The organism is Pseudomonas aphyarum, assembly GCF_028657055.1.
Classification (GTDB): domain Bacteria; phylum Pseudomonadota; class Gammaproteobacteria; order Pseudomonadales; family Pseudomonadaceae; genus Aquipseudomonas; species Aquipseudomonas aphyarum.
The window spans coordinates 1-57671 of the sequence record NZ_JAMDGS010000016.1 but is presented as its reverse complement, the minus strand read 5'-3'; the positions used below and the strand labels follow the sequence as shown (position 1 = coordinate 57671).

The 57671-nt window shown below is 61.1% G+C and carries 48 protein-coding genes and 1 rRNA gene (1 of these 49 running past the window's edge); 12 read left to right on the top strand and 37 right to left on the bottom strand.

The window, feature by feature from the left end; genetic code table 11:
* A protein-coding gene (locus M5G18_RS29050; RefSeq protein ID WP_420793312.1) for a methyl-accepting chemotaxis protein crosses the window boundary here: on the top strand, window positions 1–135 show its 3' portion. The gene continues 729 nt to the left of window position 1, outside the view; the window shows 135 of its 864 coding nt (coding positions 730–864); the start codon falls outside the window, past its left edge; the stop codon is at window positions 133–135.
* 100 nt (window positions 136–235) lie between these two features.
* Here M5G18_RS29050 and M5G18_RS24475 read toward each other — a convergent pair whose 3' ends face one another.
* The 8 genes from M5G18_RS24475 to M5G18_RS24440 all read right to left on the bottom strand — a co-directional run bounded on the left by M5G18_RS24475 (window position 236) and on the right by M5G18_RS24440 (window position 10717).
* Window positions 236–667 carry a type II toxin-antitoxin system VapC family toxin gene (locus M5G18_RS24475; RefSeq protein WP_273898252.1) on the bottom strand — a complete coding sequence of 144 codons (432 nt, stop codon included), beginning with the start codon at window positions 665–667 and terminating at the stop codon, window positions 236–238.
* Window positions 664–909: a FitA-like ribbon-helix-helix domain-containing protein gene (locus tag M5G18_RS24470; RefSeq protein ID WP_192563434.1), complete on the bottom strand. Its 246-nt coding sequence runs from the start codon at window positions 907–909 to the stop codon at window positions 664–666. The genes M5G18_RS24475 and M5G18_RS24470 overlap by 4 nt, the downstream gene beginning before the upstream one ends.
* Window positions 910–1002: 93 nt before the next feature.
* Window positions 1003–2376 carry a DUF1329 domain-containing protein gene (locus tag M5G18_RS24465; RefSeq protein ID WP_273898251.1) on the bottom strand — a complete coding sequence of 458 codons (1374 nt, stop codon included), beginning with the start codon at window positions 2374–2376 and terminating at the stop codon, window positions 1003–1005.
* Between the two features lie 148 nt (window positions 2377–2524).
* Window positions 2525–4483 (bottom strand): DUF1302 domain-containing protein, encoded by a 1959-nt coding sequence (locus M5G18_RS24460; protein ID WP_273898250.1) that lies wholly within the window; start codon window positions 4481–4483, stop codon window positions 2525–2527.
* A 45-nt stretch (window positions 4484–4528) separates the two neighbouring features.
* The gene (locus M5G18_RS24455) at window positions 4529–5815 is read right to left on the bottom strand and encodes a phospholipase C/P1 nuclease family protein (RefSeq protein ID WP_273898249.1); all 1287 of its coding nucleotides are present in this window, start codon (window positions 5813–5815) and stop codon (window positions 4529–4531) included.
* A gap of 116 nt (window positions 5816–5931) precedes the next feature.
* On the bottom strand, window positions 5932–7500 hold the full coding sequence (locus M5G18_RS24450; protein ID WP_273898248.1) for an FGGY-family carbohydrate kinase: 1569 nt from the start codon (window positions 7498–7500) through the stop codon (window positions 5932–5934).
* 20 nt (window positions 7501–7520) lie between these two features.
* A complete protein-coding gene (locus tag M5G18_RS24445) occupies window positions 7521–9116 on the bottom strand; it encodes a glycerol-3-phosphate dehydrogenase/oxidase (protein WP_273898247.1) in 1596 nt (531 codons plus the stop codon).
* A gap of 5 nt (window positions 9117–9121) precedes the next feature.
* On the bottom strand, window positions 9122–10717 hold the full coding sequence (locus M5G18_RS24440) for an FAD-binding oxidoreductase (RefSeq protein ID WP_273898246.1): 1596 nt from the start codon (window positions 10715–10717) through the stop codon (window positions 9122–9124).
* A gap of 211 nt (window positions 10718–10928) precedes the next feature.
* Between M5G18_RS24440 and gliR the strand changes: the two genes are divergently transcribed.
* Window positions 10929–11960 (top strand): AraC family transcriptional regulator GliR, encoded by a 1032-nt coding sequence (gene gliR, locus M5G18_RS24435; RefSeq protein WP_273898245.1) that lies wholly within the window; start codon window positions 10929–10931, stop codon window positions 11958–11960.
* Window positions 11961–12249: 289 nt separating this feature from the next.
* On the opposite strand, the gene M5G18_RS24430 is transcribed toward gliR, so the two are convergent.
* The 4 genes from M5G18_RS24430 to M5G18_RS24415 all read right to left on the bottom strand — a co-directional run bounded on the left by M5G18_RS24430 (window position 12250) and on the right by M5G18_RS24415 (window position 16420).
* On the bottom strand, window positions 12250–12618 hold the full coding sequence (locus M5G18_RS24430) for a glyoxalase superfamily protein (RefSeq protein ID WP_007953815.1): 369 nt from the start codon (window positions 12616–12618) through the stop codon (window positions 12250–12252).
* 117 nt (window positions 12619–12735) lie between these two features.
* Complete coding sequence (locus M5G18_RS24425; protein WP_273898244.1) at window positions 12736–14193, bottom strand: D-aminoacylase; 1458 nt, start codon at window positions 14191–14193, stop codon at window positions 12736–12738.
* 1 nt (window position 14194) lies between these two features.
* Window positions 14195–15055, bottom strand: coding sequence for a MurR/RpiR family transcriptional regulator (locus tag M5G18_RS24420; protein ID WP_007953817.1), 861 nt, complete (start codon window positions 15053–15055; stop codon window positions 14195–14197).
* A 15-nt stretch (window positions 15056–15070) separates the two neighbouring features.
* Window positions 15071–16420 carry a GntP family permease gene (locus tag M5G18_RS24415; protein WP_085608174.1) on the bottom strand — a complete coding sequence of 450 codons (1350 nt, stop codon included), beginning with the start codon at window positions 16418–16420 and terminating at the stop codon, window positions 15071–15073.
* A gap of 257 nt (window positions 16421–16677) precedes the next feature.
* Between M5G18_RS24415 and M5G18_RS24410 the strand changes: the two genes are divergently transcribed.
* Window positions 16678–16839, top strand: a complete 162-nt coding sequence (locus tag M5G18_RS24410) for a hypothetical protein (RefSeq protein ID WP_273898239.1) — start codon at window positions 16678–16680, stop codon at window positions 16837–16839.
* 135 nt (window positions 16840–16974) lie between these two features.
* Here M5G18_RS24410 and M5G18_RS24405 read toward each other — a convergent pair whose 3' ends face one another.
* The 3 genes from M5G18_RS24405 to mdaB form a co-directional block, all read right to left on the bottom strand.
* Window positions 16975–17868, bottom strand: coding sequence for an NAD-dependent epimerase/dehydratase family protein (locus tag M5G18_RS24405; RefSeq protein ID WP_273898237.1), 894 nt, complete (start codon window positions 17866–17868; stop codon window positions 16975–16977).
* A gap of 103 nt (window positions 17869–17971) precedes the next feature.
* Window positions 17972–18883 carry a LysR family transcriptional regulator gene (locus M5G18_RS24400; RefSeq protein ID WP_007953823.1) on the bottom strand — a complete coding sequence of 304 codons (912 nt, stop codon included), beginning with the start codon at window positions 18881–18883 and terminating at the stop codon, window positions 17972–17974.
* Window positions 18884–18943: 60 nt separating this feature from the next.
* Window positions 18944–19534: an NADPH:quinone oxidoreductase MdaB gene (gene mdaB / locus M5G18_RS24395; protein ID WP_273898235.1), complete on the bottom strand. Its 591-nt coding sequence runs from the start codon at window positions 19532–19534 to the stop codon at window positions 18944–18946.
* 202 nt (window positions 19535–19736) lie between these two features.
* Here mdaB and M5G18_RS24390 point away from each other — a divergent pair, with 202 nt between their 5' ends.
* Entirely contained in the window at window positions 19737–20051 is a 315-nt protein-coding gene (locus M5G18_RS24390; RefSeq protein ID WP_273898233.1) for a putative quinol monooxygenase, read from the top strand.
* Here M5G18_RS24390 and M5G18_RS24385 read toward each other — a convergent pair.
* Window positions 20041–20805 (bottom strand): sulfite exporter TauE/SafE family protein, encoded by a 765-nt coding sequence (locus M5G18_RS24385; RefSeq protein WP_273898232.1) that lies wholly within the window; start codon window positions 20803–20805, stop codon window positions 20041–20043. The genes M5G18_RS24390 and M5G18_RS24385 overlap by 11 nt on opposite strands.
* A 232-nt stretch (window positions 20806–21037) precedes the next feature.
* Here M5G18_RS24385 and M5G18_RS24380 point away from each other — a divergent pair, with 232 nt between their 5' ends.
* From M5G18_RS24380 to M5G18_RS24360, 5 genes are all read left to right on the top strand, one after another.
* Complete coding sequence (locus M5G18_RS24380) at window positions 21038–21919, top strand: LysR family transcriptional regulator (RefSeq protein ID WP_273898231.1); 882 nt, start codon at window positions 21038–21040, stop codon at window positions 21917–21919.
* Window positions 21920–21964: 45 nt separating this feature from the next.
* Window positions 21965–22540: an NAD(P)H-dependent oxidoreductase gene (locus tag M5G18_RS24375; protein WP_273898230.1), complete on the top strand. Its 576-nt coding sequence runs from the start codon at window positions 21965–21967 to the stop codon at window positions 22538–22540.
* A 51-nt stretch (window positions 22541–22591) separates the two neighbouring features.
* Window positions 22592–22969, top strand: a complete 378-nt coding sequence (locus tag M5G18_RS24370; RefSeq protein ID WP_273898228.1) for a MerR family transcriptional regulator — start codon at window positions 22592–22594, stop codon at window positions 22967–22969.
* Window positions 22970–23115: 146 nt separating this feature from the next.
* Window positions 23116–23625, top strand: a complete 510-nt coding sequence (locus tag M5G18_RS24365; protein WP_007953834.1) for a flavin reductase — start codon at window positions 23116–23118, stop codon at window positions 23623–23625.
* A gap of 59 nt (window positions 23626–23684) precedes the next feature.
* A complete protein-coding gene (locus M5G18_RS24360) occupies window positions 23685–23960 on the top strand; it encodes a helix-turn-helix domain-containing protein (RefSeq protein WP_249485779.1) in 276 nt (91 codons plus the stop codon).
* Between the two features lie 52 nt (window positions 23961–24012).
* On the opposite strand, the gene M5G18_RS24355 is transcribed toward M5G18_RS24360, so the two are convergent.
* The 7 genes from M5G18_RS24355 to M5G18_RS24325 form a co-directional block, all read right to left on the bottom strand.
* Window positions 24013–24570 (bottom strand): chorismate--pyruvate lyase family protein, encoded by a 558-nt coding sequence (locus tag M5G18_RS24355; RefSeq protein ID WP_273898227.1) that lies wholly within the window; start codon window positions 24568–24570, stop codon window positions 24013–24015.
* 75 nt (window positions 24571–24645) lie between these two features.
* Window positions 24646–25011, bottom strand: a complete 366-nt coding sequence (locus M5G18_RS24350) for an ArsR/SmtB family transcription factor (RefSeq protein ID WP_007953843.1) — start codon at window positions 25009–25011, stop codon at window positions 24646–24648.
* A 129-nt stretch (window positions 25012–25140) separates the two neighbouring features.
* On the bottom strand, window positions 25141–26592 hold the full coding sequence (locus tag M5G18_RS24345) for an efflux transporter outer membrane subunit (protein ID WP_273898226.1): 1452 nt from the start codon (window positions 26590–26592) through the stop codon (window positions 25141–25143).
* 9 nt (window positions 26593–26601) lie between these two features.
* Window positions 26602–29679, bottom strand: coding sequence for a MexW/MexI family multidrug efflux RND transporter permease subunit (locus M5G18_RS24340; protein WP_085746844.1), 3078 nt, complete (start codon window positions 29677–29679; stop codon window positions 26602–26604).
* Window positions 29676–30776: an efflux RND transporter periplasmic adaptor subunit gene (locus M5G18_RS24335; RefSeq protein WP_273898225.1), complete on the bottom strand. Its 1101-nt coding sequence runs from the start codon at window positions 30774–30776 to the stop codon at window positions 29676–29678. Before M5G18_RS24335 ends, M5G18_RS24340 begins: the two co-directional genes overlap by 4 nt.
* Window positions 30777–30911: 135 nt before the next feature.
* Complete coding sequence (locus M5G18_RS24330; RefSeq protein WP_236191602.1) at window positions 30912–32069, bottom strand: acyl-CoA dehydrogenase family protein; 1158 nt, start codon at window positions 32067–32069, stop codon at window positions 30912–30914.
* Between the two features lie 230 nt (window positions 32070–32299).
* Entirely contained in the window at window positions 32300–33304 is a 1005-nt protein-coding gene (locus M5G18_RS24325; protein WP_273898224.1) for an NAD(P)-dependent oxidoreductase, read from the bottom strand.
* Window positions 33305–33330: 26 nt separating this feature from the next.
* Here M5G18_RS24325 and M5G18_RS24320 point away from each other — a divergent pair, with 26 nt between their 5' ends.
* On the top strand, window positions 33331–34467 hold the full coding sequence (locus M5G18_RS24320; RefSeq protein ID WP_273898223.1) for an LLM class flavin-dependent oxidoreductase: 1137 nt from the start codon (window positions 33331–33333) through the stop codon (window positions 34465–34467).
* Window positions 34468–34503: 36 nt separating this feature from the next.
* Here M5G18_RS24320 and rfbA read toward each other — a convergent pair whose 3' ends face one another.
* The 5 genes from rfbA to M5G18_RS24295 are packed head-to-tail and all read right to left on the bottom strand — an operon-like array spanning window position 34504 to window position 40882.
* Window positions 34504–35427 (bottom strand): glucose-1-phosphate thymidylyltransferase RfbA, encoded by a 924-nt coding sequence (gene rfbA, locus M5G18_RS24315; RefSeq protein ID WP_273898222.1) that lies wholly within the window; start codon window positions 35425–35427, stop codon window positions 34504–34506.
* A 40-nt stretch (window positions 35428–35467) separates the two neighbouring features.
* Window positions 35468–36550: a dTDP-glucose 4,6-dehydratase gene (gene rfbB, locus M5G18_RS24310; RefSeq protein ID WP_273898221.1), complete on the bottom strand. Its 1083-nt coding sequence runs from the start codon at window positions 36548–36550 to the stop codon at window positions 35468–35470.
* 54 nt (window positions 36551–36604) lie between these two features.
* Entirely contained in the window at window positions 36605–38782 is a 2178-nt protein-coding gene (locus tag M5G18_RS24305; protein ID WP_273898220.1) for a prenyltransferase/squalene oxidase repeat-containing protein, read from the bottom strand.
* Between the two features lie 22 nt (window positions 38783–38804).
* Entirely contained in the window at window positions 38805–40055 is a 1251-nt protein-coding gene (locus M5G18_RS24300; protein WP_007953861.1) for a glycosyltransferase family 28 protein, read from the bottom strand.
* Window positions 40052–40882 (bottom strand): DapH/DapD/GlmU-related protein, encoded by an 831-nt coding sequence (locus M5G18_RS24295; protein WP_273898219.1) that lies wholly within the window; start codon window positions 40880–40882, stop codon window positions 40052–40054. Before M5G18_RS24295 ends, M5G18_RS24300 begins: the two co-directional genes overlap by 4 nt.
* 708 nt (window positions 40883–41590) lie before the next feature.
* On the opposite strand from M5G18_RS24295, the gene M5G18_RS24290 reads away from it, so the two are divergent.
* Complete coding sequence (locus tag M5G18_RS24290; RefSeq protein ID WP_007953863.1) at window positions 41591–41935, top strand: cupin domain-containing protein; 345 nt, start codon at window positions 41591–41593, stop codon at window positions 41933–41935.
* Between the two features lie 94 nt (window positions 41936–42029).
* Here the strand turns inward: M5G18_RS24290 and mmsB are convergent, their stop codons facing one another.
* Both mmsB and M5G18_RS24280 read right to left on the bottom strand, forming a co-directional pair.
* Complete coding sequence (gene mmsB, locus M5G18_RS24285) at window positions 42030–42917, bottom strand: 3-hydroxyisobutyrate dehydrogenase (RefSeq protein ID WP_273898218.1); 888 nt, start codon at window positions 42915–42917, stop codon at window positions 42030–42032.
* A 9-nt stretch (window positions 42918–42926) separates the two neighbouring features.
* Window positions 42927–44453 carry a CoA-acylating methylmalonate-semialdehyde dehydrogenase gene (locus tag M5G18_RS24280; RefSeq protein WP_273898217.1) on the bottom strand — a complete coding sequence of 509 codons (1527 nt, stop codon included), beginning with the start codon at window positions 44451–44453 and terminating at the stop codon, window positions 42927–42929.
* A 149-nt stretch (window positions 44454–44602) separates the two neighbouring features.
* Between M5G18_RS24280 and M5G18_RS24275 the strand changes: the two genes are divergently transcribed.
* Entirely contained in the window at window positions 44603–45550 is a 948-nt protein-coding gene (locus M5G18_RS24275) for a LysR family transcriptional regulator (protein ID WP_273898216.1), read from the top strand.
* Here M5G18_RS24275 and yfiB read toward each other — a convergent pair.
* The 7 genes from yfiB to rrf all read right to left on the bottom strand — a co-directional run bounded on the left by yfiB (window position 45547) and on the right by rrf (window position 57520).
* Complete coding sequence (yfiB, locus tag M5G18_RS24270; protein WP_279309775.1) at window positions 45547–46047, bottom strand: outer membrane lipoprotein YfiB; 501 nt, start codon at window positions 46045–46047, stop codon at window positions 45547–45549. The two genes, M5G18_RS24275 and yfiB, sit on opposite strands and share 4 nt — an antisense overlap.
* Entirely contained in the window at window positions 46047–47315 is a 1269-nt protein-coding gene (gene dgcN / locus M5G18_RS24265) for a diguanylate cyclase DgcN/YfiN (protein ID WP_273898215.1), read from the bottom strand. Before dgcN ends, yfiB begins: the two co-directional genes overlap by 1 nt.
* Window positions 47312–47887 (bottom strand): regulatory sequestration protein YfiR, encoded by a 576-nt coding sequence (yfiR, locus tag M5G18_RS24260; RefSeq protein WP_273898214.1) that lies wholly within the window; start codon window positions 47885–47887, stop codon window positions 47312–47314. The genes dgcN and yfiR overlap by 4 nt, the downstream gene beginning before the upstream one ends.
* 119 nt (window positions 47888–48006) lie before the next feature.
* The gene (recD, locus tag M5G18_RS24255; protein WP_273898213.1) at window positions 48007–50115 is read right to left on the bottom strand and encodes an exodeoxyribonuclease V subunit alpha; all 2109 of its coding nucleotides are present in this window, start codon (window positions 50113–50115) and stop codon (window positions 48007–48009) included.
* Window positions 50112–53801, bottom strand: coding sequence for an exodeoxyribonuclease V subunit beta (recB, locus tag M5G18_RS24250; RefSeq protein ID WP_273898211.1), 3690 nt, complete (start codon window positions 53799–53801; stop codon window positions 50112–50114). Before recB ends, recD begins: the two co-directional genes overlap by 4 nt.
* Complete coding sequence (gene recC, locus M5G18_RS24245; protein ID WP_273898210.1) at window positions 53798–57250, bottom strand: exodeoxyribonuclease V subunit gamma; 3453 nt, start codon at window positions 57248–57250, stop codon at window positions 53798–53800. The genes recB and recC overlap by 4 nt, the downstream gene beginning before the upstream one ends.
* A gap of 154 nt (window positions 57251–57404) precedes the next feature.
* Window positions 57405–57520: ribosomal RNA gene (gene rrf / locus M5G18_RS24240) — 5S ribosomal RNA — on the bottom strand.
* Window positions 57521–57671: the final 151 nt, after the last annotated feature.

Sequence of the window (57671 nt, the reverse complement as noted above, 5' to 3'; positions counted from 1 at the left end):
AGCCGCAGCATCATCAACGTCCGCGACGTTTCGGAACAGACGGCGGCGGCGAGTGATGAGACGGCCAAGTCGAGTGTTGAACTGGCGCGGTTGGGTGGGCAGTTGCAGCAGATGGTGAGCCATTTCCGCGTTTGATGTTTAGCGTCGAATAGCGATCTACAACGAAAAAGCCCGCGCCCGAAATGATTCATCATCACTTCGGGCGCGGGCTTTTTTGCGAGAGCGCTACAAACGGCTAAGGCATCGCTACGGTCACCCAGGGATTAATCACCTCAACCCCGCTGAACTCAAAATCCTTCACATTGCGAGTAGCAATCGGCACTCCGTGAGTTCGACAGATGGCTGCAATCTGAGCATCTCCCATCGACGCGGTTCGCCCCTTTGATTCACAGTCTGCAACCAGTGTCGCGTACTCAACTGCGGCATGAGCATCAAATGGCAAAATGCGTCCGGCGAAGTCCTCTTCGAACATCGCCATGGCAAGGGCTTCAAGATTTTTTTTGCGCTTGCCCGAGGGAAGCCGTGCGATTCCGTGGAGTATTTCCGCCACTGTTATCGCGCTGACTGCCAAATCCATCGCAGGTTGTGCATCAACCCAGGCAAGCACCCGGGTCTCAGGTTCGACGCGCATAAACTCTGAAAGAACGTTGGTATCGAGCACTATCATTCAGAAAAATCCACCCCGGTAGCTTTCTCTGAACGCTCAGGCAGATCAAGGTCCACTCCGCCTACAGCACTGAACCTATTGCGTATCCGGCTTCCAAGACCTCCGGCGCGATCAACTGCTGCCAAGGCTCGGCCGAGTATCAAACGAGCCTCTTCCTCCATGGAATGTCCGTTGTGAGCAGCGGTGATTCGCAACTGCTCCTTGAGCTTTTCATCAAGGTTTCGAATGGTGATGCTGGCCATGATGCCTCCCGCAATCAATGAAATCATTGATTGCAGGTTAACACACTGGATCTTTCTCAAACTTGAAAACTGCCGAACGGCCGATTTACCTGTTCACCGCGTCCCCCGCTGCCGCAACGCCGACGGCATGAAATACGAATCCTCCGGCACCGGTTGCGAGAAGTCGACGGTGGAGGCCTCTTCGTTATCCAGGTTTTGCACGTAATAACGACGCGCCTGCAAGTCGTGGAAGACGTCGAGCGCGCTCCAGGTGGTGGGCAGGTCGTAGAAGTTTTTCAGGTAGGCCATCGACACGCGCCACAGCTCCCCTCGCCCGTCGTATTGGTCCACAAGTGCGGCGCCCCAGCTGTCTTCGTCGAGGAACAGCACGCGTTTGGAATAGATATGCCGTGAGCCTGGCTTGAGTGTGCCTTCGACCACCCAGACCCGGTGCAGCTCGTAGCGGGTGTATTGCGGGTTGAGGTGACCGGGGGTGAGCAGTTGCGCATATTTCACGTCGGGGCTGCCGACTTTGTAGTTGTTGTAGGGGATGTAGATTTCCTGCTTGCCCTTGAGCTTCCAGTCGAAGCGGTCCGGTGAGCCGTTGAACAGGTCGGTGTCGTCTGCGGTGCGCAGGCCATCGGATGAGGCGATCGGCGTGTCGTACGCAAGGTTCGGTGCGCGGCGCACGCGGCGTTGGCCGGCGTCATAGATCCAGGCCTGGCGGGCGTCCTTGAGCTGGTCCAGTGTCTCGTGCACCAGCGCGGCACCACCGGCGAGGCGCGCCGGGCTTTTCACGAAGGCGAGGTAGTAGAACAGGATGTTTTTCAGGTCGGCGAACTGGCCGCCCGGGCGGTAGTAGTTGAAGAAGCCTTCCTGCTGCGAGGTCACCAGCGCGAAGCTGCCGTTGCGTTGCACGGGTGCTTCGGAGGCGCGACGGACGACGTAGATGCCGCGATAGCGAGTGATGTGATTCCACAGCACTTCGACCCCATCCTTTGGCACGGGGAACGGCACGCCGCCATAGGCATCGGCGAATCCGCTGCCGCCTTCCAGCAGTTTGGCCGAGGTCGCATTTTTCAGGGTGTTGTCATACAGCCATTGCGGGGCCGAGCCGGATCGGCGCGAGGGGTAGACCGGCATCTGGAAAGTGTCGGGGTAGCTGTTGAACAGAGCGATCTGGCCGGGGCTGAGATGCGACTTGTACTGGTCGAGATTGGCCTTGGTGATGGTGAACAGCGGTTTGTCCGCCGCGTACGGATCCGGGTGATGCTGGCCGGGTTTGTAGCCGGCCGGCGCCTGGGTGATGCCGCCGGTCCAGGCCGGGATGGTGCCGGCAGCGTTGCCGGCGCGCTCGGCGCCCAGGGGGGTGAGCGAGGTTTTCAGTTGTTCGGCTTGCTGGGGCGAGATGGCGGCCAGCGTGCTGGCGGCGGTGAGGCTCAAGAGCAACGCCAGTGTGGTCTTGGTCAGTCGTGATGCAGGAAACATGTTCGTTCTCCGAATTCAAAAACCTGTGGGAGCTGGCTTGCCAGCGATTGCGGTGGATCAGCCTGCATTGATGTTGGAAGTGCTGCCGTCATCGCGGGCAAGCCCGCTCCCACAGGGGGATGAGTGCCCTGAAGACCACACTCGAAAATCAAAGGAAATACTTGAGGTTGAAACCGACGTTGTCGCGGTCGCGAATGCCGTTGTTCTGCCCACCGCCGTAGAACTCGGTGTACTGCAACTCGGCTTCGAGCCTGTTCTGATAGTTGGCCTTGATCCCCAGCGTGTAGGCCTTGCGGCCCTCGATGGTGTTGCCGGCCTGGTAGCTGTTGCCCTTGAAGTCGTCCTTGTAGACGACGTAAGGCGAGACGTTGACCCCGGCGTACACGTCGTTCCAGGTGCCGTTGAACATCACCGTGTAGCTGTAGGAATCGCGGTTGACCTGATCGTCGCGATCACCGCCGGACACATACGAGGTGTTGCCGGTGCCGGCGTAGTAACGGTTGCTGCCGTCATAGGCGGTGTATTGCAGGCTGCTGCCGCGCAGGTGCTCGGAGGCCAGTTCGAAGATGCCGAACATCGAGTCGAACGACAGCGTCGGGCCGAAGTTGTAGATGCTGCCCAACGAAGTGTTGAACGCCTCCACCCGCTCGGCGTTGTTGATCTGGCTGTCGAGGGTGACCATTTGCCCGCCGACGTTGATGGTCTTGCCGGACACCGCTGCGGCAGCGCCATTGGCCAGGTCGCCGATCAAATCGTTGGTGGCCGCGACGCCGATCGGCAGGTTCGGACGATAGGCCACTTCACCGAACACGGATGCCTCGCCCAGCGTTGTGTTGAAGCTGAAACCGTACATGCGGATGTCTTCGGCATAGCGTCGATGGGCCTGGATGTTGCCCATCACATCGGCAGTCGCCAGCCCGTTGGCGAGGGCCCCGGCCTGACTGCCGGCGACGCTGGAGAGCATGTTGGTCAGGGCATTCATGTCGATGCCGTTGTAGCCGCCAAGGTCGGCAGCGATGGTCGGTTCCTTGGCGTGGTAATTGACCATGTACAGGCCGAACTCGGTGCTGTTGAGTTCTTCGGCGATGTAGCGGAAGGCGAAGCCGAACTGACCGTCGTTGCGCGCGTTGTAGTCTTTGCCGATCGACGCGACCTTGAGGGTGTTGCCATAGGCCGGGGTCACACCGTTGGCGTACAGGCCGGTGGACTTCAGGGCCGGGCCGAGTAATGGATTGTTGCCCAATGCGCTGTACAGACCGATGACATTGCCGAAACCCGGCACCGGCGTATCAAGCGCGGTGCCGCTGAAGTTGTTGTAGGCGGTGTTGCCGCCGTCGGCGAACAGGTCGGTCTGCGAGTAGAACGTGCCGACCGGATCGATGCGGGTTTCCTTCCAGTTGGTCTGGTAGAAACTCTCCATCGTCAGGTTGTCGCTCAGGCCGATGTTGAAGCTGAGCGCCTCCACCGGCACCAGCACTTCCTTGACCTCGGCACCGGGCAAGCGGTACTTGGCCGCGTCCACCGGATTGGTGGTGTTGATCCCGCCGCGATAGAAAACCCCCTCGCCCCAGTTGAACACCTGGCGCCCTACCCGCGCGGTGACCGGCATGGTCGCGACGTCCCAGGTGCCATGGACATAGGCGTCGAGCATCTCGATCCGGCTGCCGGCGATGTCGCGGGTCTGGCTGGTGAAACGGTCGTCCTGGGGATAACTCTGGCTCGGTTGCGACGGGCTGTTGTTGTGGTAGTAGTCGTTGCGTTTGTCCATCAACTGGGTGTCGTAGAACGCCGTCCCGCGCAGAAACATCCCGTAGTTCTGGTAGTTGGCTTCCAGCTCCGACGTGATCTTGTAAACCTCGGAAACCAGACCGGTGTCGAAGTTGCGATTGCCGTCGTTGGTGTTGACGTCATCGTTGGTCTTGTCGCGGCCCTGAACCCGCCACAAACGGCCATAGGACAAAGTCGTGTCGAGCGAGCCGGTGACCTGATTGTCCAGCACGCTGAACTCGGCAGCCTGCACCGCGTCGACTGCGCAGAGTTGCAGCAGCCCTGCCAAACCGACACCGGGGAGCGCTACGCCAGACAGGCGCAATCGAGTGTTGATCATCTGTTCCTCCTTCCCTGTTCTTATTGTTGTATGTTGCCGCGATGCTTAGGGCGCCAGCCCCGCACGGACATAAATCCGGCTGTGGGCGCCGAAATGGCCGAGCAGCCTGAGCAGTTGTTGATTGAGTTGCGGATGCTCGAAGGTCTCGCGCTGCAACTGATTGCCCGCGCTGAAATCGCTGGTGACCGGCGCCGTTTCCAGCCACTGGCCGATGGCTTCATCGAAGGCCGCGGAGTCGTCGACCGACTCGGCACTCACCACTTCGCGCAGGTAGTCCACGGAGTACGGTGGGTAATGCGCGTCCCCGGCGGCATCGGCGTAAGCGTCGAGCATCGGATGTGGCTGACCGGCGCGCAGTACCCGGCGCAGCCAGGTCGACTGGTATTTCTCGACTTCCATGTGGCGGGTCGCGACCCGTTCGATGGACGCCTGTTTGTCCTCTGCAAAACCGGCCAGCGCCTTGCCCTCCAGCAGCAGAAGGCTCGGCAGTTCGACGCCGGGCAACGGCTTGGCGTGATACGGCTGGGTCAGGTCCTGAACGTGGTGCAGGCCCCAGCCGAGAAATCGATATCCCCAGTAGGAATGACCGCTGGCAAACGCCAGTCGCGCCAGTCCCATGTACTGATACGCGCGCCAGTCCGGCCAGCTGCGCTCGAGAAATCCGGCAGCCGCGTACACCACCGGGCTCTCATGGAAGAAGCCCATGTGGAACGGCGCCTGGGAGCTGTACTGGAAGCGCGCATCGCCAAACGGCTGCGGGCCGAAGCCGTACAACGCGGCGACTTCACCGGGGTTGTCGCTGAACAAATTGATGTCGTGGCCGTAATCCGGCTCATCGGCGGCGCTGGCCAGCACGGCCAGAGGCGCGACTTTTTCATGATCGGCCACGCGAATGAAACGCTGGCGATTCCAGGGTGAAAGTGTTTGCTCGACCATCACCTGATCGGCCTGCAGATGCTCGCGCTCGGGAAGGTCCTTGCCCGGCAGCGGCTGGATGACCATCGCCAGATAAATCTGTGGATTGATCCGCAACGCGGTGAGGAAGTCGTGGCGCAGATTGTCGCTCGGCGTGGCGGGCAGCTTGAGGTTGTCGGGACGCGGCGGGTATTGCTTGAAGTGTTCGCGGGCGAAGCGCTCCTGCTCATCGAGCAACGCGACGATGGCCGGGTATTGCTCGGAGAGAAACTGCTCCAGCGGTTCGACTTCGACGGGCGACGCATCGCGCAACGCCGGCAGGTCCTGCAACGCCAGGTAGCTGCCCACCGTATGGTTCGACCAGCCCCACGCCGTGGGGGCCATTGCGCAAAGCAGCAGGAGGGAGATCAGCTTCATTGCTTCTGGTTCTTGTTATGTGTGCCGTGGGGATCGAGCCTAACAACCGACCCCGCCTCTGACACTGTCCGATCTCACCAGAAAAGTTCTCCGATAGCGCCACGCGCGATGTTCTTTCAGGCCGGGTAACCGGTGATCTTGCGGATGCTCTGGTACAACGGTTTGAGCTGTCGATACATGAGCAGATAGACGTCCTTGTACAGTCGTTCATAGACCTGCTGTGCCTCGGGTTGCGGCTGAAACACCGCGCCAACCCGGGTCATCGCCGCGATCGCCGTGGGGAAATCCGCGTGCAGCCCCAGCCCCACCGCGCAGCAAATCGCCGCGCCCAGACCGGACGCTTCATAGACGTGCGGACGCTCCGCCGGCAGGCCGAAAATATTCGCCGTCAGTTGCATCGCCGCGTCACTTTGCGAGCCACCGCCAGCAACTCGCAAACGAGTGACGGAGATCTTCGAGCGCTTCTCGATTTTCTCCATGCCCTGGCGCAATGCGTAGGCCAGGCCTTCAAGGATCGCGCGGTAAATGTGCGCGCGGGTGTGCACGTCACCGAAGCCGATCATCGCGCCTTTGGCTTCAACGCCCGGTTCGCGAATACCGGGCGACCAATACGGTTGCAACATCAACCCCATCGAGCCCGGCGGCACCGCATCGACCAATGCATCGAACAGTTGCTCGGGCTCGATGCCCTGCTCCTTGGCCTGCTGCATTTCCCGCAGGCCGAACTCGTTCTTGAACCAGCTGACCATCCAGTAGCCGCGATAAATCATCACCTCGCAGTTGTACTGATCCGGCACCGCCGACGGGTACGGCGGAATCAACGGGACGATTTCCAGATAGCGCGAGCGGGTGCTGGTGATCGTCGCCGTGGTGCCGTAAGACAGGCATACCGTGCCCGAGTCGACGACGCCGGAACCGAGCACTTCACAGGCCTTGTCGGCCCCCGCCGCGATCAACGGAACGCCTTCGGGAATGCCGGTGTGGCGGCTCGCTTCGGCGCTGATGTGGCCGAGGGTTTCACCGGGTTTGTGCAAGGTCGGCAGCTGCTCGGGACGCACCGCCAGCGCCTGCCATTTCCAGTCACGTGGCGCGGCCCAGCGCAGGCGTTTGAAATCGAATGGCAGGTAACCGACGCAACAGCCCACCGAATCGACGAAACGTCCGCACAGGCGATGCGTGAGAAACCCCGAGAGCAGCAAAAACTTGTCGGTCGCCGCCCACACGTCAGGTTGATGGCGAGCGATCCAGTTAGCCTCGGCCTGGGCGCGAAAGTAATCCACGGTGGCCTGCGCGCCGGCCAGTTTGAACAGCCAGCCCCACGGTCCCTTGATCCCGCCTTCGACTTCGCTCTGGCGCTGATCGAGCCAGAGAATCGCCGGGCGCAGCGGTTTGCCCTCGGCGTCGACGTTGATCACCGTGCCGCGCTGCGTTGTGAGAGAAACCCCGGCAATCTGCGAACGATCGATGCCGGTTTGCGCCCACACCTGTTGGCAGGCCTCGCCTAGTTTCGCCCAGTAATACTCCGGGTCCTGCTCGGCCCAGCCCGGTTGCGTCGAGTAATAGGCCTGCAATTCAACCTTGCCCTTGCCGAGCAGATTGCCCTGCAAATCGAAGAGCAGCGCGCGCACGCTCTGGGTGCCATTGTCGATGGCCAGCAGGTAACGCTTGTTCGGGTGGTTGTCCATGGAGCTCTCTTCGAGGGGCATCACTGCGCGAATTCCGGCAGGCCGTGATGACGTTGCCATAACGCCTGATAGCGTTGCTGTTCCTGTTGCCAGCGTTCGTCGTTCCAGCCCAGCCGTGGTTGGCAGAGTTGGCGAATATCCGGGAAATAATCCGCGCCGCCACGGGGCAGCAACAGGCCCAAACGGGTTCGGCGCAGCAGCAAGTCATCCAGGTGCAGGACCATTTCCGCTTCGCAGGCGAAGGCCAGTTCCACCCACAAGGTGTCAGTGGCACCGACGGTTTCGTAGCCCAGTTCGGCGAGCAGTTGCGCCAACCTCGACAAGTCTCGGCCGTGTCGCCCGGCCAGGCGTCGCCACTGGCCGGGGCTGAGGCCGGGGATTGTCAGTGGCGGCACGGCGGCGAATACCGGCGCGGCATCATCTTCGAAAGAACGGCCGAGCATGTCGGCGCAGGCCTTGAGCACTTCGATGGCTTGCGGGCGGAACGTCGTGAGCTTGCCGCCGGCCAGGGTGACGCAACCCGGCTCCTGCCACAGCACATGTTCACGGGTTTCGTTCGACGGTTTGTCTTGATGCTCACCCGCCGCGCTGCCCACCACCGGGCGTACGCCGGACCAGGTTGAAAGCACGTCGGCCGCTGTCACTTCGGCGCCGGGAAACTGCTGTCGGCAGGCGGCCAGCAGGTAGTCGAGTTCTTCGGCGCTGATGCTCGCGCTCTGGTCCAGATTCTCCCGGTGATCGAGGTCGGTGGTGCCGACCACTGTGGCGCCTTCCCACGGGAAAACGAACACTGGCCGACGATCCCGCTCATGCAGAAACGTGAACGCCTGCGCCACCGGCAAGCGCCAGCCCGGCAGCAGCAAATGACTGCCGCGCAACGGGCGCAACTGGCGTGGCGCCTCGGACGGGCGCAAGCGTTCGGCCCAGGCCCCGGTGGCCACCGCCAGCGCACCGCAACGCAATTGCAGTGATGCGCCGGCCTCACAGTCTTCGACCTGAACCCCGCACACCCGCCCGTTTTCCCGCAGCAGATGTTCGACGCGTACACCGTTGAACACCACCGCGCCGTCGGCCCGTGCTTCGCTCAATACGCGCATCACCAGCCGTGCGTCATCGGTCAGCGCATCGATGAAACAGGTGCCGCCCAGCAAGTCATTTTCTTTCACGCCCGGAGCGAGATAACGCAGTTGCTGCGCATCATGGAAACGATGGTCGCGGCGTCCGGCCAATGCGTCATAGATCGACAACAGACCACCCAACACTCGCGGCCCGGGAAAGCCGCCGCGATAGTGCGGCATCATGAAACTCATCGGCTCCACCAGCCCCGGCGCCTCGTCGAGCAGACGCTGGCGTTCGCGCACCGAATCGCGGGTCAGCCGCCACTGGCCCTTGGCGATATAGCGCAAACCGCCATGGACCATTTTCGAGGATCGACTGGAGGTGCCCCAGGCAAAATCACGCTGTTCCAGCAGCAGGCAACGCCAGCCACGGCGCGCGGCTTCACGCAGGATGCCGGCGCCGCTGATGCCGCCGCCGATGACGATCAAATCCCAGGTTTCACCCGCCAATGTCGGCAGGATTTGCTGGCGCCATTCGGCGTTCCAGTCCGCGCTCATGGCGGTCACTCCTGCAACAGCGTGCCGGGGTTCAGACGCCCGGCCGGGTCGAAGTGCCGGCTCAGCGCCTGCAAGGTGTCTATCGCCAGCGCGCCTTTCTCGCGTAACAGGTACGGCGCATGATCCTTGCCCACGCCGTGCTGGTGGCTGATGGTGCCATGGTTGTCGACGATGGTCTGGCTGGCCGCGTGCTTGAGGGCCTTCCAGCGAGCGAGCGTCGCGGGATAGTCCGCCGCCGGACGAAACACGTAAGTTGTGTAGATGCTCGAGCCTTCGCCGTAGACGTGGGACAGATGGGTGAACACGTGCACTCGCTCACCTTCGGCCGCCAAGGCATCCCGCAGGCTGTTTTCGATGCGGTTGAGCAGGTTGTCGACGTTGCTCCAGTCGGTGGCGGTTTCGAGGGTGTCGACCACGTAACCGGCGTTCCACAGATTCTCGCGCAGGTAGGGAAAACGGAAGCGGTTCTGCGCCCACTTCTTGCCCAACAGCGTGCCGGTGAACACACCGCCGAACGCTTTCAAATGCTGACGGGCCTGACTCAGGGACAACGCATTCTGCTTGCGATTGCCGGTCACGCCGAAGGTCAGCAGGCACTTGCCCTGCCCCGCGCCGCGCAGGCTCAGGTACTTCTCCAGCCAGGCGATCTGCTGCGGATGGCCGGCCAATGCCAGTTGAGTTTCGGTTTCCACCGCGTTGGACAAGCGCAGCATCGACAGTGGCACCCGCGCCTGAGCCAGTTGTTGAATAGCTTGCAGCGCCTTGCTCCAGCTGGGCAGAAACACACCGTAGAAACGCTCATCGGCCGGCAGCGCGCTGACCCGCACCTTGACCTCGGAAATGATCCCGAAACGCCCTTCGCAACCCAGTACCACTTCACGCAGATCAGGACCGGCCGCCGACGCCGGGAAGGTTGGAATCTGCAGTGGCCCGGCAAAGGTTTCCAGGGTTCCGCCGGCGAACAGTTGCTCGATCCGCCCATAGCGCAACGACTGCTGACCGCTGGAACGACTGGCCACCCAACCGCCCAGTGTCGACAGCTCCCACGACTGAGGGAAATGCCCCAGCGTGTAGCCACGAGCGCGCAGTTGGCTTTCCACCTGCGGGCCACTGGCGCCGGGGCCGAAAGTCGCCAGCAGGCTTTGTTCGTCGAGGTCGATCAGGCGGCTCATCCGCGCCAGAGACACCGTCACCACCGGCCGCACCGAGTCCGGCGGGTTGATGTGCCCGGCCACCGACGTGCCGCCGCCGTAGGGAATCAGGCACAGATCCTGCGCCTGGGCGAGCGCCAGCAATTGGCGGATGTGTTCGCCGGTTTCCGGAAACGCTACGGCATCGGGATAGTTGCCCAGCGCCCCCTCGCGCAGCGCCAGCCAGTCCGGCAGGCTCTGCCCGCGTGAGTGCAGCAGACGGTCATGGGCATCGATGCTGTACAAGGCGTGTTCCGCCAGCCGCGAGACCGGCACGCGGGCCAGCGCCGCTTCGAGTGTCGCATCGGGCAGCGCGCGTCCCTCACCGAGTCGTTCATGGAGAAAACTTGCGCCCTGGGCCGGCAGTTCGACCACCGTGGTTGCATCTCCCCAGCCGTTCCAGCGTCGCATGCGTGTGTCCTTCTGTGCAGTCTGATCAGTGAGATTTCAGGCCCTCATACTAGTCAGCCGGCCGAAAGTGTCACGGTCGCATCCGGCCAGTTCGAGTAGCCAATTGAGTCAAACGTCGCGCAAGCGTCAGCCATTTACTTTAGTCGTGGATTCAAATTACCTTTCAGGGCGTTCATCCGCCCGTGGCGGCCTCGATCAAGGGAATTCGGTCATGCAATCGCTCGGCTTCACCTCCGTTCCGCCGCTGCTCAAGTACTTGCGCCATGCCGAACATCTGGGCCTGTCCATCGAGCCTGCATTGGCGGCGGCCGGGTTGCAGGCGCAGCAGTTGAGCGACAACAGCCTGCGCCTGCCGGGTGAAACCCATGAGCGGTTGCTCGATTACTTTTGCGAGCATTCGGGCGATCCGTTGTTCGGCCTCAACGCTGCGAATTTCGTGCTGCCCAACTCCTGGAGCGTGCTCGGCTACATCACCATGAATTGCGCGACATTGGGCGACGCCATGAGCCGCATCATGCCGTTCGAAAAACTGGTGGGCGACATGGGCGTGAGCCGCGCCGAGGTGCACGACAGCCACGTGCACCTGATCTGGAGCTGCCGCTTTGAACGCCCGCGGATTCGCCGGCATCTGGTGGAAAACGTGCTCGGTTCCTGGCTGCAATACGCACGCTGGATCGCCGACACCCAACTGTCGCCGGCCGCCGTGTGGCTGGAACACTCGATCCCGGCGGACACGACGCTGGAACAGTACGAACAGTTTTTCGAATGCCCGGTGCTGTTCGATCAACCGTATTCCGCGCTGATCGTGCCGCTGCCGTATTTGCAGTTGCCGTTGCGCCAGGCCGATGCGCATTTGCTGCGCACGCTGGAAGAACACGCGCAGAGTTTGATGGCGACGCTGGAGGATGCGTCGCTGGAGCAGCGGGTCAAAAGCATCCTGCGCCAGTTGCTCAAGGAAGGTCTGCCGCGCAAGGAACAGGTGGCCGAACATCTCGCCGTGTCCGTGCGCACGCTGCAACGCCAGTTGCATCAAGCCGGCACGTCGTATCAGCAGATCCTCGACGAACTGCGCCAGGAACTGGCCGAGCATTACCTGCTCAACAGCACCTTGCCGATTCAGGACATCGCCCAGTATCTGGGCTTCACCGAACCGCGCTCGTTTCACCGCACCTTCAAGAGCCGACGCGGCATGCCGCCCGGTGAGTTTCGGCAGACTCACCGGGTTAGTGGTGGTGGCGAATAAGTGTGCGACTCACAGCCCCCCCTCACCCCAGCCCTCTCCCGGAGGGAGAGGGAGCCGATCGCGAGATGCTAACGATCTACGCCGACCTGAAAGGAATTCTGTGAATCCATAATCGAGAGGGACCCGACTGCGAAGTACTCACGATCTACGCTGACCTGAAAACGCACCTGTGGATCCATAATCGCCACGATCTTTCAGGTCGGTGTATGGCGACAGACACCTCGGTCAGTCCCCTCTCCCTCCGGGCGGTCCGACGTTTCGGGAGGGTTAGGGTGAGGGGGCTTTTGGCTCAGAGGCTGATCGCGTTGGTGAACACCAGGCGATTGCCGAACGGGTCGGCGATGGTCATGTCCTGGCTGCCCCACGGCATGGCCTGGATGCCCGGGTGCGAGAACTTGTAGTTCTTGGCGACCAACTGCTGCTGAAACGCCTCCAGCTCATCGGTCTCGATCCGCAGGGCCGAACCCGGTGTTGCATCGCCGTGGTGTTCGGACAAATGCAGCACGCACTCGCCACGCGAAACCTGCAGGTACAGCGGAAAACCGGGTTCGAAACGATGCTGCCAATCGATCTTGAAGCCGAGGAAATCGACGTAGAATTCCACGGCCTTGGCTTCATCGAAAATCCGCAGGATCGGGGTGGTTTTGCCGAAGCTCATGGGTTGCTCCCTGACTGATTGGCCCCAGAGTGTAGCCGGGGTGGATGTCAGCAATTCGGCTTGGTGATGGCTTTCTTTAATTGCAATGTGCCATCACCGTGACGCAGTCAGCAAAATTCAGCGAAAGCCGTCGCGCAGATCGCCCTGGCGCGCCAGGAACCGCCCTGGTCTCTGTCCGTTGGCCTGACCGTCGCGGTAACTCAAAACACCATTGATCCACACACCTTCGATACCATGGGCGGCGCGTTGCGGGTCGTTGAAATCCGCCACGTCACGCACGGTCGCCGGGTCGAATAACACCAGATCCGCCCAGTGCCCTTCACGAATCTCGCCCCTTTCCTTCAAGCCGAAACGCGCCGCCGACAGACCGGTCATCTTGTGCACCGCGGTATGCAGCGGAAACAGGCCGACATCGCGACTGAAATGTCCGAGCACCCGAGGGAAAGCGCCCCACAGACGCGGGTGCGGGAACGGGTCTTCCGGCAGGCCGTCGGAGCCGACCATCGACAGCGGATGAGCAAGGATCCGGCGCACGTCGTTCTCGTCCATCCCGTAATACACCGCACCCGCCGGTTGCAGGCGTTTGGCGGCGTCGACCAACGACAGGTTCCATTCGGCAGCGATGTCCATCAGGTCGTGGCCGCCCATTTCCGGATGCGGCGTCGACCAGGTGATGGTGATGCGGTGGGCGTCGGTGACCTGCTTCAGGTCCAGGGTCGAAGAACTCGCCGCATACGGGTAGCAATCGCAGCCGACCGGGTGAGTTTTCGCCGCTTCTTCCAGCGAAGCGAGCAACTGCGGACTGCGCCCCCAGTTACCGGCACCGGCGCATTTGAGGTGGGAAATGATCACTGGCGACTGTGCGTGGCGTCCGATACGGAAGGCCTCGTCCATCGCTTCCAGCACCGGTTCGAATTCACTGCGCAAATGCGTGGTGTACACCGCGCCGAAGGCATTCAGTTCTTCGGTCAGTTGCATGACTTCATCGGTGGAAGCCGAGAACGCGCTCGCATACGCCAGGCCTGTGGATAAACCGAGGGCGCCCGCCTCCAGGCTTTCACGCAACTGCTCGCGCATCGCGCTGATTTCATCGTCAGTCGCGGTGCGAAACAGATCATCAAGATGATTGCTGCGCAGCGCCGTATGCCCGACCAGCGCCGCTACGTTCAGCGTGGTATTGGCCGCTTCCACCGCTGCGCGGTAATCGCTGAAACGTGGATAAACGAACGCCGCCGCCGAGCCGAGCAGGTTCATCGGATCCGGCGGATCGCCGCGCAAACTGACCGGCGCGGCACTGATCCCGCAGTTGCCGACAATCACCGTGGTCACGCCCTGGCTGAGCTTGGGCAGCATTTGCGGCTGGCGGATCACCACGGTGTCGTCGTGGGTATGCACGTCGATGAAACCCGGCGCCAGCACACGGCCGGCGGCGTCGATTTCATCGGCGGCGCGGGCGTCGCGCAAGTCGCCGATGCGCGCGATGCGGCCATCGAGGATCGCCACGTCGGCGGCGTAACCGGGGCTGTTGCTGCCGTCGATGACCAGGGCGTTGCGAATCAGGGTGTCGTACAGCATGTCAGTCTCCCAGCGGCAGGTGATCGTCGCCGCCACGGTATTCGTCGAGGGCGAGTTTGATCCGCCGCAGACGTTCTTGATTGTCTTCAGGATTGGCCAGCGCAAGCTCGGTGGCCAGCACGTCGATGGCGAGCAGCATGCCGTAGCGCGCCGCCGTCGGTTTGTAGATGAACGAGGTTTCGGCGCCTTGCAGCGGCAGGACGATATCGGCCAGCTCCGCCAGCGGCGAGTCGGCGCGGGTGATGGCGAGAATCCGTGCGCCGTAGTTGCGCGCAAGCGCCACGGTCTCCAGCAACTCCGGGGTGATGCCGGTCAGCGAACAGACGATCACTACCTGCTCGGCGCTGAGGCTGGCGGCGGTGACGCGCATCATCACCGCGTCGTGGCACACTGCAATCGGGTAACCGAGGCGCACCAGCCGCACTTGCAACTCATCGCTGCACAGGGTCGAGCAACCGCCGATGCCGAAGGCATGGATCATCCGCGCCTGGCCCAGCAGTTTCACCGCATCGGCAAAGCGTGATTCATCGAACGCCGCCAGATGCTGGCGCAAGGTGGTTTCGATATCGCCGACGATCTGCCCGTAAAACGCCGACTGTTCGGGCGTGCCCGCCGGGTCGAGGAAACGGCTGCCGACGCCACTGGCCTGGGCCAGTTGCAGGCGCAAGTCGCGCAGGTCGCGACAACCGACGGTGCGGGCGAAACGCGACAGCGTGGCGGTGCTGACTTCGGCCCGCTGGGCCAGCTCTTCGAGGCTGGCGGAGGCGGCAAATCCTACGTCGTCGAGCATCAGACGGGCGATGCGTCCTTCACCGGCGCTGAAGGAATCCTGACGGGCGCGGATCTGATAAAGGATGTCCATGGCGGATAACTCCGACTACAGCAGGTAAGAAAGACCGACGGTCAGGGCGAAAGCGACAACCGAGATCAGGGTTTCCAGCACCGTCCAGGTCTTGAACGTCTGGGCCACCGTCATGTTGAAGTATTCCTTGATCAACCAGAAGCCGCCGTCGTTGACGTGGGAAAAGATAACCGAGCCCGCGCCAGTCGCCAGCACCAGCAATTCCGGGTGTGGATAACCCAGACCAATGGCCACTGGTGCGACCACACCGGAAGCCGTGGTCATGGCAACGGTGGCCGAACCGGTGGCGATGCGCATCAACGCGGCGAACAGCCAGCCCATAATCAGCGGCGACAGGTGAAATTCGTGGGCCAGGCCGACGATCTGATCGGTGACGCCGGCGTCCACCAGAATCCGGTTCAGGCCGCCGCCAGCGCCCACCAGCAAGGTGATGCTGGCGGTCGGTGCCAGGCATTCGTTGGTGAATTTGAGGATCGATTCCCGGTTGAAACCCTGCGCAATGCCGAGCGTCCAGAAACTCAACAGCGTCGCCAGCAACAGCGCAATCACCGAGTTGCCGATGAACAACAGGAACTGGTTGAAGCCGCTGCCCGGCGTGGAAATCAGGTTGGCCCAGCCGCCGATCAGCATCAGCACCACCGGCAACAGAATGGTCGCCATGGTGATGCCGAAACCCGGCAGGCTGTCGCGGGGTTCGCGTTCGAGAAATTGTTTTTCCAGCGGGTTATCCGCCGGCAACTGAATGCGCGGCACGATGAATTTGGCGTACAGGGGGCCGGCAATGATCGCCGTCGGAATGCCGATGGCAATCGCGTACAGCAAAGTCTGCCCGACCGACGCCTGATAAGCCTGCACCGCCAGCATCGCCGCCGGGTGCGGCGGCACCAGCGCATGCACCACCGACAGACCGGCGACCATCGGCAAACCGACCATCAGAATCGACACGCCGACCCGCCGCGCCACGGTAAAGGCAATCGGCACCAGCAACACGAAACCGACTTCGAAAAACAGCGGCAGCCCCACCAGAAACGCGATGCACACCATCGCCCAGTGCGCGTTCTTCTCGCCAAATCGCTCGATCAGCGTGCGCGCCATCTGCTCGGCCCCGCCGGACTCGGCCATCATCTTGCCGAGCATCGTCCCCAGCGCCACCACCAGCGCAATATGCCCCAGCGTCTTGCCCACCCCGGCCTCATACGCCCCCACCACGCCGGACGGCGGCATCCCCGCCACCAGCGCCAGGCCGATGGAAATCAGGGTGATGACAATGAACGGATTAAGCCGGTAACGGGCGATCAGAACGATCAGGGCGATGATGGCAACGGCGGCGTACACCAGCAGCCAATAGCCGAAGGACGGTGTCATGCGGTACTCCTCGAAAGGGTCACGTTCGAATGGGTTGTGAAACTCATAAATCATTTCGAGATCGAGTTTTCAAACGAAGTGAAAGTAATTTTCGTGGAGGGATAAGGGTTGTCGTTTTTGGATATGTCTTGTCGCGAATAATGAAAATCGAGGGGTGGGATTTTCATGACCCGGCTGAAGGTTTCGCCCGGGCCACAAGGTTTTCAACATCAGTCAAGACGCTATACTCGGCTGACGCTTCCTATCGAGTTCCTGCCATGACTGCTTCGCGCCGCCGCCCCAAAAAGCTCACTGCCGAAGCGTTGATACGCGCGATTGCCAGTTCGACAGCCATCGAAACGGGTCAAAGCGTTGAATCGATTGAACGCAAGCTGAAGCTCAAGGACAGCAGGTTTCTGCATCTTTCTCTGGCTAAATAGAGTCGTCATTCAGTTTCTGAAAAAGTGGCGAATTCACTCAATCTCGACGCCAAGACAAATCCAAAAACATAAACGGCTGCCCAAAGGCAGCCGTTCACAGGTTAGTCGCAAAGCCCTCTCGGGTTTAATCAACCCTCACACCATTTCGTTACGAATCCATTCAACCACCGACGTGCGCTTCGGCGCCCAGCCCAGCAGTTCGCGGGCATGTTTGCCGCGTACGCGGCTGTTCGAACCGAGGCCGTAGTTGGCCATTTCGTAGCCCCACTCGGCTTCGGCGTCTTTCAGTGGCCAGTCTTGTGGCTCGCCGAGGTTCAGGGCCTGAGCCATGGCAGTGGTCATGTCGATGAACGACGCTTCGCCGCTTTCGACGAAGTAGAAGGTGCCCGGGACGTTTTTGGTCAGGGCCAGCAGGTACAGCGCCACCACGTCTTCGATGTGCACGTTGGACCAGATGTTCTGGCCGGCGCCGACGTGACGCACCACGCCGCTTTTGCGAGCCTGTTTCAACAGGCGCGGCAGTTGCACGCTGTCGCGATTGACGCCCAGGCTGTGGCCGTAGATCAGGGTGTTGCAGATGACGGCCGAGTTCACGCCGTCCTTCGCTGCGGCGAGGATCAGGTTGTCGATGGCCACGCGTGCGGCCTTGTCGACGGTCGGCTCCGGCAGGTTGTCTTCGAAGTAGATGACGTCGCTGGATTTGCCGCCCGAGGCGTCGCCGACGATGCTCGAACCGCTGGTGTGCAGGAACACTTTGTTCGAGCCGCGCAGGGCATCGAGCAAGGCTTCGACCGCGCCGCGATGGTCGCTGCTGGCGGCGTTGATCACCGCGTCGGCGGCACGGGCCTGTTCGGCCAGCAATGCGTTGTCGTCGAGGGTGCCGATTACCGGGATGATGCCCAGTGCTTTCAGCTCATTGGCCTGTTCGGCGCTGCGCACCAGACCGGTGACGGCGTGGCCGGCCTGGACCAGACCGGTGGCGATGGAGCCGCCGATAAAACCGGCAGCGCCGGTGACGAATACGTTCATGGAGAAACTCCCTGCGTGAGTAAGTGATGCAACGAGTATCGACCGGCGAGTCCGGTGGAAAAACCCGCCCACAACCAAATCACTGTTGCGCAGGGGTCACGAATCAGCCTTTGAAATCGGCGCTGGCGTAAGCCGCCAGTTTGCTCTGGATGAAGTCCAGGAAGCACTGGATGCGCAGTGCCAGCTGCGAGTTGCGGTAGTACACGGCGTTGATCGGCTGGCGATAACCGCTGTTGAATTCCGCCAGCAACACCTTCAGCCGCCCGGCACGAATGTCGTCGATGGTCATGAAGTGCGAGAGGCAGGCAATGCCCTGGCCTTCCAGCGCCAGATGCCGAACCGTCTCGCCGCTGGAGGCACTGATCGCCGGAGTGATCGGCCAGCGGTCACCGTGCACGTAACGCAGCGGCCATTGGTTGAGGCCTTCGTTCTGGGTGAAACCGAGCAAGGTGTGCTCGCTCAGATCGGCCACTTGCAGCGGTGCACCGTGTTTTTCCAGATAGGCAGGACTGGCGACGATCAGCAGCGGACTGCAACCCAGCGAGCGGGCATGCAACGTCGAATCGGCGAGGGTGCCGATGCGGATGGCGACGTCGGTGCTTTGTTCCAGCAGGTCAATGATCAGGTCATTGCTGTTGAGTTCGAGCTGGATGTCCGGGTACAGCCGCCTGAATTCGTCGATGTACGGCACGATGGCGTGGAGCATGAACGGTGACGCGGCGTTGATGCGCAGCCGTCCTGAAGGGGTTTGCTGGCGCGAAGAGAGGCGCTCTTCGAGTTGATCCATCTGGTCGAGGATCAGCTTGGCCTGTTCGAAGAAATACTTGCCCTCCTCGGTCAGGTCCATGCGCCGGGTCGTGCGGTTGATCAGCGTAGTGTCGAGCTTGGCTTCCAGCCGCGACAGCGTGCGGCTGACGGCCGACGGCGTTTGCCCGACCTGCTCGGCGGCGGCGGAGATCGAACCGCACTCGATCACGCAGACGAAAATCTGCAACTCATCGGATCTGGCTTTCACGGGTGTCCTCGAATCGAAAGGCCTGCTGCGCAAGCTCAGGCCTTCGATAGTAGCCGAGCGTCAGGCCTTGAGGCCAAACACCTCGATCAGATGCTGCTCGTAACGCACCACATCCGCTTCGATGTTCGGGCGCTTCATCACGTCCACGCAGAGGAAGGTCGGCAGGCCGGTCATGCCGAGAAACTCGTTGGCCTTGTGAAACGGGAAGTACACGGCGTCGACGCCTTTGGCTTCGAAGAAGTCGGTCGGATCATCGAACGCCTGCTGCGGCGCATTCCAGGTCAGCGACAGCATGTATTGCTTGCCCTGGATCAGACCGCCGCTGCCGTACTTCTGCGACGAGTCGGAACGGGTACGACCGTCGCTGGCGTAGAGGCTGCCGTGGCCTTCGGTGAACACTTCGTCGAGGTACTTTTTCACGGTCCACGGCGCGCCCATCCACCAGCCCGGCATCTGATAAATGATCACGTCGGCCCAGAGGAATTTGGCGACTTCTTCGGCGACGTCGTAACCCTCATCGATGAAGGTGGTCTTGACGTCGACACCGCCGCGATCCAGCACGCTCAGCGCCGCTTCGTGCAGGGTGGTGTTGTAGCGACCATCGGAGTGGGCGAATTTTTTACCGCCGTTGAGCAACAGCACTTTTTTCATGGGACAGCCTCGATCGGATGCCGATGCACAGCGCAGAGCGCTGGATGGACAAGGGGAGAAAATTGGATGGCGGCAGATTAACGATGCGCCTCGCGCGGAATAAGCACCGGTTGCGCAAAATTCATTTGAGTAAAACGCACGAATCGAATGCCGATTGTTGCCTTAGGATTGGCCGCCATCTGAATCTGAGGAGTTTTTTGCGATGAGCGAACGCCAGGGTTTCATCCTGCACGCCAAGACCCGCCCGGAAAAAGCCGAGGCCTTCGAAGCGTTTTTCCGCGCCTACGTCGAGCCGAGCCGCGCAGAGCCGGGCTGCATCGAGTACCACATGCTGCGCGACAAGCAAGACCCGACCCTGTTCATCTTCTATGAGATCTGGGAAACCCAGGCGCATCTGGACGTGCACTCGAACCTGCCGCACATGCAGCAGTTTCTCGCTCAGCGCATGGAGTATCTGGAGCGGGATTTCGATATCCGCCCGATCGACATGCTCAGCGATTCGTCCACTAGCCGCTGATCAGCAGATGGGCGCCGAGCGCGCCCAGACCCATGAAGAACACTCGCTTGAACAGCACAGCGCTGATGCGCTGGCGCAGCCATTGGCCGAGCAGCATGCCGAGCACCGCCGGAATGAGCGCCAGCAGCGAAGCGCTCAGTTCCGCGCCGCCGAGCGACCCGCGCCAGAGCAATCCACCGGCCAGCGCCAGGGTCGATACGGTGAAGGACAGCCCCAGCGCCTGAACCAGTTCATCGCGTTTCAAACCCAATGCTTGAATGTAGGGGACGGCGGGAATCACGAACACACCGGTGGCCGAAGTGATGACGCCGGTGATCACGCCACAGAGCGGACCGAGCCACGGTTCATGGCGGCGACTGACACTCAGCGTCGGCAGGAACAATCCGCTCAGCGCATAGAGCAACAGCGCCGCGCCAAGTCCTCGCACCACCCAGTGCCCGCCCGCCATGCCGATCCACAAGGTGCCGATCGCCGTACCGAGAAAAATCGCCAACAGCATTGGCCACAGCCGTTTCACCAGCCCGCGCAAATGCCCGCCGAACGCCAGTTGCCAGACGTTGGTGAGGGTCGCCGGAATGATCAACAACGCCGCAGCCTGCGACGGTGCCATAGCCAGACCGAGCAGCCCCATGGCGACGGTGGGCAGGCCGAGGCCGATTACGCCTTTGATCAGGCCGGCGAGGACGAAGGTCGCAATCACCATCAATGACAGGGCCAGACCGAGGTTTTGATAGAAATCTGCGAGTGCGTTCATGGCGATACTGTGCGCCTGCGCGGATGAACTGAAAATCTGTCATACACTGAGGCAGCCTCTCCCAGTACAAGAGGCTTGCAGATTCTTCGCGGCCACTGGCCTCTTCGCGGGCAAGCCCGCTCCCACAGTGCTTGTGTTGTACGCATAACTTGTTTTCAACATCGGACCTGTGGGAGCGGGCTTGCCCGCGAAGGCGCCGGGGCTGACAACACTGATATTGAGGCTGTACACCATGCACTTCGACCTCACCGACCTGCGCCTGTACCTGCACATCCTCGACAGCGGCAACATCACCGCAGGCGCCGCGCGCAGTCATCTGTCGCTGGCGGCGGCCAGTGCGCGGATCCGTGCGATGGAAGCTTCGTTGGGTACCGAGTTCCTCGAGCGCGGGCGCCGTGGCGTTACGCCGACGCCGGCCGGCAAAGCCCTGGCGCAGCACGCACGGGTCCTGCTGCAACAGGCCGACCGCCTGCAGCAGGATCTCGCCGAGTACGCGCGCGGCGTCAAAGGCCAGGTGCGTCTGCTGTGCAACACCACGGCGCTCAGTGAATACCTGCCGGAGGTGCTGGCGGATTTCCTGCGTGAGCACCCCAACCTCGACATCGATTTGCAGGAGTTTCCCAGCGCTCGCATCACCCATGCCTTGCGCCAGGGCGCGGCGGATCTGGGCATTGTGTCCGATGCGATCGACACCACCGACTTGCAGACTCGAGCCTTTCGCGATGATCCGCTGGTGCTGATCCTGCCTCTGGAACATCCACTGTCTGATGCGACCGAAGTCAGCTTCAGCGACGCCCTGCGCCACGCCTTCGTCGGGCTGCATGCCGACAGCGCCTTGGCGGTGTACCTGGAAGAACAGGCATTGCACAGTGGCTCGCGAATGCAAATCCGCATCCGCGCCGATGGCTTCGACGGCGTGATGCGCATGGTGGCCCGAGGCGCCGGCATCGGAATCGTGCCGCTGGCGGCGGTGCAGCGCGCCGCACCGCAGGCCTTCAAGTCCCTGCCGATGAATGAAGCGTGGGCCAGGCGCAAACTGTTGCTGTGCGCCCGGGACTTCGCCGCACTCCCCGCCTACGCCCGCGCCTTGCTGGACGCCTTGACTCTGCCCTGAGGGGCAGACTTTACCCTTGAGGTTTCTACTTCAAGGACAGTGATTATGGGCAAGCGAATCCTGCTGATTCTCGGCCATCCATCCAGCGACAGTTTCTGCGCCGCACTGGCCGGACACTACCTGGCCTCGGCCCGCGAGGCCGGACACGAGGTGCGGCAACTATCCCTCGGCCAGCTCGATTTCGACCTGGTCCTGCGCGACGGTTACAGCCAAGCTCAGACACTTGAACCGGATCTGCTCCAGGCCCAGGCCGACATCCTGTGGGCCGAACACCTGACGCTGGTGTACCCGATCTGGTGGGGCGGGATTCCGGCGATTCTCAAAGGCTTTTTCGACCGGGTCCTGCTCCCGGGTTTCGCGTTCAAATACCGCGAGGGCAAGGCGTTTCCTGACAAGCTTCTGCGCGGTCGCAGCGCCCATTTGCTGGTCACCATGGACACGCCGCCCTGGTATTACCGCTGGATCTATCGCATGCCCGGCCTGCACGAGGTGCGCAAGAACACATTGGCGTTCTGCGGTATCGAGTCCCGGCGCACGTTGACCTTCGGGCCGGTACTCGGCGCCAGCGACCATCAGCGTGAAACCTGGCTGCAACAGGCCAGATCGATTGCCCGCCATTGAGTTTTCCGCTATTGGTGCTCGGGCCCGCTGACGGAGAAAAGGGATTTGCACATGTACATCGGCCAGGCCGCACAACGCTCGGGAACCACGATCAAGACCATCCGCCACTACGAGTCGATCGGACTGTTGCCCGAGGCCCGGCGCCAGGGCAAATACCGTGTTTACGACCCGCAGACAGTCGAGCTGCTGAGCTTTATCAAATGCGCGCAGGCCCTGGGTTTTCGCCTCAGGGAATTGCAGGCGATCTTTTCCGGCCAACCGGAATTGTCGCCCTACGAAAAGGCCCGCAGCGCGATTGCCGGCAAGCAGCAGGAGATCGCGGCGCAGCTCCTGACACTCACCCGACAGCAAGAGGAACTGAGCGCGCTGGAGGCCAGTCTTGAACACGCGCAACAGCAATGCCTGTCGAGCGTATCGACTGCAAAATAAGCACAAGGAATAGTTTTCAAGGTACGAATACATACGTACTATATCGCCAGAGCGAACGTGTTGCCCGATACCCGTTTTCGCACAACGACAACGGACAAGGAAGAACGGATCGGCTCCATTAAACCTACATGGAATGAGGTGACGCGATGGTTGATTCAACGGAGTTTCGTAATGCAATGGCGATGCTGGGGAGTGCCGTCACCATCGTCACGACCGATGGCCCTGCGGGGCGTTTCGGATTTACCGCGTCGGCGGTGTGCAGCGTGACGGATTCACCGCCCACGCTGCTGGTGTGCGTCAATCGCTCGTCGTCCAATCACGAGCATTTCAAGACCAATGGCGTGCTGTGCGTGAACGTCCTGACCGGCGACCACCAGTCGACCTCCGGGGCGTTCGCCAATCGGCAGTTGAGCATGCAGGAGCGCTTTTCCAGCGTGAATTGCCAGACGCTCAAGACCGGTTCGCCGGTGATCGAAGAGGCGCTGGTCAGCCTCGATTGCCGGGTCAGCAAGGTCGACGAGGTCGGCACCCACAGCATCTTCTATTGTGAAATCCTCGAGCTGCAGCAACACAGCGAGGCCACGGAAGGCCTGGTCTACTTCAACCGCAGTTACTACCGTCTGAACGACGAACTGCGCCTGGCACCCGAGCAGTGATCCAGACACCCGCCGGCCTCGGCTGACGCCAGCCGGCGGGTCATGACAGGGATGTAACCATGCTATTCAATGAAGACAACTTCGCGGATATCGACCTGAACCTGATCATCATTTTCCTGGTGCTGTTCCGCGAACGCAGCGTGTCACGCACGGCCGAACGCCTGCATGTCAAACAACCCGCCATCAGTGGATCGCTGGCACGACTGCGCAAGCGGTTCGATGACCCTCTGTTTTTGCGCGCCTCCAGAACCATGCACCCGACCTCGAAGGCCGAGGAGCTGGCGCAGGCGCTGGCACCGGCGATCAAACAGATCGAAGCGGTCATCCGGCTCTGAACAACTTGCGAAAAAAAACCTGCGGGCGTTCGCTGCCGCAGGTTTCATTGCATCAGGCCGACTTGAGCGCCTGAGCGTACTCGACCCGAGCCCAGAACGCCGGCAAAAAGCACTCGCTGACCAGCAGCGCCGAACCATTACGAGTGAAACGCGAACGTCGGGCCAACAACCGTTTGGCCTGCGGTGCGTAGCGATAGGACAGCGCCGCCAGCGGTGCGCCGGGGGGCAGCAAGGCGCACTGGAAGGGTTCGCGCAGGGTCTGCTCCGAGGTGTAGAGAATCTCGGCCAGCGGTCGACGACCGTAGCCGTTCAGATCCGCCCAGTCGCCGTTCAGCGCCGGCATGCTGGTCAGGCTGCGCGCAGTGACGCAGGCCTCGCCATCGAGCTTCATCACCACCTCGCGCACCCAGCCGATGGTCGCCGGCGGTACGTTCAGCGCTTGCGCTTCTTCAGGATTGAGCGGGCCATGGGACTGCTCGACCACTTCGATTGAATAATCGCCCATGACTTTCAGACGCGGGGTCAGTGCCCCGGGCAAAAACAGCCAGTGATGCTCGGAGCCGGTCAATTCCGACAGCGGTCGCGACGACCAGTAATGACTTGTATCCATACCCGCACACACCTTCCTGGTGATGGTGAATTGATTGGTTGCCGTGGAAGGCCAACCCTTCACCGGCGGTGTCTGTCACTCGGCTCCGTTTTCTTCGGTCACTTCGTGCTTGCTGATAACGCTGATGGTCTGTTCATCGGTCTTGACCGCCGACAGCAGCGAGTCAAGAAGCCCCGGAAAACGCACGTCCATGTCTTCACGACGCAAGGACAACAGGTTTTCCCGACCGTAGGGGCGCTGCCAAATCAGACCGCTGTCGCGCAGCACCCGCCAGTGGTGGGTCATGGTCGACTTCGATGCGCCCTTGAGGATCCGGCCGCATGGATGTTCCTGGCCATCGGACAACACTTTCAACACGGTCAGGCGTAGCGGGCTTCCCAATGCGTTCAGCACATTTTCCAGAAGGATCTGATCCTGATTGGGATGATTCGGGACGTTCATAGGTAGGTACCCTTGATGATATAGGCGGGAAAAATCCGGCTTGTATTCGTCTATACGAGAACAGTAAGACTATACACAAGATGCTTTTTCCCCGCGACAGCCGCCCCGAAGGCGGCGTCCCGGAAAACACTACAAATCGCTGCTCTGCGCTGTCTCCAGCGTGGGCGCCAGGAACCCGCCGCCCAGCGCCGCCATCAACGAAACCGAGCTGTCGATGTGCTTGCTGTTGAGGAAGGCCAGGCGCATTTCGTCCTGGATCAATTGTTGCTCGATGTTCAGCGCATCGAGGAACGTGTCCTCCCCGGCCTTGTAGCGCGACTGCGACAGATCGTAAGACGACTGCGCAATCGAACAGGCATCGCGCTGCACGACGATTTGCTGCTCGAAAGAACGCAGCTGCGTCACCGAAATCGCCACCTCGTGCAAGGCCGAATTCAACACCCGGTTGTACTGCGCGATGGAGCTGTCGAGTTCGGCATTGCCGGCCTTCAGATCCGACCGCAGACGTCCGGCATCGAAGATCGGCAGCGACACAGTGGGCGCCACGTTCCAGAACTTGCTGACCCCGGCGAACAGCGCATCACCGGTCAGCGCATGGGAACCCGCCGCCGCCACCAGATTGATGTTCGGGTAGAACGTGGTCTTCACCGCCTCGACGTTCTTGGTCTCGGCCTCCACGCGCCAGCGTGCAGCGACGATGTCCGGACGACGGCCCAATAGTTGAGCCGGCAACTGCGCCGGCAAAGCCACCACACTGGCTTGCAGATTCGATGGCCGCTCAAGGGTGTGCGCACGGTCAACACCCTTGCCGATCAGCGCAGACAGTTGAAGACGAGCGATCTCAATGTCTTCGTTGGCGCCGATCAGGGTCGATTCCGAACGCGCCTTGAGGCTCTGCACCTGCTTGAGTTGCGACAGGTTGTCGAGGCCCGAGCCGTAGCGTGAATCCGTCAGCTCCACCAGTTTGCTCAAGCGTTCGAGATCCCGTTGATTGAGCTCCGAGACCTGCCACGCATACGCCAACTGGTTGTAAGCCTTGACCACGTTTGTCGCCAGAATCAGCCGCGACGATTGCAGATCGACTTCCGCCGCTCGTGCGCTGTTGAGCGCCGACTCCCAGGCGGCGCGCTGGCCGCCCCAGAGGTCGAAGGTGTAGCTGAAGTTCACTGCCAGATTGCGTGCGGTGAAGTACTTGTGGCCCTCGCCGCTGTAATCCTCGAAGCGCGACAGCCGACCGCGAGTGACACCCGCCGACGCGTCCATTTCCGGGTAACGCTCGGCGTCACGCAGGTCGAGAAACGCGTTGGCCTTGGCCACCCGCGCAGCGACTTCCTGCAAGTCCGGGTTGCTGGCATACGCCTCTTCGATCAACGCGCCCAGACGTGGATCGCCCAGCGATGTCCACCAGTCCGCACGCGGCCATTGGGCCGGCGGCAACTTGTCTTTCAGGCTGTCGGACGGCGCATCGCCGACCGCCAGCAACTTGCCCTGATGATCGATCCCGGCGTAATTCACACAACCCGCCGCCAACAGGATGGACGCCGCCAGCGGCGCCAGCATCAAACGTGTAATCGAATGCATGTCACGTCCTCACAGGATGGGTTGCGGCACACCGGCCGGTTCGGCTTCGGGTGCGTGGCTCGGTTGCTTGATCGAACTGAGCAGCGTGTACACCGACGGCAGAATGAACAGGGTGAACAAGGTACCGATCAGCATCCCCACCACAATCACCAGGCCCAGGCCGAAGCGGCTGTTGGCGCCGGCACCGCTGGCGAACAACAGCGGCGCGAGGCCGACCACCATCGCCGCAGTGGTCATCAGGATCGGCCGCAGACGCACCTGCGCGGCGTGCTGGATCGCTTGCACGCGGTCCATGCCTTGCTGGCGCTGCAACTCATTGGCGAATGCAACCATCAGGATCCCGTGCTTACTGATCAGACCGATCAGCGTGATCAGGCCGATCTGGGTGTAGATGTTCATCGAGGTCATGCCCAGCGCCAGCGGCACCAGGGCTCCGCAGATCGACAGCGGCACGCTGATCAGAATGATGAACGGGTCGCGGAAGCTCTCGTACTGCACGCTCAGCACCAGGTAGATGATCACCAGGGCCAGGCCGAAGGTGAACGCCAGGCTGTTGCCTTCCTGCACGTATTGGCGGGCGTCGGACTGCCAGTCGAAACTGAAGCCGGCCGGGAAGCCTTCCGATTGTTTTTGCAGGAAGCCCACGGCATCACCCAAGGTCACGCCCGGCGCCGGAATGGCCTGGAACGTAGCGGAGTTCTGCTGGTTGAACTGGGTCAGGCGATTCGGCTCGACCTTGACGCTGAGAGTGGCCAGCGTCGACAGCGGCACCGGATTGCCCTTCTGATCCTTCACGTAATACAGCTTCAGGGTTTCCGGGGTCAGGCGATCCGCCGACACCGACTGCGGGATCACGTCATAGGAACGGCCGTGGAACGAAAACCGGTTGACGTACTTCTCGCCGATCAGGCTGTTCAGCGTCTCGCCAATGTCCTGCATGCGGATGCCCAGGGCGTTGGCCTTGGCCCGGTCGACCTGGATTTCCACCACCGGGTTGTTGAAGTCCAGATCACTGTCGACTACCGCGAACAGACCGCTGGCTTGCGCCGCCTGCTTGAGCTGATCCATCACGTTGTACAGCGCCAGGTATTCCTGATCGCTGCGGATCACCATCTGCACCGGCAGGCCACCGGTGGAGCCCGGCAACGGCGGCATCTGGAACACGAAAATGCTCGTGCCTTCGATCTGGTTCACCCGCGCCTGCAAGTCGGGCTGGATGGTGTTGGCGTCGCGGCCGCGTTTTTCCCAGTCCACCAGGTTGATCCCGCCGACGCTGTTGGACAGACCGTCGGAACCGTTCGCCACCCAGTTGCTGTAACCCTCGGGGATCTCGTTGAAGGTCTTGTACAGCTCGTGTGCATAGGCTTCGAGGTAATTCAGGTTGGCGTGCTGCGGCGCCTTGATCGCGGTCAGCAGGATGTTCTGGTCTTCCAGCGGCGCCAGTTCGGTCTGCGCCGAGCGATAGAGGAACGGCAGGCTGAAGAAGATTACCAGCGCCACGCTCAGGCTGATCCAGCGACGCGCCAGCGAACCGCCGAGCAGTGCGCCGTAACGACGGGACAGGTACTGGAAGAACCGATCTGCCTTGACCGCCATGAAACCTTCGCTGGTTTTCGCGTCCAGCAATCGGGTACTCATGATCGGCGACAGGGTCAGGGCGACGATGCCGGAAATCACCACGGCACCCGCCAGGGTCAGCGCGAACTCCTTGAACAGCGTGCCGGTGAGGCCGCCCATCAAGCCGATCGGCGCGTACACCGCCGCCAGGGTGAAGGTCATCGCCACCACCGGGCCGGCCACTTCACGGGCGCCGATCAGTGCAGCGTCGAACGGCGTCTTGCCCTCTTCGATGTGACGGTGAACGTTTTCCACCACGACGATGGCGTCGTCCACCACCAACCCGATAGCGAGCACCATGGCGAGCAGCGTCAGCAGGTTGAGGCTGAAGCCGAACATCTGCATCAGCATCGCCGCGCCGAGCATCGACAGCGGAATGGTCACCAGCGGAATCAGCACGGTGCGGAACGTGCCCAGGCACAGGTAAATCACCAGCACCACGATCACCAGCGCTTCGAGCAGGGTGTAGCTCACCTCGTCGATCGACGACTGAATGAAGTGCGCCACTTCGAACGGGATCTGCACGGTCACGCCCGGTGGCAGGGTTTCCTGAATCTGCGGCAGCAATTCACGCACACGTTTGACGATGACCAGCGGGTTGCCGGTCGGCGCGGCGTCCAGGCCGAGGAACAGCGCCGGCACATCGCTCATCGCGCCGCTGGTGTCGGTGGAGGCTGCGTTCAGTTCTACAGTGCCGACGTCACGCACACGGATGATGTGGCCGTTGTCGTTGCGCAGCACCATGTCGCGGAAGTCTTCGACGCTGTTCAGGTCAGTGTTGACCCGCAGGTTGCTGACCACGTACAGGCCTTTGACCTGACCGGGAGCCGCCTGGAAGTTGTTGCCCTCGATGGCCGCCGACACGTCCTGCCCGGTCATGCCGTAGCCGGCCAGACGCTGCGGATCGAGCCACAGGCGCATGGACAGTTTCTGCTCGCCCATGATGTTGATCTTGGCCACGCCTTCGATGCCGGCGAACATCGGTTCGACGACACGGGAGATGTAATCCGACATCTCCGGAATGGTCAGGTTGGAGCTGGCGAACGCGACGTAGGCCACGCTGGTGAAGCCGCCGGAAGTGCGTTCCACCACCGGGTCGTACGCGTCCTTCGGCAAGCGGTATTTGATCTGGTTGACCTTGGCCATGACCTCGGTCAGCGCCGCGATGGAGTCACTGTTGAGCGCCATGCGGATCGTCACCTGGCTGCGACCCTGGGTCGAGGTCGACGACAGATAGTCGATGCCTTCAACCGAGGCCACGGCCTGGCTGATCGGTTGCGTGACGAAGCCTTGCATCAGTTCCGAAGAGGCGCCGGGATACTGGGTCGTGACCGTGATGGTCGACGTTTCCAGCATCGGGTACTGGCGGATCGGCAGGTTCATCAGCGCGCGCACCCCGAACAGCAGGATCAGCGTGCTGACCACCACGGCCAGCACCGGGCGGCGAAGAAAGAGGTCGGTGAAATTCATTTTTCCAGCCCACTGAGTTTAAGAGCAATCGTGTCCGGGACACCTTCCACCGCCACGCCGTCGTGGAGCTTGAGCTGGCCGGACGTCACCACTTGCACGCCTTCGGTCAGGCCTTTGTCGACCACCGCCCAGCCATCGCGGCGCTCGCCGACCTTGATGCTTTCGCGCTTGACCTTCTGCACGCCGGTTTCGTCGGTGTAGACCGAGAACACGCTCTCGCCGTAGGCGTTGTAGGTGATCGCGGTTTCCGGAATCAGCAGCTCGGCGGTCTGCGGCAGGGTCACCGAGACCCGTGCATACATGCCGGGACGCAGGCGTTTTTGCGTGTCGGTGATGACCGCTTGAACATTGATGGTGTGGGACTGGTTGATCTGCGGATCGACCGCGACGATCTTGCCGGCGAAGGTCACATCGCCCCAGGCATCGACCTTGGCTTGCACAGTCTGGCCCAGTTGCACTTGCGAGCCATCGCGCTCGGCGAGGGTGAAGTTGACGCGCAGCAGACCCGGATCCGTCAGGGTCGCCACCGCGCTACCGGCCTGCAGATACTGGCCCAGATGCGCCTGGCGAATGCCGAGGGTGCCAGCGAACGGCGCACGAATGTGCCGTTGAGCGATCTGCGCCTGCATGCGCTCCATGTCGCCCTTGGCCGCGTCGTATTGAGCGCGGGCACTGTCGAAGGCGCGACGGCTTTCGGCGCCGGTCTTGGCCAGTTCCTGGACCCGGGCGAACTGCGCCTTGGCCGATTCGTACTCGCCTTTCAGGCGCACCAGTTCGCCTTGCTCCGGCGCGTCGTTGAGCTTGAGCAGAACCTGCCCCGCCTTCACCTCATCGCCGGACTCGAAATCGATGTCCACCACTTTGCCGCTGACTTCAGCCGACACCAGCACCTGACGCTGCGCTTCAAGCTTGCCGATCGCTTCGAGGTAGTAGGTGTACGGCTGCTTCTTGACCACGGCCAGACCGACCCGGGTGCTGGGGATCCGTTGCTCGGCCGCCGCCGGTGGCGGCGACCAGAAACGCCAGCCCAGTGCAGCGGATAACACCACCACAAGAACAATAAAGATCAGCGACTTGATAATGTTTCGAGCAAGCATGTGGCACTCCCTTGACTCTTTGCTGCGAGCACAAAAGTTTGAGTTTTAAGAAAATAAAGGTGCAACTTAAGGCGGGCGCGTTATCGATCCCTGTGAACTTTCACTTGTAAACGCGCCCGCTTTATTTATCCGCTGTTACGCGGCGGCCAGTACGTTGGTTTTATCCAGGTAATACTTACCGATACCGTGCAAGTTCAAAGGCGACAGGGTGAAGTGCTTCGAACCGGTGTGGATATCGCGGAAGCAGCGCTCCAGGAAGTGCGACTTGTAGACAGCTTTGGAACCGGCCATCGAGTAGATCTGGTTGACGGCGTTGACCGAGTTTTCAGTCAACACCGACGCTGCCAGACCGACGCGGGCGCTGACCGGTTCACCGATGGTTTCACCGCGGTTGATCACCTGATGGATGGCATCTTCAAGCAGCAATTGCGCGGTGTGTACCGAGGAGATGGCGCGACCGGTCTTCTCGAAGATCACCCCTTCCAGACCCGGATCGGTGTTCACGGCGCGGTCATTGCGGAAATGATCGACCGCAGCCCGGGCCACGCCCAGCACGGTGGACATCGCCGCCAGGGTGCCGAACTCGTAGTAGCCGGTGGCGTAGGCCCGGGAACTGCGCGCTTCGGGGGATTGCTTGAGGGTTTCGACGTCCAGCGAGAAGGACTTGTGGACGATCACGCTGGAGCACTGGAAGTGATGGCTGCCGGTGCCGCGCATGCCCAGGGTGTCCCAAGTCGGCAGGATAGTGCACTGGCTGGCGGGCACGAAGAACATCCGCACTTCCGGGGTGGTGTTGTTTTCGGTGCCTTTGACGGTGGCGGTGCAGACCAGCCAGTCGGCGTGGGCCGAGCCACTGGCGAACGCCCATTTGCCGCTCAGCAGGTACTCGTCGCCCATCGGCAGCGCTTCGCCGCCGGAGTGGATGGCGCCGATCACGAAACCGTCGCAGTGGTTGTAGATCGCTTCGGAGGTGGCTTCCGGCAGGTAATCCGACAGGCGCCCCATCGCCACTTGCACCGCCAGCTGCCAGGACAGCGAGGCGTCAAACCGGGCGAATTCCAGCAGCAGGGCCGAGGTGGTCTGGATATCGACCTGGGACCCGCCGAACGCCTTGGACACCGAGGTGCGGCCAAAACCCTCCTTGAAGAATCGGGACATCACATCCTTGTGCGTCGCATTTGTCTGCTCGCTGTAATCGCGGTGCTGAATAATCAGCGGATTCAGTGCACGCACCTTCTCGAGCCATTCATTGGATTCGGAGGGAAGGCTGTTCCATTGCATTAGATTTTTCATAACGGCTCCTAGCTATTATTTATTTACGATCAGCAGACGAAAAAACAGACAGAACTTTTTATTGTTGTTAAACCCCGATTAAAATGTACGTCTACAGTCGTGCATTTGACAAGCACTATTATCAGACTTCTTTCATTTCCCAATAAAAGAGCAATCACTGTCCGACAATTACGCAAGGCGCAAGAGGCCAACGTAACTTGCGAACAAGTTACGTTGCTTGAATCTTTTGATTACTTCACGCCGGCACGCCGGTCACTGACCCGCGACAGTGATGCCCAGTCCTGATCAGCCTGACCATGGGCCATGCCGTCCAGCAAGTTGTCCTTCAACACGCTGGCAAACGGCAGCGGCACCTGCGCCGCTTCACCGGCTTCCAGCGCCAGCCGTACGTCCTTGAGACCCAGCGACAATTTGAAACCGGCCGGCTCGAATTTTTCATCGACCATCAGCTTGCCGTAGCCCTGATAGACCGGCACGGCGAACAGGGTCGAAGTGATCATTTCGATGAACGCCTCGCGACTGATGCCGTAACCGCCGGCCAGGGTCGAGGCTTCGGCCATGGATTCGATTGCCGAAGCGATCATTAGATTGGCCGACAGTTTCGCGGCGCAAGCCACTTCAGCTGTGTCACCGAACGTCCAGGTCTTGCGCCCCAGCACATCGAACAGCGGCTGCACCCGGGCCAGTGCTTCGGCGGGCCCGGAGGCGAGAATGTTCAGATTGCCGGCAGCCGCCACATCGACCCGCCCCAGCACCGGTGCCGACACGTAACCGACACCGCGCGCTTCATGCTCGGCCGCCAGTTCTTTGGCCAGCGCCACCGATACCGTGGACATGTTGACGTGAACGCTGCCGGCCCGCAGACCGTCCAGCGCCTTGGCGTCGAAGAACACCGAGCGGATCGCCGTGTCATCGCCGAGCATCGAAATCAGCACCTCGGCCTGCGCCGCCAGTGCCGGTGTCTCGACAGGTTCGGCGCCGGCCGCGGCCAGTGCTTCCAGCGGCGCCGACGAACGATTCCACACGCGGACCCGATGCCCGGCTTTCAGCAGGTTCAGCACCATCGGTGCGCCCATCGTGCCCAGACCGATAAATCCCAGTTCCATGTCGCGTTCCTCTCTCGATGAGGTCTTCAAATCCGTTTGTGCAATGACCCATGTTTGCGATTGTACGTGTACAGGCGTACATTTCAAGTGCCGCGATGATTCATTCTTCGCGGCAAGGGTTTCAAACACACCTTTACCCAAGGCAAGGAGGCTTTATGCAATTCGGGATCTACACCGTTGGCGACGTCACACAAGACCCTACCAACGCCCGTACCCCCAGCGAATCCGAGCGCATCCAGGCCACCCTGCAAATTGCGCAGAAGGCTGAAGACATCGGACTGGACGTGTTCGCCACCGGCGAGCACCACAATCCCCCGTTCATCACCTCCTCTCCCACCACGCTGCTGGCCTACATCGCAGCCAAGACCCAACGCATCATTCTCTCGACGTCCACCACCCTGATCAGCACCAACGATCCGGTGCGTCTGGCCGAAGAATATTCGCTGCTGCAAAACCTCTGCGGCGGCCGCATGGACCTGATGCTCGGCCGGGGCAACACTGCACCGGTCTATCCCTGGTTCGGCAAAAGCATCGCCGACGGTCTGCCACTGGCGATGGAAAACTATCGCCTGCTGCACCGTCTCTGGCGCGAAGAAGACCTCAACTGGAGCGGACGCTTTCGCACCCCGCTGAAAAACTTCACCTCGATCCCGAGGCCCCTCGATGACCTGCCGCCCTTCGTCTGGCACGGCTCGATCCGCACCCCGGAAATCGCCGAGCAGGCGGCGTATTACGGCGACGGTTTTTTCGCCAGCCACATCCTCTGGCCCCGTGAGCACTTCATGGCGCTGGTCGAGTTCTACCGCGCGCGGTTTGCCCATTACGGTCACGGCACGCCGGAGCAGGCGATCGTCGGTCTCGGCGGGCATATTTTCATGCGTCGCAACTCGCAGGATGCGCGTCGGGAATTCCGTCCCTACTTCGACAACGCCCCGGTGTACGGCCATGGCCCGTCTCTGGAAGAGTTCATGGAAATGACCCCGCTGGCCGTCGGCAGCCCTCAGGAAATCATCGACAAGACCCTGACCTTCCGCGAGTACTTCGGCGACTACCAGCGCCAGCTGTTCCTGTTCGACCATGGCGGCATTCCGCTGAAGACCGTGCTGGAACAACTCGACATGTTCGGCAAGGAAGTCTTGCCGGTGCTGCGTGAAGAAACCCGCAAACGCCGCTCGCCGCTGGCGGCCGAAGCGCCGACGCACGCCAATCGCCTGGCCCGTTTGCAAACCCCGTCGGCCGATCCACGCCCCACGGTCAAGGCGACACAACTCGATAGCGTGACCGGCCACTGAACCTGTGGGAGCGAGCACGCTCGCTCCCACACTTGATCAGGCAGCGCCCTTCAACAGGCGCTGCGCATCCATCGCAACCACCACGTCATCGTTGATCAGTCGCGCCAGATACTGACCGTAACCGGTCTTGCTCATGCTGCCCGCGTGCACCAGCAATTGCGCGTCGTCGATCCAGCCCTTGTTGTAGGCAATCTCTTCGAGGCAGGCGATTTTCAGGCCCTGGCGTTTCTCGATGGCCTGCACGAAGTTGCCCGCTTCCATCAATGCATCGTGGGTGCCGGTATCCAGCCACGCCATGCCACGCCCCATCACCGACACGTTCAATTTTCCACGTTGCAGGTAGACGTTGTTGACGTCGGTAATCTCCAGTTCACCTCGCGGCGACGGCTTGATGTCGGCGGCAATCTGCAGCACTTCGTTGTCGTAGAAATACAGGCCGGTGACCGCGTAGTTCGACTTCGGATCGCTCGGTTTTTCGCAGATGCTCAGGGCCTTGCCGGCAGCATCGAATTCCACCACGCCAAAGCGCTCGGGATCGGCCACGTAGTAACCGAACACTGTCGCGCCCTCGTCGCGAGACGCCGCTTGCAGCAGGGTTTCACCGAAGCCGGCGCCGTAGAAAATGTTGTCACCGAGCACCAGGCAGACGTTGTCTTCACCGACGAATTCACGACCGATGATGAACGCTTGAGCGAGACCGTCCGGGCTCGGTTGTACTGCGTAGCTCAGGCTCAGGCCCAATTGGCTGCCGTCGCCCAACATGCGCTGGAAGCCCGGCAGATCTTCCGGCGTGGAGATGATCAGGATCTCGCGGATTTCCGCCAGCATCAGCACCGACAGCGGGTAGTAGATCATCGGTTTGTCATACACCGGCAGCGACTGTTTCGAGACGCCCAGAGTGATCGGGTGCAAACGCGAACCGGCGCCGCCCGCCAGCAGAATTCCTTTGTACTTGGCCATGCTTTTTTCCTTTCAAGCAGTGAGATTTGAATGACTAGGTTCAGGCCACGAGGGCTTCGTCGCGTTGCTCGCCGAGGCGCTCCAGTGCGTAGGCGCCGGACATCACCCGCACCCACCAGGCGCGGTTATCCAGATACCAGTCGACGGTTTTCTGCATGCCACTTTCGAAGGTTTCCTGCGGCGTCCAGCCCAGCGTCGCGTGGATTTTTCCGGCATCGACCGCGTAGCGTTTGTCGTGGCCCGGACGATCCTTGACGAAGGTGATCAGGTCGCGGAAGTGCGCAACGCCTGCCGGTTTTTCCGCACCGCGCGCTTCAAGCAGATCGCACAGGGTGTGCACCACTTCCAGGTTGGTCTTCTCGTTGTGGCCGCCGATGTTATAGGTCTGCCCGACCTCACCGCGCGTGACCACCGCGTACAGGGCGCGGGCGTGATCCTCGACGAACAGCCAGTCGCGAACCTGCGCGCCATCGCCATACACCGGCAACGGCTTGCCTTGCAGCGCATTGAGAATGACGTGGGGAATCAGTTTTTCCGGGAAGTGGTATGGCCCGTAATTGTTCGAGCAATTGCTCATCACCACCGGCAGGCCAAAGGTGCGATGCCAGGCGCGGACCAGATGATCGGAACCGGCCTTGGTCGCCGAGTACGGCGAGCTTGGCGCATACGGCGTGCGCTCGGTGAACGCCGGATCTTCGGGTTCCAGGTCGCCGTACACTTCGTCGGTGGAAATGTGATGGAAACGGAACGCCGCCTGACGCGCCGCGTCCAGTCGGTTCCAGTAACCACGCGCCGCTTCGAGCATTGTGTAGGTGCCGACGATGTTGGTTTCGATGAAGGCTTGCGGGCCATCGATCGAGCGGTCCACGTGGGACTCGGCGGCCAGGTGCATCACCGCATCCGGTTGCAACCGTGCGAACAGTTCGTCCAGCGCAGGCTTGTCGCAGATGTCGACCTGGCAGAAACGGTAACGCGGCGAATCGGACACATCGGCCAGCGATTCAAGGTTGCCGGCGTAGGTCAGTTTGTCGACGTTGATCACTTCACATTCGGTCTCTTCAATCAGAAACCGCACCACGGCCGAGCCAATGAAGCCCGCGCCCCCTGTCACTAAAATTTTCATCAGCGCCTCCCCTGGCAAAATGATGATTGAACGTCCTTCGATGCTGTGTGCGGGTCAGTTCAACAACGCCACCCAGTATTGCGACAGCCCTTGTTCGAGAATCAGCAGCGTCTGGATGCAGACGAAGCTTTCGTCGGTGGTCGCCGAGGTCGCGTTGAGCGGGCCGAATCCACCGTCCTGCTTCTGATGGGCAGCGATCCAGTCTTTCGATTCCTGCAAATACGTCGGCTGGGCGTCGAGCAGAAACATCGCCGCGATGGCCATGTAAGTGCCCACCAGGCTGACCGCTTTGCCCGGCCGGTAATGGAACGAGCCGTTGGCCAGTTGCAGCTTTTGCAGCCAGGCGACGGTCTGTTCGGCATCGACGATGCGGCGGTTGAGAATGAACAGCGTCGACAGCACGCGGTACACCGAAAACGCGTCCGGCGGATACCCGGGCTTGTTGGCGAAACCGCCGTCGGCCGAGCGGCAGCGCAAGGCGAACGCCATTACGCCCTGCTCGTCCGGCGCCTTGGCTTCAAGGGCATGCAGCGACAGCACCGCCAGGTTGGTGTGCCAGATATCCGAGCCGAAACCCGGCACATCGCCGAACCCGCCATCGGGGTTCTGACACGCTTGCAGGTAACGCACGCAACCGCCGATATCGTTCGGCAACGCGCCCAGCACTCGCAGCGACAACACCGCGCAGTAGGTGGCGAACACATCGCTCAGATGACCCGGTTGTTCGGCGAATCCGCCGTCGGTGTTTTGCGAGGCCCGGATGCAATCGATCAGGCTGGCCTTGTTTTCGATTTGCAGACCCAGCGCGTGCAGGTCCGAGATCACGTGCAATCCGGAGAACACCTGCCAGGTCTTGTCGGCACGGAAACCCAGCGGCGCGGTTTCGGCAGTCAGTCCGTATGGCGTTTCATTCGATGCGCGGGCCTTGGCCAGCCACGCCAGATAACGCTGCAGATCAACATTGATGGTCGGCACGCCATTCGGGTGTATGCGCTGCACATCGCCACCGCCATCGATCACTTGCAGCTCACGGTTTACCAACGCTGCATCGTCATGATGATTGACGGCAGCGGCCGGTTCGATGGACTGCAAAGCGTGAGCGGCGGCGAGCTGGGTTTTCAGGCTTTTCAGGTGCAACGGCAGGTACGTCAGGTTGCCAATGCTGAAGATCCCCGGCTGACGCGGCGGCGCCCAGAACTGCCGAATGAACGGCACGGTCGGGTCATCCGGGGTCGACCAGAAATAGCCCTTGCCCATGAACAGTCCACCGTTACTGGTGTCATGGAATTCCAGCAACGCCGCCATCACCGAAGCCCGATCCGCTTCGCTCGCGCCGGACGGCAAGGCTTGAATCGCCTGCAACAACAGCGCCACGTCGTAGGCGGCCTTGATCGGGAATGGCGACTCGTGATTCTTGTACGAGGTGTGCCAGTCGCAACGCACTTTGCCGTTGATCCCGACCCGGTCCCAATACCCGCCGTACGCCGGATCGCGGAACAACGCCAGGGTTTGCAGCAGGAATGAACGGGCCAGATTCGACAACGCATTGTCATCGCGCACATCGGCTAGTTGCGCCAACACCAGGCTGACCTGAGCACGCACGCCGCAACGGGTCAGCGCGACATCGACACAGGATTGGCTGTCGCTGCCGGCCACTCGGCCGATCAGGTTCTCTGCATGAATCTGCAAGTGCCCGACCAACCCGAGACCCAACGGCTGATTGTCGATACGCGCCAGCAAGGCCGTGGCGCTGATGTCGAGATCGATCGAGATCGCCAGTTCCAGCGGTGTCGACCAGTCGCTGCTGTACAGACCGGCGACCGTGGACCGAGCGTAGATCGCTTCAACCTTTTCCAGCAGGCCGTGGATCGCGGCATTGTTCGCCGCGTCCTGCGGCACCCGGCGCTGATAGGCAATCAATGCCGCCAGCGCGTCCAGTTGCAGCGCCAGCGTGCGGCAGCGTCCGGAGCCGTGCGGCGTCCAGTAGCGATCAGCCAGTTCGTGGAAACCGCCATTCGACGCATCATGCAACTGCATCAGCCCGTCATGGGCAAAACGCAGTTCGACATCGTCGCCGTGCTCGGCTTGGTAGAGCGTCGCGGCGACCTGATCCTGCAACTGCTTGTCGCTGGAAATCGCAACCTCGCCACTGGCATCGGTCACGGCGAAAAAGCCTCCGTGGTCGATGTCCTTGAGGCCTTGATCAAATAGAAACTGCGGATGCAGTGACATGGTGAATCCCTCTTCCTTGAGGTTAAGCGGCTTTGCTTTCGGTCAGCGACACAACGCTGCCCTGGCACAACTCGATGATGCGCGTCGCGGCGCGGGCGGCACCTTCGCCATCCGGCGCGGCCACTTGCTGATGCGGTGCGTAGTAGGTCGAAGCGTCGGTGTCTTTTTCCAGTTCGCCCTGGATCAGCTCGACGATCGCATCGCGGTCGTGGCCCAGATGCGTCGGGAAACCCAGCAGCTCCAAACGGCGCAGCGCCTCGAGTTCGTGGTACTCGGACTTGGACGGCAGCACGAACAGCGTTGGAATCTGCAGTGCGGCGATTTCCGTCACGGTGATCCAGCCCGGCGCCGAAATCAGCAGGCTGGCTTCGCGTAGCAGGCCCATCCAGTCCGGGTAGTACGGCACGCAGACGACGCCGTCCTGAGCCTGGATATCCTGACGGCCGAGCAACACCAGTTTCAGTTCCGGATTGCGCTCGCGCAGGATCTTGAAGCTGTCCAGATAGGCGGCGAGCAGCGCGTCCTTGTTCTGGGCAAACATCGTGGTGCCACTGATCGAGGCGACAATGAACGGCGAGTCGCCGAGGTTCAGTTGCTCGCGCACGTTCAAGCCGGTCTGCACATTGATGTCGCGGATCATCGGGCCGACGAAATGCGCCTTACCACTGACCAACGCTTCGGCCACCGGTGTGCCCTGATCGAGGGAAGCCACATACGGTTTATCGGTCAGCACAAGTTGGCTCTGATTGATCATCCAGTTGAACTGGCTGTGCAGCGCGGTGCGGGCCCGGGCCATTTCCAGCGCGTTGACTTCGAACCCGCCATCGGCCAGATCATGGTCTTCGAGTTGGCACAGGGTGAAGTCGTAGCGCTCGGTGACGAACACCAGCGGCGTACCGCTGAAAATCGCGGCCAGGCAGGCGGCCATGTTGTAGTCCGACACCAGAGCGGTGGGCTTGTACTCGGCGATCAGCGCCAGGTAAGACAGAATTCGCTCTCCGGACAAGAAGGTATTGGCGATATATCCGCCGATGTAATTATTCCAGTCGAGTTCTTTCGACAAGTTGCTCTTTTTCGAGTAATCGACCAAACGACCGGCAATATCCACAACTTCTACGCCAGACTTTTCGAACATCGGCGTAAAGGTCGGCTGCAAGGAAGCCAGGGCCACGGTCAATGGCATGTCCGGGCGCTGTTTCTTGATCGCCTGAGCGATGGACAGCGCGCGCATGTTGTGACCGGAACCGGTTGGATTGGGGGCAAATAAAATCATTCTTGAATCTCCATTAGTTGAACAACGCCATGAACCACAGTGTTTTCCAATACATCCCTTATAACCACCGAGTACGGCTTGATAACGGCACCGTCACCAATATTCAGTGGACCTACCAAGATGGCGCCCTCGCCAATAACGCAACGACTTCCAATGCGCACCGGTGCCTCCTCCCAAGGCAGTGAGCGGAATGAATGATCATGGGTGGAGGCAACGATCGTGACCCCCTCGGACAACTCGCTGAAAGCACCGACGGATACGCCGCCGGCCGCCTCGATAACCACACCGGCCGCCAGTCGCACGCCGGTGCCCAATTCGATACCGCCCAGTTGCGACATGCCGCCCTGACGGTTGCTGCGCCCGATCAGAATGCAGTCCCGGGCAATTTCCACCGAAGCCCCGCCGCGCAATTCGGCATCGATCAAGGCTTCGTCGCTGATGTCCCAGGTCGCGGTGTCGGGGTTCAACGCCTTGAGGCGCGACACCGACTGCGTGGACCGATCGAGCATCGACGGCAAGCCCTGGCGCGCCCGATCCCGGACTTTGGCCAGCACCGGTTCCGGGCTCGGCCGGCCGTCCTCGACCACGGTGCGGTGGGCAATGACCCGCGCCGGGCGGCCGACGACGATTGCGTCCGGCGGCACATCGGCGGTCACCAACGCACCCGCTGCCACCACGGCCCCGGCACCGATGGAGACACCGGCAGCCACCGTGGCCTTGGCGCCCAGCCAGACGTTTTCGGCAATCCGAACCGGCGACTGCGCCGTCCCCAGGCACTGGGCGCCGGTGGCGAACATGCTGGATTTGCCGATGGACGTGTGCTGCAAATCGCACCTGAAGCCGATAAAGCAGTCATCACTGATCTGCACATTTGTCAGGCGACTGCCGGCACGCACCCAGACGTGCCGGCCAAGTTCACTCGCACTATCAACATTCGTCGAAACTTCAATTACGTTTATGTCGTCCACAATAAAGCCTCATTCCATTGATGCCGGGCACATAAAAATTCGATAGGCGTGCGTATCCCGCAGATATAAATCCGCCAGTACACAAATAATAATTAACTGTTTATTTAAGGCTTTTACTCAAAGCACGCGAGACATTGCGTCCGCGCCACTTATTAACTGACCGGTTCATTCAACTGTCATTATTCATTAACAACAGATAGAAGTTCACACTTGAGCCGAAGGCCAAGTCAGTTATCGAGATGAGAAAAAGCCGATTCAAGTCTGTCCGTGACTCAGTTGGAGCTCCCTTCCGAGGAATAGTCCTTTAGTACGAATGTTATAGTACAGACGATTTTGTTTTGCAATAGGTGTCAGAATGGTTATCTCGTTTTAGTCTAAAAATTGATTGAACTTTTACGGTGCATGCTTGTATTAAAACCGTCATGTATGCACAGCGATGGTGCAAATCCAGTTTTTACGCAGATCTGCGTCAGCGCTTACAGGCATCTGGAGGTCGACCCCAGACATTCCGACAGCACCCGCGAAGGCTACGGTGACGGCTCTAACTCCCTCTGGCCTGGAGCCGTCATGCCCGCACCTATCACCGTTTTGCGCGACACCCATCCTCTGCCCGTACTCGACGCCTGCAAATGGGAAAAGCTCGAGGGCGACCCGCACACCGTCAACCTCAACGCTTACACCAGCGAAGACGGCAGCAAGATCATGGGCACCTGGATCTGCACACCGGGCAAGTGGCGAGTGGATTACGTGAAGTGGGAGTACTGCCATTTCCAGGAAGGCTACTGCGTGATTACCCCGGACGGCATGGAGCCGATCCACCTGCGCGCCGGCGACATCTTCGTGGTCGAGCCAGGCATGAAAGGCACTTGGGAAGTGGTCGAAACCGTACGCAAATATTTCGTGTTCGCCTGATACAAAAAAGCCGGGAAACCACCCGACGTGATTTCCCGGCAACACCTACTGCATCTGAATTGCAGACCTGCGACGAGCACAGGCCTGACGACGATTACTGCGGCTTGCGATAGCTGTTGATGATCGCCGAGAAGTCCTTGCCCCCTTCCCCGCGCTGACTCATCGCCTGATACAACTGCTGCGCCACCGCGCCCAGCACCACCGGCTGATGGGCCTGACGCGCCGCTTCGGTAGCCAGCCCCAGATCCTTGAGCATCAGCTCGGCGCCAAAGCCACCGGTGTAACCACGCGAGGCCGGCGCCGTTTCGACGATCCCCGGCCACGGGTTGTACATTTCCGAGCTCCAGCAACGCCCGGTCGAGCTGTTGATGATCCCGGCGAGCACCGAGGTGTCGATGCCCAGCGCATCGCCCAGCGCCATCGCCTCGCTGACGCCGACCATCGAAATGGCGAGCAACAGGTTGTTGCAGATCTTGGCGATCTGGCCGGTGCCGACTTCACCGCAATGCACGATGTTGCGGCCCATCTGCGCCAGCACCGGTTGCAGGGTGGCGAACAGTTCCGGGGTGGCGCCAACCATGAAGGTCAGCGTCCCGGCCGTGGCGCCACCAGTACCACCGGACACCGGTGCATCGGCCATGGCTACGCCTTGTTTGGCAGCCGCCGCAGCTACATCGCGCGCAGTCTGCGGATCGATGGTGCTGCAATCCACTGCCGGCACGCCTTTGCCGATCCCCGCCAGTACGCCGTCTTCACCGAGCCAGACACTGCGGACATGCACCGCCGCCGGCAGCATGGTGATTACCAGTTCTGCATCTTCAGCGGCTTCGCGAGCCGAGGCGCGAATGGTGCCGCCCAGTTGCTTGAGCTCCGCCAGCACGGTCTTGTTCAGGTCCACCAGATTCAGCGAATGCCCGGCCTTGATCAGGTTGCGCGCCATCGGCGCGCCCATGTTGCCCAGACCGATAAATGCGATTTTCATGACCATTCCTCAGCGCAGGTTGATGGTGGTGTTCACGCCGTCGTTGACGCTGTCGTCATCGAACCAGCGCGCCGTGACCGTTTTGGTCTGGGTGTAGAACTGCACCACTTGCTTGCCGTACGGGCCGAGGTCGCCGAGTTTCGAACCACGCGAACCGGTGAAGCTGAAGAATGGCACTGGCACCGGAATCGGGATGTTGATGCCGACCTGGCCGACGTCGATTTCAGTCTGGAATTTACGCGCCGCCGCACCGCTCTGGGTGAACAGGCCTGTGCCGTTGCCGAACGGGTTGGCGTTGACCAGCGCGATGGCCTGATCGAGGGTGTCGACTTCCAGCACCACCAGCACCGGGCCGAAGATTTCCTGGGTGTAGATCTGCATATCGGTAGTCACCCCGGAGAACAGGGTCGGGCCGACGAAGTTGCCTTTCTCGTAACCCGGCACGCTGATGTCGCGACCGTCCAGTTCGAGTTTGGCACCTTCCTTGATGCCGCTTTCGATCAGATCGAGAATCCGCGCCTTGGCCTTTTTCGAAATGACCGGGCCGACATCAGTGCCCGGCTCGTTGCCGGCGTTGACCTTGAGTTTCTGCGCCAACGCTTTCAGATCCGGCAGCCACTGTTTGGCCGCACCCACCAGCACCACCACCGAAGTGGCCATGCAACGCTGACCGGCCGCACCGAAACCGGCGCCGACCAAGGCATTGAGCGCTTGCTCGCGATTGGCATCCGGCAGCACCACCGCGTGGTTCTTCGCGCCCATCATCGATTGCACGCGCTTGCCATGCTTACCGGCCAGGTCATAGACATGGGTGCCAACGGCGGTCGAACCGACGAACGAAACGGCCTTGATGTCCTTGTGGGTGCACAGGCCATCGACCACGTCTTTGCCACCATGGACGACGTTAAGCACACCAGCCGGAACGCCGGCCTCGATCGCCAATTCCACCAGCAACAGGGTCGACAGCGGATCCTGTTCGGATGGCTTGAGGACGAAGGTGTTGCCGCAGGCGATGGCCATCGGGAACATCCACAGCGGAATCATTGCCGGGAAGTTGAATGGGGTGATGCCGGCGCAGACGCCGATCGGCTGGCGCAGGGTGTAGGTGTCGACGCCGCCGGCCACGTTCTCGGCGAACTCGCCCATTTGCAGGCTGCCGATGGAGCAGGCGTGTTCGACCACTTCCAGGCCACGGAAAATATCGCCTTCGGCATCGGCAATGGTCTTGCCCTGCTCGGCGCTCAGCACCACGGCGATGCGTTTGGAATGCTCGCGGATCAACGCCTGCAGCTTGAGCATGATGCGCATGCGCGCGCCGATCGGGGTCAGTTTCCAGGTCTGGAAGGCGCGCTGGGCGGCGCTGACGGCGGCGTCGACTTCAGCGGCGGTGGCGAACGGAACCTTGGCCAGAACCTGCTGGGTCGCCGGGTTGACGATGTCGTGCCACTCGGTGGTCTGCGACTCGACCCACTCGCCGTCGATCAGCAGCTTGACCTTCTGGATCGTGGTTTCGTTGGGCGTAAGCGATGCGTTCATGCTGGTCTCCAGAACTTGTTTTTATCTTAGGAGCCAAGGCGAAAGGTTCGCCTTGAGATGAGGCGTGTGTCACGAATTGGTTGTCGGACTGTTTTTGGAGTATAGATGTGCAAACTTCTAATAAGAACGCACATATAAGCCCGTCCATCATGCAAAAAAACATCACCTCTCTAGGCTCGCTGAACTGGGACGACCTGAAGTTTTTCCTCGAAGTCGCCCGTACCCGCAAGGCCAGCACCGCGGCCAAACGCCTGGCGGTGGACTACACCACCGTGTCGCGACGCATCAGTTCGCTGGAAGCGGCGCTAGGCACTTTGCTGTTCGAAAAGTCGCGCACCAGCGGTTTTGTGCTGACTGCCGAAGGCCAGCGCCTGCTGAGTTATGCCGAGTCGATCGAAAGCACGCTGCACATGGCCTGCGAGCAGGTGTCCGGCTCCGGCGTCGCGCTGTCCGGGCATGTGCGCATGGGTTGCACCGAAGGTTTCGGCAGCTTCTTCATCACCCCGCAACTGAGCCACTTCGTCGACGCCTACCCGGCGATCTCGGTTGATATCCTGCCGCTGCCGCACTTCATCAGCCTGTCCAAACGCGAGGCTGACATCGTCATCGCCCTCGAACGCCCGGAACACGGGCCGTACGTGTGCTGCAAACTTTGCGACTACCGCTTGCAGCTGTACGCGACCCAGGAATATCTCGACAAACACCCGCCGATCCGCCGACCCGCCGACCTGGGCAAGCATCAATTCATCAGTTATGTGGATGACCTGGCGTTCAGCTCGGAGCTGCTGTATCTGGCGAACGTGTTGCCCGGCGCCAGCGCCAATTTGCGCAGTACCAGCGTGATCGCACAATTCGTGGCGGCGCAGCAGGGGCGCTCGCTGGCGATTCTGCCGTGTTTCCTTGCGGCACAGGATCCGCGCCTGCTGCCGGTGTTGCCGGAGGAAATCGATATCACCCGGCAGTTCTGGATGTACTGCCGGGAGGATCTTCGGAAGTTGAAACGGATCACCCTGTTGTGGGATTACATCCGTGCGGTGACCGAGCGCAATCAGGCGCTGTTGATGGGTGAGACCCGCGAAATGCAGTTCGCCGATTAATCGGCGCTGACCACAATCGACACCCGGCGGTTTTCGGTGCGGCCGGCGGCGGTGTCGTTGGAGGCAACCGGCTCGCGGCTGCCGAGGCCTTGCAGCTGGATGTTCTCTTCTTTCATGCCGACCGCGGTCAGCACTTTGCCGACGCTTTTCGCGCGGCGCAGTGACAGCTGCTGGTTGTAGGTTTCCTTGCCCGAAGCGTCGGTGTGGCCATCGACTCGTACCCGCTCGATGCCGACACCCAGCAACGCTTTGCCGATACGCTCGACGATTTCGGTACTTTGCTTGTTCAGGCTTTCGACATCGCTGCCAAACAGCACTTTGCCCGACAGACCGAACTCCCAGCCGTCATCGGTCAACTCGAAGCCTTGCTGCTTGAGGACTGCGACCTGGGCTGGCGTCAGGCCTTTTTGCGGGGCGGTCTGGCAACCGGTCAGGGCCAGCATGGCCGTCAGCAACAGGGTGGAAAACAGTCGAAAGGAAAGTGAAAACACGGGCATCAGCTCCTGGTTTGAACGGGATCGACCGGGTGCTCCGACCCGGCCGTGAATTGGGCGCCGCGCGACAAACGCTTGGCTTGGTACATCGCGGCATCCGCCGCATCGAGCAAGGTGCCGGGCGTGGCGCCATGATCGGGGTAAACAGCGATGCCGATACTGAGCGAGGTCACGACACTGCTGTCGCCCGGCAGTGCAATCGGGATGTCCATGCTGGCGAGGATCTTGTCGGCAATGCGCTCGGCGTCTTCGGTCTTGTGCAGGGGCGTCAGCAGAACGGCAAATTCATCACCGCCCAGACGCGCCACCAGATCTTCCTCACGCAACTGCGCCCGCACCCGATTGGCTACCGCCACCAGCACTGCGTCGCCGGCGGCATGACCGAAGCTGTCGTTGATGTCCTTGAATCGGTCGCTGTCGAGAAACAGCACTGCCACGCGCTCGTTCAGCTTGTGGGCGCTGCGTAGCGCACGGATCAGGCGACCCTCGAAAAAGGCCCGGTTCGGTAATCCGGTGAGGCTGTCGTGGCTGGCCTGGTGGGCGAGGGTTTCGTTCTCGCTTTTCAGGTGGGTTTGCCAATCTTCGAGTTCATCGAGCAAGGCATTGAAGTCATTGCCCAGATTATCGAGCTCGGCAATCTTCGCTCGGGGCACGCGTCGATCCAGCGCCCGTTCACTGCGCGCGGCGTGCGCCACTGCCGCCAGGCTATGCAGCGGGCCGATGATCCTGCGTAACTGACGACGCGCCAGATAGAGCGCGACCCAGGCACTGATCGCCGTACAGAGAATGATCCCCGCCAGACCGCTCAACAGAAAGCGCATCAGGCTGCCGCCGTGACCAATCAGCAAAATACGCCCGATCTCGCGATCCTGATGGAGGATCGGCAGGCTGATGGGTTTTTCCAGAATCACTCGCGCGACCTGCATCTCCAGCTCGGAAAACAGACCGTTCTCCGGACGCTGCCAGCGCGCGAGCAAATGGCCCTGATTGTCCAGCACCTGGGCATCCGCCACTTCTTCGGTCGAGGCGATCAGCGCCAGCGCTTCGGTCGCGGCGGCCTTGTCGTTGAACACCACGGCGGCTTCCACGGTGTAACTGATCGAGCGGGCGATCAAGTGCAGGTTGTGATCGGCATAGACCCGCAGCGCCAGCACCCCAAGCAGCGTCAGCGACACACTGGCCATTGCCACGGCGACCAGCGCCACAATCAGGTTGCCACGGCCGATGACCGAGCCCAGTGACGGGCGCCCTGTGGATTTGTCGCGTCTCATGGCACCGCCGGTTTGCGGCGCGACAACTGCAGCACGCTGGGATGAATGCGCACGCCGCTGCGGGCGACGGAGTCGAGATTGACCTCGAACGACACTTGCTCATCGCCGACCCGCAGGCAGAACAGGCTGCCGACCGTGCATTGATCGCCGCCTTCGCTGATGCTCAGCACCGGATGGCCGATCAGGGATGCGAACAGCCGGCTGCGTTCGTCGGTCGTAAGTTTGCCGATGTAGACCGCGTCGCACTCGCTGACGATGGCCGGGTTGTCGGCCAACAGTCGACGCACGATGACCGGACGCCCCGTGGCCTGGGTCGTACCCTTGACCAGGTCGTCGGTGTATTCGGTCGGGCCGACGATGCACAGGCGCAACTGCGCCGGTTCTACCGGCCAGCGCGCGTAACTGAGGATACCGAGGACAACCTGGGTGACGGATTTGGCCCGTTGTTCGGCCATCCCCGCCGGGGGTTGAGTCTGGGCAGCGGCCACACCCGTGAGCAAACAGAGCACACCGGCAAACAACGCCCGCTTGCAGCCAACTACGCGCTCTGTCGCCCAGACAGCCACCTTCATGCAGGGATTCTCTTGGATCGTTACGAAATGATGCCGCAACGATAGCACAGCGTTGGAACGCCAGCGATACAGCGACCTCTGACCGGTCGGTCAATTACCGGCGGCAATCGAAGGCACCTTCATCCTTTATGCGGCGCCCCTTCTTCCAGTTCCAGCATCAGTCCACTCAGGCGCTTCACCTTGCGCTGCACCGCTTCTTCAAACACGCCGCTCCGAGGCTCGATCAAGGTGAACCAGTCCTTGGCCCGGGTAATTCCGGTGTAGATCAGCTCCTTGGTCAACACGGGATTCAGGGCGTCCGGCAGGATCAGCGCGGTATGGGCAAACTCCGAGCCCTGCGACTTGTGCACAGTCATCGCATAGACGGTCTCGACATCATTAAGCCGGCTCGGCAGCACGAAACGCACCCCGCCGCGCCCGTCGTTACGCGGGAACGCCACTCGCAACACCGACTTACCGGCATCCGGCCCATCGCGCTCGGGCAGTTTCAGGGCGATACCGATGTCGCCGTTCATCAGCCCCAGACCGTAATCATTTCGGGTCATCAGCACCGGCCGACCTTCGTACCATTGCTGGTCGCTCTCGATCAGTCGCGCCTTGAGCAACGCGTCGGTGATGCGCTGGTTCAGCCCCTCGACACCCCACGGCCCTTTGCGCACTGCGCACAACAACTGGAAGGTATCGAAGGCCCGCAGGACGTCACGCGCCCAGTCGGCCCAGCCCGGGTTCTCCAGCGGCGTTCCAAGCGCTGGACGCCGATCGCGCAAGACGCTCAGATAGTGTCGATAACCGTGAGGGCCTTCGCCGTGTCCATTGAGCACCAGGTTCTCAAGTTTCCGGTCGTGCTCGTTCTGAAGCGGCAACGAAAACACATCGCCATGAGTTTTGGCTTCCAGCAACTGGCGAGCCTCAACCGGGAGTTGCTGATTCACCCGTCGCGCCAGTTGACCGATGCCGCTGCCCTCGCCGAAACGCCGCGAGTGACGCAACATCACCACTTGCTGGGCCAACGGATGCGAGCCGTCTGAGCCTTCGTGCAAGCCGCTGTCCTGCAGGGATTCGCCACTCACCGTTTCCAGCCACTGGCGGGTCTGCGGACTGTACCAACCCGCTTCGGCATCGCGGCACAAATCTCCCAGCACCGCACCCGCCTCCACGGAGGCCAGTTGATCCTTGTCGCCCAGCAACACCAACCGGGCATGAGGCGGCAAGGCATCGAGCAGGTTGGCCATCATTTCCAGGTCGATCATGGACGCTTCATCGACCACCAGAACGTCCAGGGGCAGACGGTTACCGGCATGGTGGCGAAAGTGCCGCGTGCCGGGACGGCTGCCGAGCAGGCGGTGCACCGTGGTCACCTCGGTCGGGATTTTTTCCCGGACGCTGTCAGCAACCTTCAGCGATTGCACCTGCTGACTGATGGACTCGGTCAACCGCGCCGCCGCTTTACCGGTAGGCGCCGCGAGCCGAATGCGCAATGGCTGGTGCGCCTCGACCGCAGGAGCCTGGAGCAACGCCAGCAAACGGACCACCGTCGTCGTCTTGCCTGTACCTGGACCGCCCGTGATGATGCTGAAGGCACTTCGGGTGGCCAGGGCGCAGGCGAGTTTCTGCCAGTCGATGACATCCGCACGCTGCGCCGGATCGAACAGTGCGTCCAGCCGCCGAGCAAGATCGGGTGGTGTCGCTTCCTGCTCCGCTAGCCGCTGACGCAATGCACTGTCGATACGCCGCTCATAGGCCCAATAGCGCCGCAAGTACAAGCGCTTGCCGGACAACACCAGCGGACGTTCCTGCGCAGACGCACCTTCGTCGGCGGCCAGTGCCACCAGCGAACTGCCGGCCAGCACCTTGCACCAGTGCGCTCCGTCGAGGGTTTCGAGCAATTGCGATGGCAGCAGCAACACGCCGGGTTGCGCATCCCCTTCCGGCGGCAGGGAAAGTGCAAAATCCGGCGCCTTGAGGGTTTCGAACAGATCCAGGCAGACATGACCATGGCCGAGCTGATGACTGGTCAATGCGGCGGCGAGCAACACCAGCGGATCGACATCGGGTGCCAACTCATGAAGAAAGGCCACGAATGCCTTGTCCAGTGCCCGCAACCAGCCACGCTCGACCCATTGGGTCAGCAACAGCAACAGATCATCGGCACGGGTCAGGGGCGTCAGCTGCGCGAGGCTGTCGGCAGTCAGCGGCGTAGGCAGCAGGTCGGCGAATGTCCGGTTCATAGCAGTACTCCCTGTTCCCACGCGGGCTCGGCCTTGGGTTGCGGTTTGCCCTGGAACATGAGGTCCAGACGCTCGATCAGCTCCCTTGGTGGTCGCGCGAAGTAAACGCCACCGCCAGGAGCCCGTGTTCCGCGCAGGAACAGATACAACGCGCCGCCGATATGCCGGTCGTAGTCGTAATCGGTAAGCCGCGCCTTGAGCTGACGATGCAGTGCCAACAGGTACAGCACGTATTGCAGGTCGTAACGGTTGTCGAGAATCGACTGCTCCATGGCCCGTTCGGTGTACGCGGCGTCATCGACACCCAGCCAGTTGGATTTGTAATCGGCCACGTAGTAACGACCCTCGTGCTCGAACGTCAGGTCGATAAAGCCTTTGAACATGCCATTGAGCTGCACCGCTTCAGCGCCGACCCGGGCCACGCCGTTGTGGGTGAACTGACGCACCTGTTCGTCGAGCTTGAGGACGTCGACTTTGTGGCTGGCAAACCAGAACTCCATCTCGACCCGATACTGCTTCAATTGCTCAAGCACCACTGGCGGTTGGTCGAGCCCTGCGGGCAGTGGCAGTTTGAGCAAGTGTTGCAACCAGTCGCCGAGGGTGGTGATCCAGCCTTCCCAGCCCCGTCGATTGCAACGTCGGGCAATCGCATCATCCAGCGACTCGCGGGTGACCGCGAACCCTTCCTCCCCTGCCCACTCCAGCAAACCGTGAAGAAACGTTCCCGGATTCGGCCCGCGAGGGAAGCGGTGAATATCGGCCCCGCCGGCGATGATCTCGCGCGGAGCTTCAGGATCCAGGCGCTCGTCGTCGAACAGTTTTTGCGCCTGTGGACTGTCGGGAGCTTCGTCATTGCCGACGCTCAGCACGTCACTGATGCGCAAGGCGCTGTACGACGCGATCCACCAGTTCTCGCTGGCCCTGCGACTCGGCAAAAGGGTGGCACGTAGCGTGGCCTCATTACGCGGAGGCTGGTACTCCTCGCTGGTGGCTTCTGGCATTTCAACAATGCTCAGCGCCGAACAATCCTGTTGCAGATCGTCCAGCCAGCGGGCCAATCCGCTGGATTCACTCAACGTTGCGCCACCGCCCAACAGATAGCCCAGTGCAGAAAGATGCAGCACCGAGTTGCTGTGATTGCCGCGTTTGAGATCCGTCACCCCGAGCCAGCACGCATGTTGTGCACGAGTCAGCGCGACGTAGAGCAAACGCAGATCCTCCGCCAGGCGTTCGTTGTCCGCCAGGGCGATCAGTTCGGCGTCGGGCTTCAGACTGATACGGGCCTTGCCGGACTCATCGTGGTAATGCAGCGGCAATCGACTGCCGTCCACGGGTTTGGCCGAGCAGATGAAAGGCAGGAACACCAACGGGTATTCAAGCCCCTTGGACTTGTGAATGGTCACGACCTTGACCAGCTGTTCGTCACTTTCAAGACGCAGGATCTGCTCTTCACCTGCCTGACCGGACAGCGCCAGATGCTCGGCCAGATGCCGGATCAGTGCCTGCTCGCCATCGAGTTCCGACGCGGCCTGTTGCAACAGCTCCGACAGGTGCAACAGGTTGGTCAGCACCCGCTCGCCATCACTGCGTGCGATGAGCATCTGCGGCAGTTGAAAGTCGTGCAGCAGGCGCCGCAACATCGGCAGCACCCCTTGCTTGCGCCAGAGCTCGCGATAACCGCGGAACTGCATGACCCGGGTTTCCCAGACCAGTTCGTCCTGATTCAGGCGCTCCAGCTCAGCCAGCGGCAGGTTCAGCGTGATGCACGCCAGCGCCGCTTTGAGGGAGCGTTCGACATCCGGCTCGGCACACGCCTTGAGCCACGAAAGCAGATCATGGGCTTCCTGAGCGGCAAAGACCGAGTCCTTGTCCGACAGGTAAACGCTGCGAACTCCGCGCGCTGCGAGCTCACCGCGTACCGCCTGCGCCTCTTTACCATCGCGGACCAGGATCGCAATGTCCGCTGGCCGCAGCCCACGCCAATCCTTGCCCTCTTGCGCAAACCCGGCGCGACCGGTTTGCCCCCCATTAAGCAGAGACGTGATCTCACTAGCGCAGGCCGCCGCCAACTGCTGGCGATAAACCGCCCCGGACAGTGGCTTGTCGGTGGATAAATGCCAGATATTCAGCGCTGGCACATCAAGCCCGGACACCTGCAAATGTTCTTTACGCCCCTGAGCCTGCACAGGCTGGAACGGCACCGGGTTATCACCGTTTTTCTCTCGAAACAGAAATGCTCCGCGCCCTTGCTCACGGGACTCTGCACGCTCAAATACATGATTAACCGCACGGACCATCCCGTGACTGGAACGGAAGTTCGTACCCAGGGTATGCAGTCGCCCGGTTGTGGCCTGGCGGGCTCGCAGATAGGTGTAGATGTCCGCGCCCCGGAAGGCATAGATCGCCTGCTTGGGGTCGCCAATCAGGAACAGCCCGGTCTCGGGGTTATTCTCTTCAATGCGATAGATGCTTTCGAAGATCCGGTACTGCACCGGGTCCGTGTCCTGGAACTCATCGATCAGGGCGACCGGGAACTGCTCGCGAATGAGCGTGGCGAGACGTTCCCCACCGTCGGATTGCAAGGCCGCATCCAGACGTAGCAGCATGTCGTCGAAACCCATTTCGGCTCGACGGCGCTTCTCGTCTTCAAAGCGAGCACCGACCCATTTGGCTGCATGCTGCAGCACGGCCGCATCGGGCGTCGGCAAATTGTCGAGGCTCGACTTGAGCACAGGCATGGCATCCAGGCCCGGGTGGCTCGGCGGCTCGCCTTTCCAGGCTTCAGCCATGCCATCCGGCGTGAGCCGGGCGAACCCGGTGCCGATATCCAGTTGCTCTAGCGCCTCGTCCTCGGCCCAGGCCTTGAGCTTTTCGAACCAGGGCTCGAAATAGCGGGCCTGCATCTTGCGCCCGTCCACCGTTTTGTTGGCAACGCCCTGATGACAGATCGCGAGCAACTCATCGGCCCACTGCCGCCATGGTCCCTTCAACTCCACCAATGCCGCACGGCGTTCCTGCAGGCAGTCTTCGATCAGCTCGGACGGGGTCTTGTCAGAGTCCGCTTCGCGCTCGGTGCCAAACAGCCCACGCACACGCGGCAACAAGGCCGCCGGACCTCCCCAGTGACTGCGAACCCAGTTCAAGGCATCGCCCTGCATCGGATAGCAGAACAGCCGCCAATAATCGCGCAGCACTTCGCCAAGCAGGTCGCTGTGATCGGTTTCCAGGGTCTGGGTAAACAGACTGCCGCTGTCGAATGCATGCTCGCGCAGCATTCGCTGACACCAACTGTGGATCGTCGAGACCGCGGCTTCGTCCATCCATTGCGCAGCGATGTCCAGGCGGTTGGCGCAACCAGGCCATTGTTGCGGATCGAACTCTGCGCGCAGTTCATCGATCAGCGCATCGGGGGGCGGTGTCTCGTCACGGAAGAAACGGGCAGCCTCGGCCAGACGTGTGCGTATACGTTCGCGCAGCTCTTTGGTGGCCGCGTCGGTGAAGGTCACCACGAGAATCTGCGGGGGCAACAGCTCTCGACCGAAACCACTCGCCTCGCCTCCATGGCCGAGGATCAACCGCAAATACAACGCCGAAATGGTAAACGTCTTGCCAGTGCCCGCACTGGCTTCGATCAGTTGGCTGCCCTTTAACGGGAATGCCAGGGCGAGTGGCGGCTGGTTACTCATGCGCCTGCCTCCTCGTGGGTCCATGAGCGCCACGGTGCCTCAAGCAAAGGGCGATACAGTGCATCACACCAACCGGAGAAGCTTTCATCCGCCTGGAGTGCATCGAAGTCGGCGAATTGTCGGGACAGAGCCGGGCTTTCGCGCCGCTCGCCTTCGCTGGTCTGACCATCCCCCTCATAGGCTTTACGGGCAGCCGCTTCGGCCTTGACCGGATCGGTCTGGGCCAGCCATGCAAAAGCCGTTTTTACCGCGACCGGAAGTGGCTGGCGCATACCCGTCTGCCAGGCGAGCAGCAGATGCTCGAGAATTCGCCCCGCCCGGGTCTGTTCCAGAGGTTCAAGCAGGAGCGTGTCATCACTGGCCACCAGTGCGGTCGTCAGAGAAAGACCACTGGCGCACGCGACAAGATGGCTGACCCAGGGCTTGGTCATGCGATGCCATTTGCGGCTCTTGATCGAGCCTATGCTGTTGGGAATCGTCGTGACCGACAGTACGCCGCCATCGGCGCGCCGGTGCAAACCGCCCAGCCATCCTTCAAGCCGCAGTTCCTGCCATTCAAAATTGATCGGTAGCGCGTTGGTTAGCGGTGTCGGCCATAACGCCAACAGCTGTTGATATCGTTGCAACAAGTCTGGCAAAGGCTCGATCAACTCTCGCTGAAGGCACTCACCGAACCCGGCCATGGGCAACAGTCCGCTGTTCTGCAGGCGTCGGGCCTGAGACTCGAGCGCCTGATCAACATTGTCCGGGTGTCTCAAGGCTGCCCCGAGCAAGCTGTCGCTGAGCATGTATCGCTGCAACGCATCCAGCACAAAGGGTTCCTCGTCAGCCTGAGGTGCCTGCGCCGCTTCGAAGTAAACCTTGAGTCGCTGAGTGAAAAAGTGTCGAACCGGATTGCGCAGGAAGTCCTGCAGCAGCTCCAGACTCAACGGTTCCTCCTGGACATGAGCGGCAAGCATTGTTGCGGCGTCGTTCTGTTCGTGATGTTGATGCAGCACCTGCCATTCGCTGGCGTAGCTGAACAGCTTGTCTTCCTCATGGAAGTAGCGCGAACTGAATGGCTGCAACGGATGCTCCAGAGTCATGGCAATCAGGAGATCTTCGTTGTCGTCGACCGATCGCCATCCATTGGCGAGATGATCGCGTAACTGGCCGATCAACACAGAGGCTGGCCGCTCACTGTTGTCGCGAATGCTGCGGCCCACCCAGCTGATATAGAGCTGATGACGGGCGGACAAGAGCGCTTCGAGCAGAAGATAGCGATCATCCTCCCGTCGGGAGCGATCTCCTGGCCGGTAGTCGCTGCCCATGAGATCGAAGTCCAGCGGCGGTTGAGCACGTGGATAATCGCCATCGTTCATGCCCAACAGGCAAACCAGCCTGAACGGGATTGCGCGCATCGGCATCAGCGTGCAAAAGTTCACGGCTCCCGCCAGGAAGCGCTGCGACAGACGCCCCTGATCCAGCCCCGCCAGCCAGGCCTCACGGACGACGGTCAGTGGCAGCTCGTCCAGCAAACCGACGGCTTCACAAGTTTCCAGCCAGGTTTCGCGCAACTCCTCGAGTTGAGCCAGCAGGTAGTCGTCATGCTCACCTTCGGGCTTGAAAAACAATTGCATCAACGCCTGAAGCCGATATCCCCATTCCTGTGGTTGCGCGGGTTTCATCAGTTGCTGATGCGAGAGTTCCAGTGCATCCAGCAACGCTACCAACGGGCCGATCAAAGCGGCATCGAGACCACCGATTTCATCGTAGGGTTCGATATCCCCACAGGCATCGGAACTGCCGACGGCATAGCCGAGCAGCATCCGGCGCAGGCCAAAGCGCCAACTGTTTTGCTCCAACTCATCGGGCAATCCCAGCTCGGCCCGTTGCCCGGCATCTATGCCCCAACGTACACCGGCACCTTCAATCCAGCGATGCAGGGTCGGCAAATCTCGCTCCTGCACACCAAATCTGGCGCGTAACGCAGGAACGTCGAGCAAGTCGAGAATTTCACTGACGGGGAAACGACTGTCCGGCAGCTTGAGCAGATGCTCGACGGCAATCAGCAATGGATCCCGTCCGCGCTGCCCCTGATCGGCCATGGTGAAAGGAATGAAGCGTGGGTCCTGACGATCCAGTTGCCCAAATACGGCGCGGATATGCGGCGCATAACTATCGATGTCAGGCACCATCACGATCACGTCGCGAGGGCGTAATTGAGGGTTGGCACTGAAACGGGCCAGGAGCTGGTCGTGAAGAATCTCGACTTCGCGCTGGGCGCTATGGGCTATGTGAAAGCGGATCGAATCGTCTCGAGTCAGATCGACTGCCGGCCAGAGCGTTCGAGTCTCGCTGAGCGGCCGCAGCTCCAGAATGTCGTCCTGTAACTGATTAAGCATGTTCTTTGGCTGGTTTTCGCTGAACAGATCAATACGTCCGTTGCGAAATGCTGCGCGATAGCTGTCCGGCTCGTCGTAGCTGTCGAGAAGGTTGATGTAATCGCGACCTTGCTTGCCCCACGCTGCGAGGAGCGGGTGAGCATGTTGGTGGAGCGATTCCGAATCCAGCACCACGGGCATGCCGTTTTTTCGGGCTTGCCGCTTGTACTGATGCCGCAATAGATCCTTGTCGGCAACGATATCGGCCCAGTGATAACGACAGGGGTTATGGACGCACAACAACACCTGGCTGAAACGGGAAAGCCCGGCCAATGCCTCCAGAACCTGTGCGGGCAGCGAGGAAATTCCGAAAACGATCACTCGCTGGGGAAGCCCGGTCGGTGCGCGTTCAAGACCATTGATGCGTCCCATGAACCGCTGGTGCACGCCCGCCCGGCTTTGAGCCATGCCTTGCTCGCCCACATCGTCCAGCAGAGCGCGCCACAACTCTGCCTGCCAGCAACTCGCCGGAGGGAGCGGCTTCGCTTCACCTCTTACATTGCGGAGTTGATGATGCCCCTCTGCCCAGTCCTCAAGCCAATCAGCACGGTAAACCTGGTATTGGTCGAAGAGGTCTGCCAGACGTTCGGACAACTGGTAGCGTTTGCGCAGATCAGTGTCATGGGTGAGAAAGCGTTGTAGCGGTTCGAAATGCGGACGGTTGATAACCTGTGGCAACAGGCGCATCAGACGCCAGGTCAACGGAGCCTTGTCGAGCAACGACTTTGCCGGAATTTCCTCTCGTCCCAGAACCATCCGGTAAAGCTGCCACATGAAACTGCCCGGCAGCTGCACATCAATAGCAGCGGCGATGCCACAGCCGCCTGAGTCGTCCTCTTCAGGATCCTCAGCCAGTGCCAGCTTGAGCCATTGAGCGATGCCGTTGCTCTGCACGAGCGCGATTTCGTTCTCCAGGGGAGCCAGGGGATAGCGCCGCATGATGCTGATCACAAGGCTGCGCAGTTCATCCAGGCTGTTGCTCTGAACGACCATGAATGCAGCGTTGAGGGACTGGGTGTCCGGCATGAAGGCTTCCTTGGAAAAGTACAAAAGCTAGGGCTGAACCTTAGCATTGTCGGCAGGCGACGACAGCCGCACGGCGGCTGAGAATGCTGTAAGAACTTTCCTGCGGGCAAAACAAAACCCCAACTGCTTTCGCAATTGGGGTTTCGGAATTTAATCTTGACGATGACCTACTCTCACATGGGGAAACCCCACACTACCATCGGCGATGCATCGTTTCACTTCTGAGTTCGGGATGGGATCAGGTGGTTCCAACGCTCTATGGTCGTCAAGAAATTCGGGTACTGAGTCGTGGCCCGATGGCCTCGCTTCAGCAAATTGGGTATGGGATAGTTTTCGGTGTTTTGTGAACTCGAACTTTCGGTTCTTTTCGTCTTCACACACCGCAATCTGGCCTTTCGACGCAAATTGCTTGGGTGTTATA

Excerpts from the sequence above, each read along its gene's own strand:
- recB (WP_273898211.1), bottom strand. The coding sequence starts at position 53,801 with ATGAGTAACCAGCCGCCACTCGCCCTGGCATTCCCGTTAAAGGGCAGC.
- M5G18_RS24335 (WP_273898225.1), bottom strand. The coding sequence starts at position 30,776 with ATGCTTGCTCGAAACATTATCAAGTCGCTGATCTTTATTGTTCTTGTG.
- M5G18_RS24330 (WP_236191602.1), bottom strand. The coding sequence starts at position 32,069 with ATGAAAAATCTAATGCAATGGAACAGCCTTCCCTCCGAATCCAATGAA.
- M5G18_RS24360 (WP_249485779.1), top strand. The coding sequence starts at position 23,685 with ATGCTATTCAATGAAGACAACTTCGCGGATATCGACCTGAACCTGATC.
- M5G18_RS24470 (WP_192563434.1), bottom strand. The coding sequence starts at position 909 with ATGGCCAGCATCACCATTCGAAACCTTGATGAAAAGCTCAAGGAGCAG.
- M5G18_RS24350 (WP_007953843.1), bottom strand. The coding sequence starts at position 25,011 with ATGAACGTCCCGAATCATCCCAATCAGGATCAGATCCTTCTGGAAAAT.
- M5G18_RS24290 (WP_007953863.1), top strand. The coding sequence starts at position 41,591 with ATGCCCGCACCTATCACCGTTTTGCGCGACACCCATCCTCTGCCCGTA.
- M5G18_RS24390 (WP_273898233.1), top strand. The coding sequence starts at position 19,737 with ATGAGCGAACGCCAGGGTTTCATCCTGCACGCCAAGACCCGCCCGGAA.
- M5G18_RS24380 (WP_273898231.1), top strand. The coding sequence starts at position 21,038 with ATGCACTTCGACCTCACCGACCTGCGCCTGTACCTGCACATCCTCGAC.
- M5G18_RS24475 (WP_273898252.1), bottom strand. The coding sequence starts at position 667 with ATGATAGTGCTCGATACCAACGTTCTTTCAGAGTTTATGCGCGTCGAA.
- M5G18_RS24405 (WP_273898237.1), bottom strand. The coding sequence starts at position 17,868 with ATGAACGTATTCGTCACCGGCGCTGCCGGTTTTATCGGCGGCTCCATC.
- M5G18_RS24375 (WP_273898230.1), top strand. The coding sequence starts at position 21,965 with ATGGGCAAGCGAATCCTGCTGATTCTCGGCCATCCATCCAGCGACAGT.
- M5G18_RS24365 (WP_007953834.1), top strand. The coding sequence starts at position 23,116 with ATGGTTGATTCAACGGAGTTTCGTAATGCAATGGCGATGCTGGGGAGT.
- M5G18_RS24280 (WP_273898217.1), bottom strand. The coding sequence starts at position 44,453 with ATGAACGCATCGCTTACGCCCAACGAAACCACGATCCAGAAGGTCAAG.
- M5G18_RS24460 (WP_273898250.1), bottom strand. The coding sequence starts at position 4,483 with ATGATCAACACTCGATTGCGCCTGTCTGGCGTAGCGCTCCCCGGTGTC.
- M5G18_RS24305 (WP_273898220.1), bottom strand. The coding sequence starts at position 38,782 with ATGTCACTGCATCCGCAGTTTCTATTTGATCAAGGCCTCAAGGACATC.
- M5G18_RS24465 (WP_273898251.1), bottom strand. The coding sequence starts at position 2,376 with ATGTTTCCTGCATCACGACTGACCAAGACCACACTGGCGTTGCTCTTG.
- M5G18_RS24420 (WP_007953817.1), bottom strand. The coding sequence starts at position 15,055 with ATGGACATCCTTTATCAGATCCGCGCCCGTCAGGATTCCTTCAGCGCC.
- M5G18_RS24340 (WP_085746844.1), bottom strand. The coding sequence starts at position 29,679 with ATGAATTTCACCGACCTCTTTCTTCGCCGCCCGGTGCTGGCCGTGGTG.
- M5G18_RS24385 (WP_273898232.1), bottom strand. The coding sequence starts at position 20,805 with ATGAACGCACTCGCAGATTTCTATCAAAACCTCGGTCTGGCCCTGTCA.
- recD (WP_273898213.1), bottom strand. The coding sequence starts at position 50,115 with ATGAACCGGACATTCGCCGACCTGCTGCCTACGCCGCTGACTGCCGAC.
- yfiR (WP_273898214.1), bottom strand. The coding sequence starts at position 47,887 with ATGAAGGTGGCTGTCTGGGCGACAGAGCGCGTAGTTGGCTGCAAGCGG.
- mdaB (WP_273898235.1), bottom strand. The coding sequence starts at position 19,534 with ATGAAAAAAGTGCTGTTGCTCAACGGCGGTAAAAAATTCGCCCACTCC.
- M5G18_RS24275 (WP_273898216.1), top strand. The coding sequence starts at position 44,603 with ATGCAAAAAAACATCACCTCTCTAGGCTCGCTGAACTGGGACGACCTG.
- M5G18_RS24355 (WP_273898227.1), bottom strand. The coding sequence starts at position 24,570 with ATGGATACAAGTCATTACTGGTCGTCGCGACCGCTGTCGGAATTGACC.
- M5G18_RS24425 (WP_273898244.1), bottom strand. The coding sequence starts at position 14,193 with ATGCTGTACGACACCCTGATTCGCAACGCCCTGGTCATCGACGGCAGC.
- M5G18_RS24370 (WP_273898228.1), top strand. The coding sequence starts at position 22,592 with ATGTACATCGGCCAGGCCGCACAACGCTCGGGAACCACGATCAAGACC.
- M5G18_RS24300 (WP_007953861.1), bottom strand. The coding sequence starts at position 40,055 with ATGATTTTATTTGCCCCCAATCCAACCGGTTCCGGTCACAACATGCGC.
- rfbB (WP_273898221.1), bottom strand. The coding sequence starts at position 36,550 with ATGAAAATTTTAGTGACAGGGGGCGCGGGCTTCATTGGCTCGGCCGTG.
- M5G18_RS24320 (WP_273898223.1), top strand. The coding sequence starts at position 33,331 with ATGCAATTCGGGATCTACACCGTTGGCGACGTCACACAAGACCCTACC.
- dgcN (WP_273898215.1), bottom strand. The coding sequence starts at position 47,315 with ATGAGACGCGACAAATCCACAGGGCGCCCGTCACTGGGCTCGGTCATC.
- M5G18_RS24455 (WP_273898249.1), bottom strand. The coding sequence starts at position 5,815 with ATGAAGCTGATCTCCCTCCTGCTGCTTTGCGCAATGGCCCCCACGGCG.
- M5G18_RS24430 (WP_007953815.1), bottom strand. The coding sequence starts at position 12,618 with ATGAGCTTCGGCAAAACCACCCCGATCCTGCGGATTTTCGATGAAGCC.
- M5G18_RS24410 (WP_273898239.1), top strand. The coding sequence starts at position 16,678 with ATGACTGCTTCGCGCCGCCGCCCCAAAAAGCTCACTGCCGAAGCGTTG.
- gliR (WP_273898245.1), top strand. The coding sequence starts at position 10,929 with ATGCAATCGCTCGGCTTCACCTCCGTTCCGCCGCTGCTCAAGTACTTG.
- M5G18_RS24415 (WP_085608174.1), bottom strand. The coding sequence starts at position 16,420 with ATGACACCGTCCTTCGGCTATTGGCTGCTGGTGTACGCCGCCGTTGCC.
- rfbA (WP_273898222.1), bottom strand. The coding sequence starts at position 35,427 with ATGGCCAAGTACAAAGGAATTCTGCTGGCGGGCGGCGCCGGTTCGCGT.
- M5G18_RS24450 (WP_273898248.1), bottom strand. The coding sequence starts at position 7,500 with ATGGACAACCACCCGAACAAGCGTTACCTGCTGGCCATCGACAATGGC.
- M5G18_RS24445 (WP_273898247.1), bottom strand. The coding sequence starts at position 9,116 with ATGAGCGCGGACTGGAACGCCGAATGGCGCCAGCAAATCCTGCCGACA.
- M5G18_RS24345 (WP_273898226.1), bottom strand. The coding sequence starts at position 26,592 with ATGCATTCGATTACACGTTTGATGCTGGCGCCGCTGGCGGCGTCCATC.
- M5G18_RS24440 (WP_273898246.1), bottom strand. The coding sequence starts at position 10,717 with ATGCGACGCTGGAACGGCTGGGGAGATGCAACCACGGTGGTCGAACTG.
- recC (WP_273898210.1), bottom strand. The coding sequence starts at position 57,250 with ATGCCGGACACCCAGTCCCTCAACGCTGCATTCATGGTCGTTCAGAGC.
- yfiB (WP_279309775.1), bottom strand. The coding sequence starts at position 46,047 with ATGCCCGTGTTTTCACTTTCCTTTCGACTGTTTTCCACCCTGTTGCTG.
- mmsB (WP_273898218.1), bottom strand. The coding sequence starts at position 42,917 with ATGAAAATCGCATTTATCGGTCTGGGCAACATGGGCGCGCCGATGGCG.